Annotated in this window: 58 protein-coding genes (1 of these 58 running past the window's edge); 31 read left to right on the forward strand and 27 right to left on the reverse strand. The window is 64.8% G+C overall.

Going from position 1 to position 54281, the window contains the following annotated elements; all coding sequences use genetic code 11:
- Window positions 1-506 precede the first annotated feature (506 nt).
- Window positions 507-689 carry a hypothetical protein gene (locus FBZ93_RS38805; protein WP_146992973.1) on the forward strand — a complete coding sequence of 61 codons (183 nt, stop codon included), beginning with the start codon at window positions 507-509 and terminating at the stop codon, window positions 687-689.
- A gap of 118 nt (window positions 690-807) precedes the next feature.
- On the opposite strand, the gene FBZ93_RS38810 is transcribed toward FBZ93_RS38805, so the two are convergent.
- Both FBZ93_RS38810 and FBZ93_RS38815 read right to left on the reverse strand, forming a co-directional pair.
- On the reverse strand, window positions 808-1095 hold the full coding sequence (locus FBZ93_RS38810) for a hypothetical protein (protein ID WP_146992976.1): 288 nt from the start codon (window positions 1093-1095) through the stop codon (window positions 808-810).
- Between the two features lie 180 nt (window positions 1096-1275).
- On the reverse strand, window positions 1276-1938 hold the full coding sequence (locus FBZ93_RS38815; RefSeq protein WP_146992977.1) for a hypothetical protein: 663 nt from the start codon (window positions 1936-1938) through the stop codon (window positions 1276-1278).
- Window positions 1939-2198: 260 nt separating this feature from the next.
- On the opposite strand from FBZ93_RS38815, the gene FBZ93_RS38820 reads away from it, so the two are divergent.
- The gene (locus FBZ93_RS38820) at window positions 2199-3824 is read left to right on the forward strand and encodes a hypothetical protein (RefSeq protein WP_146992978.1); all 1626 of its coding nucleotides are present in this window, start codon (window positions 2199-2201) and stop codon (window positions 3822-3824) included.
- 207 nt (window positions 3825-4031) lie between these two features.
- Here FBZ93_RS38820 and FBZ93_RS38825 read toward each other — a convergent pair whose 3' ends face one another.
- On the reverse strand, window positions 4032-4811 hold the full coding sequence (locus FBZ93_RS38825; protein WP_146992979.1) for an alpha/beta fold hydrolase: 780 nt from the start codon (window positions 4809-4811) through the stop codon (window positions 4032-4034).
- 559 nt (window positions 4812-5370) lie between these two features.
- Here FBZ93_RS38825 and FBZ93_RS38835 point away from each other — a divergent pair.
- From FBZ93_RS38835 to flbD, 6 genes are all read left to right on the forward strand, one after another.
- Window positions 5371-5646, forward strand: a complete 276-nt coding sequence (locus FBZ93_RS38835) for a DUF1153 domain-containing protein (protein WP_002714638.1) — start codon at window positions 5371-5373, stop codon at window positions 5644-5646.
- A gap of 173 nt (window positions 5647-5819) precedes the next feature.
- Window positions 5820-7448 (forward strand): flagellar basal-body MS-ring/collar protein FliF, encoded by a 1629-nt coding sequence (gene fliF, locus FBZ93_RS38840; protein ID WP_146992981.1) that lies wholly within the window; start codon window positions 5820-5822, stop codon window positions 7446-7448.
- Between the two features lies 1 nt (window position 7449).
- Window positions 7450-8535 (forward strand): flagellar motor switch protein FliG, encoded by a 1086-nt coding sequence (fliG, locus tag FBZ93_RS38845; protein ID WP_021077001.1) that lies wholly within the window; start codon window positions 7450-7452, stop codon window positions 8533-8535.
- Window positions 8535-9158, forward strand: coding sequence for a FliH/SctL family protein (locus FBZ93_RS38850; protein ID WP_074132075.1), 624 nt, complete (start codon window positions 8535-8537; stop codon window positions 9156-9158). Before fliG ends, FBZ93_RS38850 begins: the two co-directional genes overlap by 1 nt.
- A 20-nt stretch (window positions 9159-9178) precedes the next feature.
- On the forward strand, window positions 9179-9529 hold the full coding sequence (gene fliN, locus FBZ93_RS38855) for a flagellar motor switch protein FliN (RefSeq protein ID WP_050631817.1): 351 nt from the start codon (window positions 9179-9181) through the stop codon (window positions 9527-9529).
- A 57-nt stretch (window positions 9530-9586) separates the two neighbouring features.
- Window positions 9587-10972 carry a sigma-54-dependent transcriptional regulator FlbD gene (flbD, locus tag FBZ93_RS38860; protein ID WP_146992983.1) on the forward strand — a complete coding sequence of 462 codons (1386 nt, stop codon included), beginning with the start codon at window positions 9587-9589 and terminating at the stop codon, window positions 10970-10972.
- 42 nt (window positions 10973-11014) lie between these two features.
- On the opposite strand, the gene FBZ93_RS40995 is transcribed toward flbD, so the two are convergent.
- The gene (locus tag FBZ93_RS40995; protein ID WP_167351875.1) at window positions 11015-11170 is read right to left on the reverse strand and encodes a hypothetical protein; all 156 of its coding nucleotides are present in this window, start codon (window positions 11168-11170) and stop codon (window positions 11015-11017) included.
- A gap of 169 nt (window positions 11171-11339) precedes the next feature.
- Between FBZ93_RS40995 and FBZ93_RS38865 the strand changes: the two genes are divergently transcribed.
- Window positions 11340-11720, forward strand: a complete 381-nt coding sequence (locus FBZ93_RS38865; protein WP_146992984.1) for a hypothetical protein — start codon at window positions 11340-11342, stop codon at window positions 11718-11720.
- Window positions 11721-11828: 108 nt separating this feature from the next.
- Here FBZ93_RS38865 and FBZ93_RS38870 read toward each other — a convergent pair whose 3' ends face one another.
- The 7 genes from FBZ93_RS38870 to FBZ93_RS38900 all read right to left on the reverse strand — a co-directional run bounded on the left by FBZ93_RS38870 (window position 11829) and on the right by FBZ93_RS38900 (window position 18613).
- Window positions 11829-12428 carry a flavin reductase family protein gene (locus FBZ93_RS38870; RefSeq protein WP_146992986.1) on the reverse strand — a complete coding sequence of 200 codons (600 nt, stop codon included), beginning with the start codon at window positions 12426-12428 and terminating at the stop codon, window positions 11829-11831.
- Between the two features lie 7 nt (window positions 12429-12435).
- A complete protein-coding gene (locus FBZ93_RS38875; RefSeq protein WP_146992988.1) occupies window positions 12436-13275 on the reverse strand; it encodes an ATP-binding cassette domain-containing protein in 840 nt (279 codons plus the stop codon).
- A gap of 8 nt (window positions 13276-13283) precedes the next feature.
- Complete coding sequence (locus FBZ93_RS38880) at window positions 13284-14090, reverse strand: ABC transporter permease subunit (protein ID WP_146992989.1); 807 nt, start codon at window positions 14088-14090, stop codon at window positions 13284-13286.
- The gene (gene ssuD / locus FBZ93_RS38885; protein WP_146992991.1) at window positions 14087-15268 is read right to left on the reverse strand and encodes an FMNH2-dependent alkanesulfonate monooxygenase; all 1182 of its coding nucleotides are present in this window, start codon (window positions 15266-15268) and stop codon (window positions 14087-14089) included. The genes FBZ93_RS38880 and ssuD overlap by 4 nt, the downstream gene beginning before the upstream one ends.
- On the reverse strand, window positions 15250-16203 hold the full coding sequence (locus FBZ93_RS38890; RefSeq protein WP_146992993.1) for a sulfonate ABC transporter substrate-binding protein: 954 nt from the start codon (window positions 16201-16203) through the stop codon (window positions 15250-15252). Before FBZ93_RS38890 ends, ssuD begins: the two co-directional genes overlap by 19 nt.
- Before the next feature lie 36 nt (window positions 16204-16239).
- Window positions 16240-17190 (reverse strand): sulfonate ABC transporter substrate-binding protein, encoded by a 951-nt coding sequence (locus FBZ93_RS38895; RefSeq protein ID WP_146992994.1) that lies wholly within the window; start codon window positions 17188-17190, stop codon window positions 16240-16242.
- 217 nt (window positions 17191-17407) lie between these two features.
- Entirely contained in the window at window positions 17408-18613 is a 1206-nt protein-coding gene (locus FBZ93_RS38900; protein WP_146992996.1) for an LLM class flavin-dependent oxidoreductase, read from the reverse strand.
- 199 nt (window positions 18614-18812) lie between these two features.
- On the opposite strand from FBZ93_RS38900, the gene FBZ93_RS38905 reads away from it, so the two are divergent.
- From FBZ93_RS38905 to FBZ93_RS38930, 6 genes are all read left to right on the forward strand, one after another.
- Entirely contained in the window at window positions 18813-19922 is a 1110-nt protein-coding gene (locus FBZ93_RS38905; RefSeq protein WP_050423273.1) for an ATP-dependent DNA helicase, read from the forward strand.
- Window positions 19923-20300: 378 nt separating this feature from the next.
- Window positions 20301-21017, forward strand: a complete 717-nt coding sequence (gene msrA / locus FBZ93_RS38910; RefSeq protein ID WP_146992997.1) for a peptide-methionine (S)-S-oxide reductase MsrA — start codon at window positions 20301-20303, stop codon at window positions 21015-21017.
- Window positions 21018-21163: 146 nt separating this feature from the next.
- Entirely contained in the window at window positions 21164-21577 is a 414-nt protein-coding gene (msrB, locus tag FBZ93_RS38915; RefSeq protein WP_146992999.1) for a peptide-methionine (R)-S-oxide reductase MsrB, read from the forward strand.
- A gap of 139 nt (window positions 21578-21716) precedes the next feature.
- On the forward strand, window positions 21717-22094 hold the full coding sequence (locus FBZ93_RS38920) for a hypothetical protein (protein ID WP_246667836.1): 378 nt from the start codon (window positions 21717-21719) through the stop codon (window positions 22092-22094).
- A 234-nt stretch (window positions 22095-22328) separates the two neighbouring features.
- Window positions 22329-22493, forward strand: a complete 165-nt coding sequence (locus FBZ93_RS38925) for a DUF3309 family protein (protein ID WP_074131060.1) — start codon at window positions 22329-22331, stop codon at window positions 22491-22493.
- Between the two features lie 222 nt (window positions 22494-22715).
- Window positions 22716-23006 carry a hypothetical protein gene (locus tag FBZ93_RS38930; protein ID WP_016844322.1) on the forward strand — a complete coding sequence of 97 codons (291 nt, stop codon included), beginning with the start codon at window positions 22716-22718 and terminating at the stop codon, window positions 23004-23006.
- A gap of 119 nt (window positions 23007-23125) precedes the next feature.
- Here FBZ93_RS38930 and FBZ93_RS38935 read toward each other — a convergent pair whose 3' ends face one another.
- The 6 genes from FBZ93_RS38935 to FBZ93_RS38960 all read right to left on the reverse strand — a co-directional run bounded on the left by FBZ93_RS38935 (window position 23126) and on the right by FBZ93_RS38960 (window position 29635).
- Window positions 23126-23674 (reverse strand): DUF4112 domain-containing protein, encoded by a 549-nt coding sequence (locus FBZ93_RS38935; RefSeq protein ID WP_146993000.1) that lies wholly within the window; start codon window positions 23672-23674, stop codon window positions 23126-23128.
- Between the two features lie 254 nt (window positions 23675-23928).
- Window positions 23929-24297: a Crp/Fnr family transcriptional regulator gene (locus tag FBZ93_RS38940; protein WP_146993002.1), complete on the reverse strand. Its 369-nt coding sequence runs from the start codon at window positions 24295-24297 to the stop codon at window positions 23929-23931.
- A gap of 24 nt (window positions 24298-24321) precedes the next feature.
- On the reverse strand, window positions 24322-25944 hold the full coding sequence (locus tag FBZ93_RS38945) for an inorganic phosphate transporter (RefSeq protein ID WP_146993004.1): 1623 nt from the start codon (window positions 25942-25944) through the stop codon (window positions 24322-24324).
- A gap of 171 nt (window positions 25945-26115) precedes the next feature.
- The gene (locus FBZ93_RS38950) at window positions 26116-26550 is read right to left on the reverse strand and encodes a DUF5413 family protein (protein ID WP_146993006.1); all 435 of its coding nucleotides are present in this window, start codon (window positions 26548-26550) and stop codon (window positions 26116-26118) included.
- A gap of 197 nt (window positions 26551-26747) precedes the next feature.
- Window positions 26748-28307 carry a hypothetical protein gene (locus FBZ93_RS38955; RefSeq protein WP_146993008.1) on the reverse strand — a complete coding sequence of 520 codons (1560 nt, stop codon included), beginning with the start codon at window positions 28305-28307 and terminating at the stop codon, window positions 26748-26750.
- A 35-nt stretch (window positions 28308-28342) separates the two neighbouring features.
- Window positions 28343-29635 carry an adenylosuccinate synthase gene (locus FBZ93_RS38960; protein ID WP_146993010.1) on the reverse strand — a complete coding sequence of 431 codons (1293 nt, stop codon included), beginning with the start codon at window positions 29633-29635 and terminating at the stop codon, window positions 28343-28345.
- A 362-nt stretch (window positions 29636-29997) separates the two neighbouring features.
- On the opposite strand from FBZ93_RS38960, the gene ybaK reads away from it, so the two are divergent.
- Entirely contained in the window at window positions 29998-30480 is a 483-nt protein-coding gene (gene ybaK / locus FBZ93_RS38965; protein ID WP_146993011.1) for a Cys-tRNA(Pro) deacylase, read from the forward strand.
- Window positions 30481-30584: 104 nt separating this feature from the next.
- Here ybaK and FBZ93_RS38970 read toward each other — a convergent pair whose 3' ends face one another.
- The 3 genes from FBZ93_RS38970 to FBZ93_RS38980 are packed head-to-tail and all read right to left on the reverse strand — an operon-like array spanning window position 30585 to window position 32822.
- Complete coding sequence (locus FBZ93_RS38970) at window positions 30585-30803, reverse strand: hypothetical protein (RefSeq protein WP_050423265.1); 219 nt, start codon at window positions 30801-30803, stop codon at window positions 30585-30587.
- Window positions 30804-30841: 38 nt separating this feature from the next.
- Window positions 30842-32206: a cytochrome P450 gene (locus FBZ93_RS38975; protein WP_246667837.1), complete on the reverse strand. Its 1365-nt coding sequence runs from the start codon at window positions 32204-32206 to the stop codon at window positions 30842-30844.
- Window positions 32145-32822 carry an acyl-homoserine-lactone synthase gene (locus FBZ93_RS38980; RefSeq protein WP_167529435.1) on the reverse strand — a complete coding sequence of 226 codons (678 nt, stop codon included), beginning with the start codon at window positions 32820-32822 and terminating at the stop codon, window positions 32145-32147. Before FBZ93_RS38980 ends, FBZ93_RS38975 begins: the two co-directional genes overlap by 62 nt.
- A gap of 80 nt (window positions 32823-32902) precedes the next feature.
- Between FBZ93_RS38980 and FBZ93_RS38985 the strand changes: the two genes are divergently transcribed.
- The 5 genes from FBZ93_RS38985 (at window position 32903) to FBZ93_RS39005 (ending at window position 37689) form a co-directional block, all read left to right on the forward strand.
- Window positions 32903-33676 (forward strand): helix-turn-helix transcriptional regulator, encoded by a 774-nt coding sequence (locus FBZ93_RS38985; protein WP_146993015.1) that lies wholly within the window; start codon window positions 32903-32905, stop codon window positions 33674-33676.
- Between the two features lie 363 nt (window positions 33677-34039).
- The gene (locus tag FBZ93_RS38990; protein ID WP_074128506.1) at window positions 34040-34426 is read left to right on the forward strand and encodes a hypothetical protein; all 387 of its coding nucleotides are present in this window, start codon (window positions 34040-34042) and stop codon (window positions 34424-34426) included.
- Between the two features lie 180 nt (window positions 34427-34606).
- Entirely contained in the window at window positions 34607-35536 is a 930-nt protein-coding gene (locus FBZ93_RS38995; RefSeq protein ID WP_146993017.1) for a DMT family transporter, read from the forward strand.
- Between the two features lie 81 nt (window positions 35537-35617).
- Window positions 35618-36427: an MlaD family protein gene (locus FBZ93_RS39000; RefSeq protein ID WP_146993018.1), complete on the forward strand. Its 810-nt coding sequence runs from the start codon at window positions 35618-35620 to the stop codon at window positions 36425-36427.
- Between the two features lie 107 nt (window positions 36428-36534).
- Window positions 36535-37689: an alpha-hydroxy acid oxidase gene (locus FBZ93_RS39005; protein WP_146993020.1), complete on the forward strand. Its 1155-nt coding sequence runs from the start codon at window positions 36535-36537 to the stop codon at window positions 37687-37689.
- Between the two features lie 168 nt (window positions 37690-37857).
- Here the strand turns inward: FBZ93_RS39005 and FBZ93_RS39010 are convergent, their stop codons facing one another.
- Window positions 37858-38262 carry a hypothetical protein gene (locus FBZ93_RS39010; protein ID WP_167529436.1) on the reverse strand — a complete coding sequence of 135 codons (405 nt, stop codon included), beginning with the start codon at window positions 38260-38262 and terminating at the stop codon, window positions 37858-37860.
- A 75-nt stretch (window positions 38263-38337) separates the two neighbouring features.
- On the opposite strand from FBZ93_RS39010, the gene FBZ93_RS39015 reads away from it, so the two are divergent.
- A complete protein-coding gene (locus tag FBZ93_RS39015) occupies window positions 38338-38964 on the forward strand; it encodes a TetR/AcrR family transcriptional regulator (protein WP_146993024.1) in 627 nt (208 codons plus the stop codon).
- 121 nt (window positions 38965-39085) lie between these two features.
- Here the strand turns inward: FBZ93_RS39015 and FBZ93_RS39020 are convergent, their stop codons facing one another.
- Window positions 39086-39487, reverse strand: coding sequence for a DUF1330 domain-containing protein (locus FBZ93_RS39020; RefSeq protein ID WP_146993025.1), 402 nt, complete (start codon window positions 39485-39487; stop codon window positions 39086-39088).
- Window positions 39488-39620: 133 nt separating this feature from the next.
- On the opposite strand from FBZ93_RS39020, the gene FBZ93_RS39025 reads away from it, so the two are divergent.
- Together FBZ93_RS39025 and FBZ93_RS39030 are read left to right on the forward strand one after the other, a co-directional pair.
- Entirely contained in the window at window positions 39621-40466 is an 846-nt protein-coding gene (locus tag FBZ93_RS39025) for a 3',5'-cyclic nucleotide phosphodiesterase (RefSeq protein ID WP_146993026.1), read from the forward strand.
- Between the two features lie 282 nt (window positions 40467-40748).
- Window positions 40749-41690 carry a DMT family transporter gene (locus tag FBZ93_RS39030; RefSeq protein WP_146993027.1) on the forward strand — a complete coding sequence of 314 codons (942 nt, stop codon included), beginning with the start codon at window positions 40749-40751 and terminating at the stop codon, window positions 41688-41690.
- On the opposite strand, the gene FBZ93_RS39035 is transcribed toward FBZ93_RS39030, so the two are convergent.
- Window positions 41687-42682 (reverse strand): LysR family transcriptional regulator, encoded by a 996-nt coding sequence (locus FBZ93_RS39035; protein ID WP_246667838.1) that lies wholly within the window; start codon window positions 42680-42682, stop codon window positions 41687-41689. The genes FBZ93_RS39030 and FBZ93_RS39035 overlap by 4 nt on opposite strands.
- Before the next feature lie 134 nt (window positions 42683-42816).
- Between FBZ93_RS39035 and FBZ93_RS39040 the strand changes: the two genes are divergently transcribed.
- Entirely contained in the window at window positions 42817-43200 is a 384-nt protein-coding gene (locus FBZ93_RS39040) for a nuclear transport factor 2 family protein (protein WP_146993028.1), read from the forward strand.
- A 100-nt stretch (window positions 43201-43300) separates the two neighbouring features.
- Here FBZ93_RS39040 and FBZ93_RS39045 read toward each other — a convergent pair whose 3' ends face one another.
- Window positions 43301-44986 (reverse strand): methyl-accepting chemotaxis protein, encoded by a 1686-nt coding sequence (locus FBZ93_RS39045; RefSeq protein WP_146993029.1) that lies wholly within the window; start codon window positions 44984-44986, stop codon window positions 43301-43303.
- A gap of 279 nt (window positions 44987-45265) precedes the next feature.
- On the opposite strand from FBZ93_RS39045, the gene FBZ93_RS39050 reads away from it, so the two are divergent.
- The 4 genes from FBZ93_RS39050 to FBZ93_RS39065 all read left to right on the forward strand — a co-directional run bounded on the left by FBZ93_RS39050 (window position 45266) and on the right by FBZ93_RS39065 (window position 49783).
- Window positions 45266-46309, forward strand: coding sequence for a C-terminal binding protein (locus tag FBZ93_RS39050; RefSeq protein ID WP_146993030.1), 1044 nt, complete (start codon window positions 45266-45268; stop codon window positions 46307-46309).
- Window positions 46310-46461: 152 nt separating this feature from the next.
- The gene (locus FBZ93_RS39055; protein ID WP_146993031.1) at window positions 46462-47808 is read left to right on the forward strand and encodes an ABC transporter substrate-binding protein; all 1347 of its coding nucleotides are present in this window, start codon (window positions 46462-46464) and stop codon (window positions 47806-47808) included.
- Between the two features lie 132 nt (window positions 47809-47940).
- A complete protein-coding gene (locus FBZ93_RS39060) occupies window positions 47941-48897 on the forward strand; it encodes a carbohydrate ABC transporter permease (RefSeq protein ID WP_146993032.1) in 957 nt (318 codons plus the stop codon).
- A 43-nt stretch (window positions 48898-48940) separates the two neighbouring features.
- Window positions 48941-49783, forward strand: coding sequence for a carbohydrate ABC transporter permease (locus FBZ93_RS39065; RefSeq protein WP_371818069.1), 843 nt, complete (start codon window positions 48941-48943; stop codon window positions 49781-49783).
- 24 nt (window positions 49784-49807) lie between these two features.
- Here FBZ93_RS39065 and FBZ93_RS39070 read toward each other — a convergent pair whose 3' ends face one another.
- Window positions 49808-50140 carry an antibiotic biosynthesis monooxygenase family protein gene (locus FBZ93_RS39070; RefSeq protein WP_146993033.1) on the reverse strand — a complete coding sequence of 111 codons (333 nt, stop codon included), beginning with the start codon at window positions 50138-50140 and terminating at the stop codon, window positions 49808-49810.
- A gap of 255 nt (window positions 50141-50395) precedes the next feature.
- Between FBZ93_RS39070 and FBZ93_RS39075 the strand changes: the two genes are divergently transcribed.
- Window positions 50396-51748, forward strand: a complete 1353-nt coding sequence (locus FBZ93_RS39075) for an esterase-like activity of phytase family protein (RefSeq protein ID WP_146993034.1) — start codon at window positions 50396-50398, stop codon at window positions 51746-51748.
- Window positions 51749-52034: 286 nt separating this feature from the next.
- Window positions 52035-52478, forward strand: coding sequence for a hypothetical protein (locus FBZ93_RS39085; protein WP_146993036.1), 444 nt, complete (start codon window positions 52035-52037; stop codon window positions 52476-52478).
- 20 nt (window positions 52479-52498) lie between these two features.
- Here FBZ93_RS39085 and FBZ93_RS39090 read toward each other — a convergent pair whose 3' ends face one another.
- Together FBZ93_RS39090 and FBZ93_RS39095 are read right to left on the reverse strand one after the other, a co-directional pair.
- Window positions 52499-53335 (reverse strand): enoyl-CoA hydratase-related protein, encoded by an 837-nt coding sequence (locus tag FBZ93_RS39090; protein WP_146993037.1) that lies wholly within the window; start codon window positions 53333-53335, stop codon window positions 52499-52501.
- An 83-nt stretch (window positions 53336-53418) separates the two neighbouring features.
- A protein-coding gene (locus tag FBZ93_RS39095) for a mucoidy inhibitor MuiA family protein (RefSeq protein ID WP_146993038.1) crosses the window boundary here: on the reverse strand, window positions 53419-54281 show its 3' portion. 805 nt of this gene lie beyond the right edge of the window; the window shows 863 of its 1668 coding nt (coding positions 806-1668); the start codon falls outside the window, past its right edge; the stop codon is at window positions 53419-53421.

Below are 54281 nucleotides of genomic sequence, written 5' to 3' on the forward strand. Positions count from 1 at the left end.
GCCAGCTGGCAGGTCGCATCAATCGACTTGACCAATGGCGGACCTGTCAGTGATGTGTCGGAACAGGTGTCAGCAATGTCTCCGGTCTAAACATCATGCCGGCCGATGACGCCGGAGTGCTTGCACAGGCCTCCCCACATGTCGTCCCTGCGAAAGCAGGGACCCATACGCCGCGGCTCCTGTTGTGAAAGGGACTCGTCGTTCCGACACCGCAAGACAACGACCATTCGTGGTTATAGGTCCCTGCTTTCGCAGGGACGACAGCGAGTATGTTGCGCGGCTGGTGGGGCAAACTTCCGCGTTCTCGCGACATGATCTGTCCGAGCTTTGCTCTCCCCGGCATTGTCCGGGCGGCGCCACAGACACAATCGGCAATAAATTGTTCCGCGTAAGCTGCCTGTAAGCAAGCGGGCGCTATCTTCATTTGCGCGCTTGAGCGCCGATTCTGCCCTGAAACTTCGCAGCAGCGCAGGCTGGTCGCCTCGACCACCGGCAAGAGTTAGCTCGTGAACACGACACGCCCCACGCCGCCAGAACTCGCCCAGAACGCCCGCCAGCATGCGGCAGCGATACCTGCGCAGCTCGCCGAGACGATGGCCGAGAATGCTCGCCTCAAGACGATCGCGATTACCGTGATGCTCGAGATCGCAGCGCTCCGGGAACGGTTGCCGCCGGCAGCCGGCGAGTAAGCGCGCGTCGGATATCAGACTTGAGGCAGCCGGCCGATGGCCCTCGCGCCTCGCGGTCGGGCAATGCGCCCGGCGCCGGCCGCGCAACGGGCGCGGCCCGCTTCTTGCCCTCGCCGCCTCAATAGATGCGGACGTGGTTGGCTTCGAACGTGACCGGAAAATTGTTGCTGTTCTTCAGGGTCAGGATCAGCACGACGCCGACACCGCCGCGGTAATCCCAGTACACGGCCCGGTCCGTTTCGTGCAGCGGCTCCATCGGGGTTCGGCTCTTCTCGAAATGCGGTGCGATCGACACGTCGAAAAACTCGTTGGGCGCCTTCGAATCCTTTCCCCACCAGAACGTGAAATTCTGGCTTGAATTGGCGGCGATCGTATAGGTGCCTTGCTTGTGGTCGATATTGGCCATGATGTCGGGGTCCTTCGTTTTCCATTCGTCGCTCCAATGCGACGCCCCAACCATGATGCGCCGCGCGCGCGCACGCCGTGAGCTACATCACGCTGCTTTGCAACCCATGCAATCCGCTCCGGAGACATGCCCGGGCTTGCCCCATCGCCCGTGTCCTTGTCCCGGGCAGTCATGCCGATATCAAGAAGCGGCCCCAACAAACATGTAATCGCTGATGCCAAGATGGTTCGGAAGGTACAACGTGTTTGCCCCCGAGTACGAGTCGATCCATGGCAGCTTTTGACGAATGTCGGTCACAAGGGGATCGGTCGTCATTTCCACTGACGCTCCGGCAAACCGCGCGGATGGACCAAGCACGGACGGTATGTCGTCTACGAGAATCGTCCTTGCGGTGGTTGGGTCTCGCGGATTTGAGAACCACAGGATGCGCGGGAGATTGTCGAGGGCAAGTTCGCGTTTGCCACGCAAATTGACCAGTTTGGATAACCCCTCGATTGAATCATCGACGCCAAATCCGCGGGGAACGAGCCACAATGCGCTCCAACCCGCATTGCCATCATGCGCCCCCCAATGCTCGGCCGTGAGCGTCGCCACCATGACCCCATGCCCTTCAAGATCGACCAGCGCTGCCTGGCCGCGCAGTTCGGAGGAGAATGAGACGAGCGCTGGCAGGAGGTGCGCGTACCAGGTCACCTCGACCACACTCGAGCCGGAATGGAGTTTGCCGTCCGCCTCGATATTGACCGTCAAGCGGTAGCGATAGGTGTAGGTCGGATAGAAGAATTTGTAGGTCGCGAAGGCCGCGACGAGCACCATCGACGTGACAAGCAGAATTCGTTTCATGGAACGCAACTTAAGCGTTTATGCGGCACGATGTGCACGATCATGGCCATTGCGTTAACGGCGCCTTGCTTGTCCTGCCTGACCTCCGCCTCGGCCCATGGCGGACAGCCCCCTCACCAACGCACCGCCCTTGATGAAAATTTGAATCGTGCCCGACATCGGCCATTTGCCATGTTCAGGCGCGCGCGCGTTCGCGACGCAACCATTCCGCTGAAGCTTCGGTTTTTGCCCCGGTTGGACGCAACACGGAGGCAAACCACATGAGCGACCCGAATGCGTATGCTGATCAGTATCAGGCCATGGGACAGGGCACTGCTCCCGGCGCCGCTTCTGGATCAGGCAGCTCCGGATCATCAGGACAATCGGCGGGTGGTGGCGGCGCGGATGCCGGAAGCGGCGGCGGCTCTTCGTCGGGCAGCATGACGGGATCATCGGGTTCCGGCGCGTCGGGTAGCGGTACGGGCAGCTCCAGCGGCGGCAGCTCCGCTGGTGGCGCGGGTGGTGGCAGTTCGGGAGGCGGTAGCTCGGGCGGCGGCGGTACTGGAACGGATGGCGGCGCTTCGGGCGGTAGCGGCTCGAGCGGCGGCACCGCTTCGGGTGGCGGCACGTCCACCGGCGGAGGCTCCGGAAGCGGTGGATCGCCAGGCCTCGGCAACGGCCTCGTGCTCGCCGGACAGGACGGGTTGCTCCAGCCCGTGCTGAATCCGGTCAATGCGGCCGCGACCAACGCGGGCGGTCTTCTCACCACGATCGGGCAGCAGGCCGGTGTGGACAGCACGGTCCACGATGTCACCAGCCTCGCCGGCACGGTCGGGCTCGGACAGCTCGGCGCCGCGCCAGTTGCGGACGGGCACTCCAATCTCCTGACCGACGTACTCAACACGCCAGGTGAAGTCCTGGCGGGTCACGCGCCCGACGCCGTTTCCAATCTCGGCACCGATCTCGCCGATACCGTGAATGCGATCGGCGCTATCCCGGCTGGTCTCGGCCAGAACAGCGGCCTCACGCTCGCGGGACAGAACGGACTGCTGCAACCCGTGCTGAACGCGCTCAACGGCGCGGCGTCCGACGCGAGCGGTCTCCTCACCACGATCGGGCATGAGACGGGTCTCGACAATGCGGTTCACAGCGTCACCAATCTCGCCGGCGCGGTCGGCCTGGGCCAGCTCGGCATGGCGCCTGCTGCCGACGGGCACTCCAATCTCCTGACCGACGTGCTCAACACCCCCGGCGAAGTCCTCACCGGTCACACGTCCGACGCCGTGACGCATCTCGGCGCCGATCTCACCGATACCGCGCATGCGCTCGATGCCGTGCCGGCCGCTCTGCTCACCGGTGTGGTCAATGGAAAGGACGACCCGACCAATCCGGTCGACAATCTGATCCACGATCTCGGTCACGACCTGCAAAGCCTGCCGCTGGTGACCGCGAATGGCGGCAACAATGCCGGCGATGGCGGATTGCTGGGCGGCATCGTCGGCAGCCTCAGCAACGCGAGCAGCGGCCATCTTGTTACGGTCGACGTCGGTCCGACGCAGGCGAACGGGACACCGATCGATATCCTGGCTGCGCCAACCTCGGGCGATCATCACACAGTCGAGGTCAACGCCGTCGATGTCGGGCCGAACGGACCGCACCTGCTCGATCTCGGCGCACTGACCGGCAGCAATAGCCCGCTCAGCATTCCATCGCTCGGCGGCACCGGAACGGATGGGCTGGTCGGCAATCTGCTCGGCGGCCTCAACCTCAGCCATGCGCAGGCAGGCAACATCGCCTCAGGCAATACGGCGAGCGCGCCTGTCGATGTCGATACTGTGGTCCATGATCTGATCCCGATCACTGGCGATCACGGCATCCTCAACAGTCACGGTACGCATATCCTGTAAGCGCGCTGAGATCGGCGATGGCACCTGCTCCTCTCCCCGTTCTTGCGGGGAGAGGGTTAGGGCGAGGGGCTTTCGCCGCGCATGCGGTGACAGTCGCGCTTGCGGAGACTCCCCTCACCCGGATCACATTGCGCTTCGCTCCATGCGATCCGACCTCTCCCCGCGGGCGGGGCGAGGTGAAACGAAGTCTGCGACTCGATGCACCTCTCACTCCGGCCGTCCCGCGGCGTCGAGGATCAGCCGCGCGATCGGATCGGGCTGCGAGATCAGCGCCAGATGGCTGGCCTTCAGCTCGATCGTGGTGGCGCCCATCCGCTTCGCCATGAAGCGTTCGAGATCCGGATTGATGGTGCGGTCCTCGGTGGAGACCGCGTAATAGCTCGGTTTGCTGCGCCAGGCGGCATGGCTGGTCTTGCCTGCGAGCAGTTGCTTGTGGAACGGCTGCTGCACGGCATAGAGCACCTTGGCCTTTGCCTCGGGCAGGTCACCTGCGAAATCGCGCAGGAACGCGGCTTCGCTCAACCGGCCATCGTCGCCATCGAATACGATGCCGGCGCTTGCCGGCGGCGTCGGATAGGTTTTGGCCAATGCGGTGTAGTCCTCGTCCGCATCGGGGGCGCGCGCGGCGACATAGACCAGCGCCGAAACATTCGGATGCACGCCGGCCTCGGTGACGATCATGCCGGAGAAGGAATGGCCGACCAGAACGGTCGGGCCATCCTGGCGATCAAGCACGCGCTGCGCCGATGCAACCGCTTCCGGCAGCGTGGTCAACGGATTTTGCACCGATGTCACATTGAGCCCGGCCGTCTGCAATCGCGGAATGACCTCGGACCAGCAGGAGCCGTCGGCGAACAGGCCATGCACCAGCACGACGTTGCGTGCCCTTACCGGCGGCGTGGTTGCGGCCATGCCGCGCGAGGACACCAGCGAAGCTGCCGCGCCGGCAAGCAGAGCGGTCGAGAAAGTGCGTCTGTTCATCATCATGACAAGGGCTCGGATGAAAGGAGTGGCGAAGCGCGCCCACCTGCGGCGGCGAGCGGACAACCTCTCCTACGCACGCAATCGCGCGTGGTTACGCGCGGCGCCGCTCGGATCGCGACGATCAAGGATAGTTGAACAGGCAGGAAGTGCGACGTTTGATCAAACGCGTCTCGCCGCACACAACCGTGATCGCGGCAGCAATCCTCAAATCAAACATCTCACTTGGGGCCACCCCTCTCCCCAACCCTCCACCGCAAGGGGGGAGGGAGCCCGACGAGTGTGCTCACCTCACTTAGCGCTGGTCATTACGCATCCGATTTGTGAGGGACGGACCGGCGGACGGGTTCCCTCCCGCCTTGCGGGGGAGGGTTAGGGAGAGGGGTGCCGCTTGCTCAGCGGCCTGACGATACCCGCCAAGACCGGCATCCGATGCCCAAGCCGCCCCCTGTTCCCGGCCGTTCCAACGAGATTCGTATTGAACGCTTGGGCTTAGGCAAATTTTAAACCGGGAGGCGTAGCTTACCCCTTGCGAGTTCAGTGGTTGAGAGTTTGTGAGTACGCCATGACAGAACCCCATCGCCCGAGGGTGAAATACGTCATCGGGCCTGACGGCAGCCCGTTAACGATTGCGGATTTGCCGGCCCCCGGTACCAAACGGTGGGTCATCCGCCGCAAGGCCGAAGTCGTCGCTGCGGTCCGCGGCGGCCTGCTCTCCCTCGAGGAGGCCTGCAGCCGCTACACGTTGACCGTCGATGAATTCCTTTCCTGGCAGTTCTCGATCGACCAGCATGGTCTGGCCGGACTGCGCACCACACGTATCCAGCAATACCGGCAGTAGACCTGCCAATACCCGTGGCATTTGACGAAAACCGGCCTCGCTTTGCGAAGCCGGTTTTTTTCATGTCCGCGTTTTTGCCGCGGTTCTTAACCTTCGTTAACCATATGGAAACCATACCCTAGGCAATATTTGCCCAGTCGGACCCGCGTGGGCCGAATCCCTGGGGGCCGTTGGTGCAAAGTCTGGTTGCTTTCCTGAGAGGTCTTGGTGCGGCCCGCCTCGCGGCCATGGTTGCGGTCACCGCGGCCCTGATCGGCTTCTTCGCCTTCGTCATCATGCGCGTCACCACGCCGCAGATGACCACCCTCTTCACCGACCTGTCGACGGAGGATTCGTCGGCCATTATCAAGGAGCTGGAGCGCCAGGCGATCCCGTTCGAGCTGCGCAATGACGGCGCGGCGATCATGGTGCCGAAGGACAAGGTGACACGGCTCAGAATGAAGCTGGCCGAGGGCGGCATGCCCAAGGGCGGCGGCGTCGGCTACGAGATCTTCGACAAATCGGACGCTTTGGGCACCACGAGCTTCGTCCAGAACATCAATCATCTGCGCGCACTGGAGGGCGAGCTCGCCCGCACCATCCGCGCCATCGACCGTGTCCAGGCCGCGCGTGTCCACCTCGTGCTGCCGGAAAAGCCGCTGTTCTCGCGCGAGACGCCGGAGCCCTCGGCCTCGATCGTGTTGCGGGTCCGCGGTTCGCTGGAGCCGCAGCAGATCCGGGCGATCCGCCATGTCGTCGCCTCCGCCGTCAACGGGCTGAAGCCGCAGCGGGTCTCGATCGTCGACGAGGCAGGCCAGCTGCTCGCCGACGGCGCCCAATCCGATGCCGATGCCACGGTCGGCGACGAGCGCCGCGCCGCCTTCGAGAAGCGGATGCGCAAGCAGGTCGAGGACATCGTTTCCTCGGTGGTCGGCGCCGGCCGCGCCCGCGTCCAGCTCTCCGCCGACTTCGACTACAACAAGATCACCCAGACCTCGGACAAGTTCGACCCCGAGGGCCGCGTGCTGCGCTCGACCCAGACCCGTGAGGAATCGAGCCTCACCGCCGACAATTCCGGCCAGGTCACTGTCGCCAACGAGCTGCCGGGCAGCCAGAACCAGGACAACGCCGCCCGCGCCCGCGACCAGAGCAAGAAGAGCGAAGAAACCAACAATTACGAGATTTCCCGCACCACCAAGACCGAGGTGACCGAGGCCGGCCGCGTCAACCGTATCTCGGTCGCGGTGCTGGTCGACGGCGCCTACGCCAAGAACGAAAAAGGCGAGATGGTCTACCAGGACCGCACCAAGGAGCAGCTCGACCGCATCGCCGCCCTGGTCCGTTCCGCGATCGGCTTCGACCAGAAGCGCGGCGACCAGGTCGAGGTCGTCAACCTGCGCTTCGCCGAGCCGCCCGCCTCGCAGCCGATCACCGAGCCGACCGGCCTGCTCGGCATGCTGCAATTCACCAAGGATGACGTGATGTACGTCATCGAGCTCGGCGTCATGATGATGCTCGGCCTGGTCGTGCTGTTCATGGTGGTCCGGCCGCTGGTCAAGCGCATCGTCGCCGCCGACGTCATTCCGGCGCTGGCAGGTGGCGGCCTGCCGGCGCTGGCCGAAGCCAATGCCGAGAGCGCCGGCGCGACCGGCCAGGCGCTGATTCCGGCCGGCAGCGGCGCGGCGCAATTGATCGACGTCGCCCAGATCCAGGGCCAGGTCCACGCCCAGGCCGTGCACCGGGTCGGCGAACTCGCCGAGCGCAATCCGAACGAGACCGTCTCCATCGTCCGTCAATGGCTGAGCGAGCCGGTAGAGAACTGACATGGCCGCCGTACCCCAGACCACCAACGCCAACGATATCGCCACCGTCCTCTCGACGCTGGCGAACCGGCAGAGCGCCCGGCCCAAGGGCAAGCCGCTGCCCGGCCCGAAGCGCGCCGCGATCCTGATGCTCGCGCTCGGCGAGCAATATGGCGGCAAGATCTGGTCGATGCTCGACGACGAAGAGGTCCGCGAGCTGTCGGTTCACATGTCGACGCTCGGCACCGTCGAGGCCGACGTGGTCGAGGATTTGATGCTGGAATTCGTCTCGCGGATGTCGGCCTCCGGCGCGCTGATGGGCAATTTCGACGCCACCGAACGGCTGCTGCAGCAATACCTGCCGGCCGAGCGCGTCACCGGCATCATGGACGAGATCCGCGGGCCCGCCGGCCGCAACATGTGGGAGAAGCTCTCCAACGTGCAGGAAGAGGTGCTCGCCAACTACCTCAAGAACGAGTACCCGCAGACCATCGCCGTGGTGCTGTCGAAGCTGAAGCCGGAGCATGCCGCGCGCGTGCTGGCGATCCTGCCCGAGGATATCGCGCTCGACGTGGTCGGCCGCATGCTGCGCATGGAGGCGGTGCAGAAGGAAGTGATCGAGCGCGTCGAGCAGACGCTGCGCACCGAGTTCATGTCGAACCTGTCGCAGACCCGCCGCCGCGACGCCCATGAGGTGATGGCCGAGATCTTCAACAATTTCGACCGCCAGACCGAGACCCGGTTCATCACCTCGCTGGAAGAAGAGAACCGCGAATCCGCCGAGCGCATCAAGGCGCTGATGTTTACCTTCGACGATCTGATCAAGCTCGATTCCGCCTCGGCCCAGACGCTGATGCGCAACATCGACAAGGACAAGCTCGGCGTCGCGCTGAAGAGCGCCAATGAGGAGGTGCGCAGCTTCTTCCTCGGCAACATGTCCTCGCGCGCCGGGAAGATGCTGATGGACGACATGGCCGCGATGGGCCCGGTGCGGCTGCGCGACGTCGACGAGGCGCAGGCGCTGCTCGTCAACCTCGCCAAGGACCTCGCCGCCCGCGGCGAGATCACCCTGACCAAGAACCGCGCCGACGACGAGCTGGTGTACTGATGGCCGCACCTGCAAAATTCCTGTTCGATACGGACTTCTCGGCGCCCGACCGCGCCCGCGAGCGCGCGCCGACGCCCGCCGAGGTCGCCCAGAAGGTCGCCGACGCCGAGGCGCGTGCCTATCGCGCCGGCTACGAGGCGGCGCTGCGCGAGGCCAAGGTCGAGAGCGACCGCCGCGCGGCGCAGGCGCTGGAAGAGATCGGCACCGCGATCAAGGGCATCGCGGCTCGCTTTGCCGGCATCGAGATGCGGATGGAGACCGAGGCGGTCGACGTCGCGGTCGCGGTCGCCCGCAAGCTCTGCGCCGAACTGGTCGCGCGCGAGCCGCTCGGCGAGATCACCGCGCTGGTCTCCGACTGCTTCTCGCATCTGGTGGCAACCCCGCATCTCGTGGTTCGCATCAATGACGCGCTCTATGAGGCGGCGCATCACAACATCGAGCAGATGGCGGCGCATTCCGGCTTCCAGGGCCGATTGGTGATCCTGGCCGAGCCGACCATTGCGACTGGCGACTGCCGGATCGAATGGGCCGATGGCGGCGTCGTGCTGGAACGCGCTGCGATCGAAGGCAAGATCAACGAACTCGTCGGGCGCTATCTGGCGTCCCGCGGCGAGGCTGGCTGAAGGCGATTGAGGGCTGAACCATGAGCGACACCGACACCCAAGTCCCGCTTCCCGATCTCAACGCCGCCGACGCGCCGGGGATCGACGACATCGGCTACAACGAGGACGAAAACGCCGCGCGCATCGCGGCCGATCTCGAGGCCGTGTTCGACGTGCCGGTGCAGGTCTCGGCGGTGCTCGGCCGCTCCAAGATGGACGTCGGCGACCTCCTGAAGCTCGGACCGGGCACCGTGCTTGAACTCGACCGCCGGGTCGGCGAGGCGATCGACATCTACGTCAACAACCGCCTGGTGGCGCGTGGCGAAGTGGTGCTGGTGGAAGACAAGCTCGGCGTGACCATGACCGAAATCATCAAGGCAGAACGCTCTTAAAACGAACCTAGGCGGTAGCGCGCGGAACCTGCGCGACCAGACGAACAGGAGATCATCATGCGGCTTCTCATCGTTGGCACCCTGAAGGGCCAGCTCACGACCGCGACCAAGATCGCGATGGACAACGGCGCTTCGGTGACCCACGCCGAGGCCGCCGAACAGGCGATGAACGTGCTGCGCGGCGGCAAGGGCGCCGACCTCCTGCTGGTCGATGTCGGCCTCGACATCCGCGACCTCGTGATGCGGCTCGAGGCCGAGCACATCCACGTGCCGATCGTCGCCTGCGGCATCTCCAACGACGCCCGCGCCGCGGTCGCCGCGATCCACGCCGGCGCCAAGGAATACATCCCGCTGCCGCCCGACCCCGAGCTGATCGCAGCCGTGCTGGCCGCGGTCGCCAATGACGCGCGCGACCTGATCTACCGCGACGAGGCGATGGGCCGGGTGATCAAGCTGGCGCAGCAGATCGCCGGCTCCGACGCGTCGGTCATGATCACCGGCGAGTCCGGCACCGGCAAGGAGGTGCTGGCGCGCTATGTCCATTCCCGCTCGGCCCGCGCCAAGCGGCCGTTCATCTCGATCAATTGCGCGGCGATCCCCGAGCACCTGCTGGAATCCGAACTGTTCGGCCATGAGAAGGGCGCCTTCACCGGCGCGGTGGCGCGCCGCATCGGCAAGTTCGAGGAAGCGACCGGCGGCACGCTGCTGCTCGACGAAATCTCCGAGATGGATGTCCGCCTTCAATCGAAACTCTTGCGCGCGATCCAGGAGCGGGTGATCGATCGCGTCGGCGGCACCAAGCCCGTGCCCGTCGACATCCGCATCATTGCGACCTCGAACCGCAATCTGTCGGAAGCGGTGCGCGAAGGCACCTTCCGCGAGGATCTGCTGTTCCGCCTCAACGTCGTCAACTTGAAGATCCCGCCGCTGCGCGATCGCTCGGCCGACATCCTCGAGCTGGCGCAGCACTTCGCCAAGAAATACGCCGAGGCCAACGGCCTTCCCGTCCGCCCGATCTCGACCGAGGCCCGCCGCGTTCTGACCGCGAACCGGTGGCAGGGCAACGTCCGCGAGCTCGAGAACACCATTCATCGCTCGGTCCTGATGGCGCAGGGCGACGAGATCGGACCGGACGCGATCCTGACCCCCGACGGCGATCGCCTCGACCTTGCCAAGACCGCGCCCGCGGTGGCGCACGCGACGCTGGCCGCCGAGCAGGTCACCCGCGCGCTGGTCGGCCGCACCGTTGCCGACGTCGAGCGCGACCTGATCCTGGAAACGCTGAAGCACTGCCTCGGCAACCGCACCCATGCGGCCAACATCCTCGGCATCTCGATCCGCACGCTGCGCAACAAGCTGAATGAATATGCCGACGGCGGCATTCCCATCACCCCGGCCGGCAATGGCGCGCCCGACTATCAGCGCATGGCGAACGCCGGTTAAGAAGAAGGGAGGCGGCGGAGCCATGCCGCCGCCCGCCCCGCCTCACGAATAGCTGGGCGCGTCGGGCTTGCGAAAGATCCGGATCGGATCGCCCGGCGTAATGTCGCGGCCGGTGAACGCCGCATACGCATAGAGCGCCAGATAGGCGACGGCGATTGCGCCGACGAGATAGAACAGCCAGGCTCCCAGGCGCTTCATCGAACCGTCACGTCTCCGAAACATCCGCGGCTTTTAGTGCGGTTGCCGGGAAAGCGCCACGGCCAACATGCCGCGCCGGCTGCCTCGCCGTTGATCCCTTGAATCTTGCAGTCAGTTGCCGTATTCAATCCCATATTGCGCTTTTATATTTGGACAACTGGAGAGTGATATGGCCCTTTACGTGCAGACCGCCGGCACCCTGTCCACCAACTCCGCAACTCTTACGCCGATGCAAGGTCTCAGCCTGACGATCCCGGAGGGCGTCGGCACCACCGCGATCATCACCCTCAACGTTCCGAATCCCTACGCCATGGGCAACGATATTCCAGGCGGCGTGTTCGGCGTCACCGTCAATGGCACGGCCTCGCCGGTCGTCGCGAGCTTTACCTACAATGAAGGGACCCCGTCGAGCTTCGGCCGCGTCCCGACCACGCTGGTCGTCGGCATTCCGCTGGGCAATACGGCTCAAACCATCCAGGCCGTATGGGCTGGCGTTCGCGGCAGCAATGTGATCATCGACAGCCCGGCGTCCCTCAGCGCAGTCTACTGAAGGCCGATTCGGACCGGCAACGCTGCGCTGAAGCATGGCCGGGAAAGTGCGAAGCGGCTTTCCGGATCCTGCGGGAACGAGAATCTCAAGCGCGATGACGATTCAAATTCATCGCGCTTTAGGCACACGCGGAGCATGGACGTGACGCGACGGCAGGCTGACCTCGGCCAGCCGCGCGGCGTCTTCGTCCCGGTCGATCGCGACATATTCGCCGTGCCAGTAGGCCAGCGCGGCGGTGCGTTGCGATGCGATCACGTCGAGCACGCGGCCGATGACGATCGCGTGCGAATGCCGCTCGATGACCTCTTCGATCTCACAGTCGATCGCAGCAAGCGCTCCGACCAGCAGCGGGACGCCTGAGGCGCGCGTGGTCCATTCGGCGCCGGAGAACCGCTCCGCGCCCTTCAAGCCGCCCTTGCCGGTGAAGCGTTCGGCGATCTCGAGCTGATCCGCGGTCAGGATGTTGACGCCGAACACGCCATGGCGCGCGATCAGCGGCCAAGAGGACGCGGCGCGGTTGATGCTGACGATCAGTGACGGCGGCTCGACCGACAGCGACGACACCGAGGTCACCGTCATCCCCGAAATCTCCCGGCCGCGCCCGGCCGTGATGACGCTGACGCCGCCGGTGAGATGGCGCATCGCGCCACGAAACTCGGCGGCCGCCACCGCGGGTTCGATCGAAACGTTGCGGACGAGGGAATTCATGGCGACCTCACAGAGTGTCTTCGCTGCCTTCGAGCAGATGCTTCAGGATCTCGCCTTCCAGCGCGGCGAGCTCGGCCGAGCCGCGCCGGCGCGGTCGCGGCAGATCGATCGTGACATCCTCGGCGATCCGGCCGTCCTCGATGACCAGCACGCGATCGGCGAGCGCGACGGCCTCGGCGACGTCATGCGTCACCAGGATCGCGGTGAAGCCCTGGTCGCGCCAGACCCGTTCCAGCAATTGCTGCATCGAGATCCGCGTCAGCGCATCGAGCGCACCGAGCGGCTCGTCGAACGCCAGCACCCGTGGCTGGCTGACCAACGCCCGCGCCAGCGCCACGCGCTGCTTCTGGCCGCCCGAGAGCACCGACGGCCACTGGGCGCGCTTGTCGCCGAGGCCGACCTCGACCAGCGCGCGCTCGGCACGCGCCTGCGCGTCGGCGGAGGAGCGCTCGCGCCCCAGCCCCACCTCGACGTTGGACAGCACCCGTGCCCAGGGCAGCAGGCGCGGCTCCTGGAACATGACGCGGACGTCCTGCGCCCGCGGCTCCTCGCCGAACGCGATGCTGCCCGCGGTCGGCGCATCGAGGCCGGCGATCAAGCGCAGCAGCGTGCTCTTGCCGCAGCCGCTGCGGCCGACGATCGCGACGAACTGGCCGGCGGGAATGTGCAGGTCGATGCCGCGCAGCACCTCATTGTCGCCGAACGCCTTGCGCAGGCCGCGGATGGTCAGCGACAGGCCGCGAGCCGCCGCTTCCGGTCCGCGCCGCAACTGCCGCGCCTGCACGCGGATGTCGGAACGATCGACCGGCTCGGCGTCAACGGGTTGGAATCGAAGCGCTTCTTGCATTCTCATTCTCACTTTTTCTGGAAAGCCGGGTGCCACGACAGGGTGAGCCGCTCCAGCGCCCGCGAGGCGCTGTCGGCGAGCTTGCCGAGCAGGGCGTAGATCAGGATCGAGAGCACGACGACGTCGATCAGCATGAACTCGCGCGCCTGCATCGCCATGTAGCCGAGGCCCGACGAGGCCGCGATAGTCTCGGCGACGATCAACGTCAGCCACATGATGCCGAGCGCAAAGCGCAGGCCGACGAAGATCGACGGCAGCGCGCCCGGGAAGATCACCCGGCGGAACAGCTCGCCGTCGGTCATGCCGTAGATGCGGCCCATCTCGATCAGCTGCGGATCGACGGTGCGGATGCCGTGCAGCGTGTTGAGATAGATCGGGAAGAACACGCCGAGCGCGACCAGGAACAGTTTTGCCGACTCGTCGATGCCGAACCACAGGATGACCAGCGGGATCAACGCCAGATGCGGGATGTTGCGTACCATCTGCAACGTCGTGTCGGTGAGTTTTGCCGACAGCTGCGACAGCCCGTTGGCGAGCCCGAACGCGAAGCCGATGCCGCCACCGATCACAAAGCCGATCGAGGCGCGCCAGAAGCTGACCCAGATGTTGCGAACCAATTCACCAGATAGCAGCAGCTTCCATCCCGCCAGCGCGACATCGGTCGGCGCCGGCAGCACCCGCGAGGGAACAAAGCCGGTGACGCAGGCGACCTGCCAGACCAGAACGATGACGAGCGGCACGATCCAGGGGATCAGCCCGTCGACCTTAGGGAGTTTGGGTGCGCCAACGCGCGGAAGACTGTCGATGAGACTCATGATTGCGATGCCTGCTTTTGCGGACGGTAGTCGTTGCCGATGGTCTCGCCGAATGGCCCAGTGTTGACGCGGATCGGCGTCACATTGCCCGGCTGCGCCAGCGACAGCAGCGGGAACACCAGCTCGGCGAAGCGATAGGCTTCCTCGAGATGCGGGTAACCCGACATGATGAAGGTATCGACGCCGACGTCCTGATACTCCTTGATCCGGGCCGCAACGGTTTCGGGATCGCCGACCAGCGCGGTCCCGGCGCCACCGCGCACCAGGCCGACACCGGCCCACAGGTTCGGGCTGATCTCGAGCTTGTCGCGACGGCCGCCATGCAGCTGCGCCATGCGCTGCTGGCCGACCGAGTCCATCCGCGAGAAGATCTTCTGCGCGGCGGCGACGGTGTCGTCAGTGACGTACTGGATCAATTCGTCAGCCGCCTTCCACGCCTCTGCATTGGTCTCGCGCACGATCACATGCAGACGAATGCCGAACGACAGCTTGCGGCCGCGCTGCGCGGCAACCGCCTTGACCTTGGCGATCTTCTCGGCGACCTGCGCCGGCGGCTCGCCCCAAGTCAGGTATTTGTCGACGGTGTCGACCGCGACATCGATGCCGGCGTCCGACGATCCGCCGAAATACAGCGGCGGGCGCGGCGATTGCACGGGATTGAACAGCAGGCGGCCGTCCTCGATCCGGATGTGCTTGCCTTCGACATTGACGGTCTTGCCGGCGAGCAGATCGCTGTAGACGTTGAGGAATTCACGCGTCACCGCGTAGCGCTCGTCGTGATCGAGGAAGATGCCGTCGCCCTTGTTCTCGATCGGATCGCCGCCGGTGACGACGTTGATCAGCAGACGCCCGTTCGACAGCCGGTCCAGCGTCGCGGTCATGCGGGCGGCGACGCTCGGCGATTGCAGTCCAGGCCTGACCGCCACGAGATAGCGCAGCCGCTCGGTCCAGGGCGCGACGGCTGAGGCCACGACCCAGGAGTCCTCGCAGCTCCGCCCGGTCGGCAGCAGCACGCCGTAGTAGCCGAGCTGGTCGGCGGCCTGCGCGATCTGGCGCAGATAGTTGAAGTTCACCTCGCGGCCGCCGATCGACGTGCCGAGATAGCGGCTGTCGCCATGGGTCGGCAGGAACCAGAGGATGTTGGCGTTGGTTGGGGTGCTCACGTGCCCGGCCTCCATGCGACGTCGGAAATCTTGATCTGTTTGGGGATCAGGCCGAGCGCGAAGAACGTGTCGGCGACCTGCTGCTGGTCCGCGACCACGGCGTCGGTGACCGGCTTGATGCCGTAGGCCTGCCGTTTCAAAGCGACCTCAACGACAGGCACCGACAGGCCGATGCTCGGCGCCAGTTGCTCGGCGACGGCGTGGATGTCGCTCTTGGCCCAGTCGTCGACCTCGCTGAGCTCGGCCAGCACGAGCTCGACGATCTTCGGATCGGCCTGCAGGAACTGCTTCGAAGCGAAGTAGAACTGATAGTTCGCGACGATGCCGGCGCCATCGGCCACGGTGCGCGCGCCGGTCGCAGCTTCCGCCGCGGCCTGGAACGGATCCCAGATCACCCAGGCATCGACCGCGCCGCGCTCGAACGCCGCGCGCGCATCGGCAGGCGCCAGGAACACCGGCTCGATCTCGGAATATTTAACGCCGGCCTTCTCCAGCGCCTTCACCAGCAGATAATGGACGTTGGAGCCCTTGTTCAGCGCGACCTTCTTGCCCTTCAGATCAGTCACCGATTTGATCGGGCTGTCCTTCCGCACCAGGATTGCCTCGCCCTTTGGCGCCGGCGGTTCATAGGCGACATACTGGATCGGCGCGCCTGCGGCCTGCGCGAAGATCGGCGGCGCCTCGCCGGTATTGCCGAAATCGATTGCGCCGACATTGAGCGCTTCGAGCAGCGGCGGCCCTGACGGAAACTCGGTCCACACCACCTTGGTGCCAACCGATTTCAGCCTCTCCTCGAGCGAGCCCTTGCTCTTGAGCAGCACCAGCTTGCCGTATTTCTGATAGCCGATGCGGACGACCTTCTCCTGACCATAGGAGGCGCTGACGGTCGCCGCCACGATGCTGACCGACAGCACCGCGCGGGCAATCCAGCGCCGGAATAAACGCGTCATGGGAATATCCTCTGCATTGAAATGACCAAACGCCGATCAGGTCTGGGTATTGCGCCAGACGATGTCGCGGATCGCGATCTGCTTCGGGATCAGGCCGAGCTTGAAGAAGCGGTCGGCGACGCCCTGCTGGGTCGCAATGATGTCGTCGGTGACGGGGCCGACCGAAAAGCCCGCCCGCTTGGCCGCGATGGCCTGGATATCGAGCGGCACGCCGGTGACGGCGGCAAGCGACTTCGCGACCTCGTCGGGATGCGCCTCTGCCCATTTCGCGCTCGACGTCGTGACATCGACAATCTGCTGCAGCAGCGCGCCGCGCCGGTTCGCGAAGTCGCGATTGGCGATGTAGAACGAATTGGTCTTGGTGATGTCGCGGGTCTTGACCAGAATGCGGCCGTTCTGCTTGGTCTCGGCGATCGCGAAATACGGATCCCAGATCGCCCAGGCGTCGATGCCGCCATTGGCGAAGGCAGGGCCGGCGTCCGGCGGCGTCAGATAGACCGGCGTGATGTCATCATAAGTGAGCCCGGCCTTCTCCAGCGCCTGGATCACGACGTTATGCGCGCTGGATCCCTTGGTGAAGCCGACGCGCTTGCCCTTGAGGTCGGCGATGTCTTTGATTGCCGAATTCTGCGGCACCAGGATGCCCGACCCATTGATGATCGGCTGCGCGGCGGCATAGACGATCGCGGCGCCCGCGGCCTGCGCGAAGATCGGCGGGGAATCGCCGACTGCGCCGTAATCGACGCTGCCGACATTCATCGCCTCCATCATCGGCGGGCCCGAGGAGAACTCGACCCATTTCACGCTGATGCCTTGCGGCTTGAAATGATTTTCCAAGGCCTCGCGCTGCCGCGTGATGACGAGCACGCCGTTCTTCTGGTAGCCGATACGAATTTCCTTCGTGTCCGCCTGCGCCTGCGCGCCTCGCGACAGGGCAGCGGCTGCGGCTGTGACGAGCGACAGCTGGAGGAACTCACGACGCTTCATTCCAAGATTCTCCTGACGATCAAGCGCGCTATCGCGCGGCACGATCATGTGTTGTCAGGATGATGGGGCGCGCGAATGAAGCTGTCGAGCACCGCACAAAAATAGCGATGCCCGCACTTCGGTGCAGGCATCGCGCGTGCCGTTTCTTTTAAGGCGCAGATCGCGTGTAGCGAATTATTTTCCTCACGAGATCGCGAGGTCGCTGCACTTCAATTGATCAGCCAGCAGCGGCGGCTTTCGATCCGACATTGACCGCGAGTTTACCATAGCGGTCCGAGAACGCCTGGGTATCGATCTCCTCGAGCTGGATCGAGCCATCGAGCACGCCCTTCTTCCAGGCATCGTGCTCGGGATCGTGCTGGAACTCCGGCATCACTTCCTTGCCGAACAACTCGAGCGACTCGCAGATATGCTCATGCGTGTTCTTGCCGGCCTGGTTGAGCAAGATCACCTGGTCGATATGCGAGGCACGAAAGCGGCGCAGCTTCTTGGCGATCGTCTCCGGTGAGCCGATCAGGCCGCCGCGTAGCGCGGCTTCCTGCGCCTCCGGATTCTCGCGCTTCCACTTGTTGTACTCGTCCCACATGTTCACGGTGCCGGGTGCCGGCCGCTGCCGGTTCTGCGACTGGCCGTAATAGCGCAGCGCGAACTGGAAGAAGGTCGCGCCGTCGGCGCGCCGGCGTGCTTCCTCGTCGGTCTTCGCGCACATGAAGAACGAGACCAGCGCCATGTTCGGATTGATCTCGTAGTCGGCGAGCTTCTTCAGCCGCTTGGTGATCGCGTTGTAATAGGCGTGCACCCAGGCATGCGCGGCCTCGGCGCTGACGAACTGGAAACCGAGCGCGCCGAAGCCGTTCTGCCCGGCGCGTTCGATCGTCGGCAGCTGCGAGCAGGCCATCCAGAGCGGCGGATGCGGCTTCTGCACCGGCTTCGGCACCACATTGCGCAGCGGGATGTCGAAATACTTGCCGTGATGCTCGGTGCCGACCTTGGTGAACATCGGGAAGATCGCTTGTACCGCCTCCTCGAACACCTCGCGCTTGGTCTCCATGTCGCGGCCGAACGGCGTCAGCTCGGTGATCGAGGCGCTCTCGCCCATGCCGAACTCGCAGCGGCCGTTTGACAGCAGATCAAGCACCGCGACCCGCTCGGCGACGCGCGCAGGATGATTGGTGGTGAGCTGGAAGATGCCGTGGCCGAGCCGGATATTTTTCGTGCGCTGGCTCGCGGCGGCGAGGAAGGATTCCGGTGCCGGCGAGTGCGAATATTCCTCGAGGAAATGATGCTCCACGACCCACGCATAATCGTAGTTGAGCCGGTCGGCGGTCTCCAATTGTGTCAGCGCGTTCTGGTAGAGCCTGAGCTCATCGCCGTCGTTCCAGGGGCGCGGCAGTTGCAGCTCGTAAAAGATGCCGAATTTCATGGCGTCACTCCCAAGGTCGCGTCCCCGACCGTTTGTTATTGTCGGTCAGTCTAGTGGTGGCGCGAACCAAGTCCAGCCTCGGGGGTGAAACTCCAATTCCGCGCAGCGGGAGGCGGCTTGCCTGGAACGCATGAATGTTTAGCTTGTCTTGGTGTGAGTCGCGGCGCTATCGGTCGCGCGCTCCTTCCTCCGAAAGCTCATGACCACCTTTACGCCGCATCAGGATTCCGCGCTGAAAGCCGTCGCCGACTGGCTGAAAGCCAAGCCCGGCCAAAACGGCACGCCGCCGGTGTTCCGCCTGTTCGGCTATGCCGGAACCGGCAAGACCACGCTCGCCCAGCACATCGCCGAGGGCGTCGACGGCGAGGTGAAGTTCGCCGCCTTCACCGGCAAGGCGGCGCTGGTGATGCGCAACAAGGGCTGCGACAGCGCGTCCACGATCCACTCGCTGATCTACCGCGCCCGGGAATCCGGCGTCGAGCAGCCGAGCTTTGAGCTCTGGGACGACGCGCCGGCCTCGAAGGCCAAGCTGATCGTGATCGACGAATGCTCGATGGTCGACGCCGAGCTCGGCCGCGACCTGATGTCGTTCGACTGCCCGCTGCTGGTGCTCGGCGATCCCGCGCAATTGCCGCCGATCCAGGGCGGCGGCTTCTTCACCGACGCCGAGCCGGACGCGATGCTGACCGAGGTGCACCGCCAGGCACAGGACGATCCGATCGTGCGGATGTCGATGGACATCCGCGAGGGCCGCGAGCTCGAGATCGGCCGTCATGGCGAGAGCGAGGTGGTGTCGCGCAAGGAGCTCGATCCGGACCGCGTGATGAGCGCCGACCAGGTGCTGGTCGGCCGCAACAACACCCGCCGCGCCTACAACATGCGGGTGCGGCAGCGGCTGAACATCGAGGATCCGCTGCCGGTCGCCGGCGACAAGCTGGTCTGCCTGCGCAACAACCGCAAGAAGGGCCTGTTCAACGGCGGGCTGTGGCGGGTCAAGGCGCGCGCGCAGTCGAAATCCAAGATCATCACCATGCGCGTGATGCCGGACGAGGATTTCGGCTACAAGGTCACCAAGGTCTCGGTGCGCGGCGAGTGCTTCGACGGCGGCGTCGAGGGCGTGCCGTGGGAGCAGCGCAAGCCCTATGACGAGTTCGACTACGGCTATGTGCTGACCGTGCACAAGTCGCAAGGCTCGCAGTGGGACGACGTCGTGCTGTTCGACGAGAGCTTTGCATTCCAGGACTCGCGCGCGAGGTGGCTGTACACGGGCATCACGCGGGCCGCGAAGCGGCTGAGCGTGGTGGTGTGAGAGTCCGGCAGGCACCGACGTCATCCTGACAGCACGTGAGTCTATGACACCAGCATTCAGCGTCGTCCTGGCGAAAGCCAGGACCCATTACCCCGGCTGCTTGTTGTTGCGGGACGCTGGGGCCACGATCCCGCCTACAGTTACATTTGGTGGTTATGGGTCCTGGCTTTCGCCAGGACGACGGCGTGGAGGGGCCGCGGGCAAAAATCCATACCGTTATCCCTGAACCTCGCTGATTTCCCTCACGAAACCGTGTGGCCGGAGCCGTAACAAAACGTCCCCTCGCCCGTATTTTGAAGCGTCGGAGCAGTTCTGCCCGGTTTGCCAATGCCGGCCTCCGCTCTAGACTGGCCCCAATTGCGATCCCACGAGGAACCCATGCCCAAGAGCCCCCTCAGCCGTCTCTCGCTCTGCGCCGCCGCGATCGGCGCGCTGGCGGTCGCCGCTTTTGCCGTTGCACCCTCGCTTGCCGCCGAGGACGCCGTTGTCATCCCGCCGCCGGCGGCGAGCGCGCCTGAAACCGGCATCAAGACCGCGGTGCTCGCCGGGGGCTGCTTCTGGGGTGTGCAGGGCGTGTTCCAGCACACCGCCGGCATCGTCAGCGCGGTGTCGGGCTACTCCGGCGGCAGCAAGGCGAATGCCGACTACGAGAAGGTCTCGACCGGCACCACCGGCCACGCCGAGTCGGTCGAGATCAAATACGACCCGCAGAAGATCTCCTATGGCAAGATCCTGCAGATCTTCTTCTCGGTCGTGCACGACCCGACCCAGCTGAACCGCCAGGGACCGGACAGCGGCACGCAATATCGCTCGGCGATCTTCACCACCAGCGAGGAGCAGAAGAAGGTGGCGGACGCCTATATCGCCCAGCTCAACGCCGCCAAGGTCTACAAGAAGCCGATCGTCACCAAGGTCGGCGCGCTGGAGGCGTTCTATCCGGCGGAGGGCTACCACCAGGACTATCTGACGCTGCACCCGAACCAGCCCTATATTGCGTATAATGACATCCCGAAGGTCGAGAACCTGAAGAAGATCTTCGCGGAGAGCTACATCGAGAAGCCGACGCTGGTGAGCAGCACCAAGGTCACCAACTGAGGGAACAGTCTCCGTCATTGCGAGGAGCCACCGGGTCCGGCCTTTTGGCCGGCCCGATGATAAACTCCGCGAACGAAGCAATCCATCGCGTCCCTTACACTGGATTGCTTCGCTTCGCTCGCAATGACGCCAACAAGGGAGTTTCCATGTCCGATACCAAGACCGACGGCAAGGTCCGCAAGAGCGAGGCCGAGTGGCGCAAGGAATTGACGCCGATGCAGTACGCCGTGCTGCGTGAGAAGGCGACCGAGCGGCCGTTCACCGGCGAATACGAGCATGATCCCCGCAAGGGCACCTATGTCTGCGCCGGCTGCGGGCAGACGCTGTTCGAGTCCGACCAGAAGTTCGACTCCGGCTGCGGCTGGCCGAGCTTCTCCAAGCCCGCGATCGAGAGCCATGTCGACGAAGAGCGCGACATGAGCCACGGCATGATCCGCACCGAGGTGCTGTGCTCGAAATGCGACGGCCATCTCGGCCATGTCTTCAACGACGGCCCCGGCCCGACCGGCCTGCGTTACTGCATCAACTCGGCGGCGCTGAAGCTGAACGAGAAGAAGTAACGGCCGTCGGGCCTAGCGCGCCGAATAATCCATCGGCCCGTCGAACGTTTGATCCGCCCCGCGCGACCAAGAACCGGTCGCGCGGGGTTTTGTTTTGGCGCGGCCACCCTTCCGCGCGCCTCAACACAAGGAAATTTTGATGTCACGGATTCCAGGAAAGCTTTTGTTCGGTCTCGGTTTTGCCAGCGTCATCATGGGGAGCACGGTGAGCATGCCGGCATTCGCCGCCGACAAGATCTCGCTGTTCAAGGTCATTACCTCCAAGGACGAAATCGTGATCGGCCTGACCGATGCCGATCTCGCGCAGGTCGAAGGCCAGAACGCGGGCGGCATCGCCAAGATGCTGGTCGCCAAGGGCTCGATGAGCGTCTGGCAATACGCCGTGCACAAATCCTCCGCCGGCGATCTCGAGCAGGCGCCGCTGCACAAGGTCGGGCTGATCTCCCATGACTCGCTGCGGGTCGAGCCCTATCCGACCCCGCTGAAGGTGCTCCCGATCGACGAAAGCAAGAAGTGACGGCGAAGCCGTCATCCCCGGGGCCGTCCCAACGGTCGGCGCTTTTCGCCGCCGGGTGACGAGCTCCGGACTGAGATTCCCCAATTCGCAATTGCGAATTGGGGTTCGATGCCACGCACCGCCCCGAAATGACGCCGAAGTTAACGACTCGCGGGCCGGAATGTGCTTTGCTTGGAATCCGCGGGGCCGTCGGCGTCTCGCCGTGCGGCTGCCGCCTGTTCTGAGGAGGGCGCCATGTCGCTCGGATTGATCCTCATCATCCTCTTGCTGGTTATCCTGCTGGGCGGCTATAGCGGCCGGATCCGCGGCTATGGCTATGGTCTCGGCCACTCCGGAATGGGGCTTTTCGGGGTGATTTTGATCGTGGTCGCGATCCTGGCCTGGCTCGACAAGATTTAATGCTCATAAGTCGTTGAAATAAATAGACTTATTTGACCGCACGCCGTGCCATGCGCGGATTCAGCATGTGCCCTGCCGGGGGCGCTTCTGGGGTCGCATTTTTGTCAAAGAGGCCTATATTAGGGATCGAAATGACATGTACGGCGCGCCGCCAAGTACAGGCCGCCGTCCCCCAATCCCTTTCGCCACGCTAACTGCCAAGAACACAAGAGGTCGTCGACCATGCGTCCCCTGCGTCCGTTCAACTACAATACGTCTGCCGAACTGTTTCCTGCCGCGATCCGCAAGAAGAAGCGGGCGGGCTTCGCGTACCGCCGTTTCGGCACCGCTGCCGAGGCCGTGCAGTTCGCGATGGAGCAGCTGCCGGCGGATTCGCTGAACGGCGCCTATCTGCAGGTCGAGGAAGCCCGTTTCGACCAGAACGGCATCCGCTCGCTCTATGAGAGCGAGGCGTTTCCGCTGCCGCGCCGTCCGCGCCCCGCCGCCAGCCAGACCGACGCCGACGCCGCATAAGATTTCTACTCGTCACCTAACGAAAAGCCCTCGGACCGATCCGGGGGCTTTTGTTTTGGGGACTCTTTCTTGCGCATAATCTGATCGGAAAACCGCTGCACACTTTTCCGGATTATGCGCTAGAGCCGCGGCTGCTTGTCGAGCCAGCGCCGCAGCATCCGCACATTGCGGATATTGGCGCGGAACATGACGTCGAAGGCATCGCCCGCCACCGGCACCATGCCGACCACGCCGTCGACGGCGACGTTGGCGAGCATCCGCGCGGTGATGTGCCAAGGCGCGCCCAGCAGCCGGGCCTCGCGCACCAGCCACAGCGAGATCGCGGTCGTGATGAGATCGCCGACCACGGGGATCAGGCCGATCAGCCCGTCGATGCCGTAGCGGACATTGGTGCCCGGCACGACAAAGGCGACGTCGAGCAGCTTTGCGATCATCTCCAGCCGCGCGAGCCGTTCCTCGCGCGTCAGATTGCCGAACGGATTGGCACTGGAGTTGCGGAAGTCGAAGCTGAAGCCTTCCTGAAAGCCTTGGAACTGCGGATGCAGCGGGCCATCGCCGAGCTCGCGCCCGTCCTGATCGATCACCTTGCCGCGCGCCTGCGCTCCGCCGAAGGGCGGCCGCGATCGCGTGGCGTGGGGGGTGAAAATGTCGTCCTCGGGCATGGCCATCACATGGTAACGCAGGCAGGCGGTTCAAGTTGCGTCACATTACCACTGTGTCACGTTCGAGGCTGTCACGCGCAAGGCCATCACGTGCCGCGCGCCGCCGACGGCGTCAAGCCGAAGCGGCGGCATGAAATGCCGGCCTTCGATTTGCCTCGCCCTTTAACCTAGGCTTTCAGCCTAGCCTTGCACGAGCAGATGCGTGAAGCGATCAATCGAGACAGATCCACCGACGGTCATCAAGAGCCCGTTCGTCCCGCCTAATAGACGCCCTTGTTCATGGTTCTGAGCCGCTGCGCCAGCGTCCTCATCACCTTGAGGGCGAAATGCGGCGTCTGGCTGACGAGGAAGAGAAACTGCTTTTCCGAGACCGGGACGAGCTCGACATCCGTCAGCGCCGTCGCGGTCGCACTCCTCGGCTCGTTGTCGATCAATGCCATCTCGCCGAAGATCGTGTCCGGCGCGAGGTCCGCCATGGTCTTGTTGCCGACCTGGATGCGCACGTAGCCGCTCTTGATCACGAAGAGCTCGTTGGCCTGCTCACCCTCGCGAAAAATCACGCCGCCGGCCCGAACCAGGCGGGTTTCGATACTGTTGCCCGTCAGAAGGCTGAAGCTTGCATCTGCCACTCGAAATCCCTTTTCTGCGTTCTGCTAAAACAAATGCGCGAAGACAAAGTAGAGCAGGCCCGAGATCAGCATCGCCATCGGCAAGGTCAGAACCCAGGCCATCGCGATATTGCGGATCGTCGACCATTGCAGGCCGGACCCGTTTGCGGTCATGGTGCCTGCGATGCCGGACGACAGCACGTGCGTCGTCGACACCGGCAAGCCGTATCCATCCGCGGCAGCGATGGTCGCGGCCGCCGTGATCTCGGCGCAGGCGCCCTGCGCATAGGTCAGGTGGGTCTTGCCGATCTTTTCACCCACCGTCACGACGATCCGTTTCCAGCCGACCATCGTGCCGAGGCCGAGCGCGATGGCCACCGCGATCTTCACCCAGGACGGAATGAATTTGGTGGCGGCATCCAGCGAGCCCTTGTAGCGATTGAGCGTCGCGGCATCGGCATCGCTCAGCCCGTTGTCGCTGGTCTTCATGAGCAGGCGAAGCGCCTCCGATACCAAATACATATCGTTGCGCGTGTTGCGGACGGTCTCGGCGGGGAATTTGGCCAGCGAACCATACTGAACGACCTGGTCGCTGATCTCGCGGACGAGGATGGCAAGTGACGGATAGGTGTCGTCGGTGAGCTGCCGAAGCGCGATGTAGTTCGTCACCGCGGGACGCGGGTCGCCGGTCACCTTGCGATCAGCGCCCTTGTCCTCGACGACCTTGCTCGCCGCAGCCGAATTCGCCGTGAATGCCTCGATCTGGTTCGCAGGCATCGCGCGGTTGAGCGCGTAAGCGGTCGGGACCACGCCGATCAAGATGAGCATGATGAGGCCCATGCCTTTTTGACCGTCGTTCGATCCATGAAAGAAGCTGACCAGGGTACAGGTCAGGATCAGGATGCCGCGAATCCACCATGGCGGCGGTTGGTCGCCTTGCGGTTCGCCGAACAGCGCCGGCGTTGCGCGCAACAATGCGGTCTTGAGCCCGTAGAGCAGGATGGCAGCAAGCAGGAATCCGAACAGCGGCGACAGCAGCAGCGCCTTGCCGGTGTTGACGGCCTGCGACCAGTCCACGCCGGACGTCCCCTCTCGTCCGTGCATCAGGGCGTTCGATATGCCGACGCCCATGATCGATCCGATCAGAGTGTGCGAACTCGAGGCCGGCAGTCCGAAATACCACGTGCCCACGTTCCAGATGATCGCGGCGATCAGAAGCGCGAACACCATGGCGAAGCCTGCGCTGCTGCCGACCTGAAGGATCAGTTCGACCGGCAACAAGGAGACGATGCCGAAAGCGACGGCGCCGCTGGAGAGAAGCACGCCGATCAGATTGAAGAGGCCCGACCAGACGACGGCAATATGCGCCGGCATCGAGCGCGTATAGATCACGGTTGCGACGGCGTTTGCGGTGTCGTGAAAGCCGTTGACGAATTCGAAGCCGAGCGAGATCAACAGCGCGACGAACAGCAGCAGGAATGCCGCATAAGAGGTCTTGCCGGCACCCGTGGCGCCAACATCCGCGTAGATGCTGTAGGCCACGAACAGCAGCGCGGCGCCGATCACGCCGAGATAGATGATGCCGGTAAGCGGATGAAAGCCCTTCTCGAGATCGGGGCCGCGGCGTCGCGCGGGCTCGATCGAACCAGGTAACGCCACATCGCTCATTTGATCGCCCTCACAGCCGCGGGAGGACAAAAGCGGCCATGTGACATTGGGACTACGTTTACATGACGTCCATGTGACAGTTATGTGAAGACAGCGCAGCCAGGTCCTCAGCCAGCATCTAATTCATTGATAAGATTACCCGAACAGCGAAGTTATCGCCGACGGAGTACCCTAGTGCTGCGAGACCGGCTGCGCCGGCTGGTACAGTTCCTCGGCGTATTTGTGCGCCAGCCAGGACGTGATCACGCCCGGGATGAAGCCGACCAGCCCGTAGAGGATGAACTGCACCGCGCCGCTTTCGGAGCCGTGCGAGGCGTAGGTCAGCGCCGCGCCGACGAACGCCACCGCCCCGACGATCAGCATCCGCAGCAGCGGCGAGATCCGCCGCACATGCATCAGGATGTCGTCGATCGCGCCGAACATCAGCGACGGCACGATGCCGAACAGATAATTGTATTGCAGCGACTTCACGAACACGACGAGCAGCTTCGCCACCTCACCGCCATTGGTATCGGTCCAGTAGCCGGACTGATAGGTGGTCATGAGCAATAGCAGGAAGCCGCCGATGAACGGCCCGATGGCTGCGAAGATCAGATAGCGTTTCATGGCCTGCCCTTGCCCGACGTCAGGCGAGTTTAACGCAGTCACGCGACGGTTCTAGGGAAAATCGAAAGCGCCCGGAATGTTCCGGGGGCTGCGCGTCGGATGCGCTGCAACAGCGCGCCGCCAATGTCGCGGCGATACGGAAGCGCCCGGACAGAGCCGGGCGGCGACATCGTGAGCCGAGGTGAGTGTCGAGGCCGCTACTCACCCCACGCCGCGAAGGCGTCGTTGAATGCCCGCTCGCCGGGCGCGCCCTTTTCGATCGCGATGATGGCGCGGCGCTGGTTGGTGTAGACCAGCGGCACATCGAACCAGGAGCGTTCCTTCAGGAGCTGCAGATTGCGCGAGCGGTCGGCGTCGACGTTCGAGAGGCCGACCAGGAAGAAGCCGTCGGTGACCTTGACCGCGAGGCCTGCCAGCGGCGTGCCGCGCGCCTGCTCGTTGGACTTCATCAGGATGCCCGGCACGTTGCCGACACCGCCATTGGCGAAGTCCTGCGGCAGGATGAAGGTCAATTCCGCGGTATGGCTCGCCGGCAGCGATGAATCGGTGTTGCGGCGGAACGACATCGTCATCTTGAACTTGCGGTCGGGGATGTCGATGTCGGCGCGCACGGCGATGTCGGGCTTCTGGTTGCCCGATCCCTTGACCTGCTCGGTGCGCCAGACCACCGAACCGACATACTGCTTGCCCTTCGGATCCGAAGGGTCCTCGTCATACAGCACCACGCGCTGCGCCACCGGAGCGACCGGCTCGCCCGACGAGGGCTGGCCGACGCGGTCGGTGATCTTCTTGCTCGACGGCGTCGCCGAAGCATCCTTCGGCGCCTCGACCGGAGCGGAGGATTTGAACAGGGTGCTGACATAGGTCAGGGCGGGCTTGCCCCAGAGGATGCCGGCGCCGACCAGGATCAGCAGGATGCCGATCACGATCGCCGTCTTGAACGGGAACATCGACCCGACGCGCGGCGGCTTCGGCTCACGGTCGGCGTTGCTGACCCGCGACCGCGGCGGCGGCGCCTGGGGCGGCTGCTGCGGGGTGTAGCGCTCGGCCTCCTCGATCGACTCGTCGTAGGAGTACGGCGCCTCGGGATCGCCGCCGCGGTTCTCCATGCTCGGCTCGAGTCGGTCGAATTCCGGCGACGGCGACGGCACGTTGGCGTAGGTCTTGCGCGCGTTGCGGCTGGCCTGTGCTGCGGCACGGCCGAGATCGTCGGCGTCCGCGGTGATGTCGCGGAAACCGCGGACACCCGGCGCGGACGGCGGCACCGGCGGTGCGCCTTCGCCGGCGCGGCGCGGCGCGCCCGGCCGCGCCTGGGGATCCGGCGGGGCTTGCGGATTCTGCGGCCGCGGCGGGGCCGGCGGCGGCGCATCGGGGCGCAAATTGCGCGGCGGGCGCGGTTCGGCCGGCGGCCGCGGGCGCGCGGCAGTGTCGGCGGCACTGGCCTCGGGCGGCCTGGCGTTTGCCTCAGGCGGCCTCGGATTGGCGCGGCGCAACGGGTCGCTGCTGCGAGCGGCGCCGCCGGGGCGCGAGGCCTCGCGGGCGCGCTGCGCGGCCTCGGACTCAACCTTGCGCACCGCTTCTTCCAGCGACAGCCGTTCGCGGGTGATCTCGGACTCGGAGAGCGGCGGCTGCACGCCGCGGAGCTGCTGGATCAACGCCGTGCGCGCCCGCGCGTACAGCGCACGGCGGGCTTCGCCGGGGGCGTTGGGGTCCAATCCGGCGATGGCACGGGCAATCAGCGGGTAGTAGTCAGCCATTTCCACACAATTGGTGGGATATAGGTAATATCCCGTTAAGCCTCGAACGGATTCTGTACCAGAATAGTATCTTCACGTTCCGGACTGGTGGAAAGCAGGGCGATCGGACACCCCACCAGCTCCTCGACCCGGCGGACATACTTGATGGCCTGGGCCGGCAGGTCCGCCCAGGACCGCGCGTTGGCCGTCGGCTGCTTCCAGCCTTCGATGATCTCGTAGATCGGCTCGACGCGGGCCTGCGCGCCCTCGCCCGCCGGCAGATGGTCGATTTCCTTGCCGTCGAGCCTGTAGCCGATGCACACCTTGATGCTGTCGAACCCGTCGAGAATATCGAGCTTGGTCAGCGCCAGCCCGGCAATTCCGCAGGTCCGGACCGTCTGCCGCACCAGCATCGCGTCGAACCAGCCGACCCGGCGCTTGCGCCCAGTGTTGACGCCGAATTCCTTGCCGCGGCGGCCGATTTCCTCGCCGATCTCGTCGTTCAGCTCGGTCGGGAACGGACCCTGGCCGACCCGTGTGGTGTAGGCCTTGCAGATGCCGAGCACATAGCCGACGGCGCCCGGCCCGAGGCCGGTGCCGGTCGCGGCCTGCGCCGCCACCGTGTTGGACGACGTCACATAGGGATAGGTGCCGTGGTCGACGTCGAGCAGCGCGCCCTGCGCGCCCTCGAACAGGATGCGCTTGCCCTCGCGGCGCTTGAGGTCCAGCAGCCGCCACACCGTCTCGGCATAGGGCAGAAGCTTCGGCGCCAGCGCCGACAGCTCGGCCAGGATGCTGTTGCCCTCGATCTCCGGCAGATTGTTGCCGCGGCGCAGCGCATTGTGGTGCGCCAGCAGGCGGTCGATCTTGTGCGGCAGGGTGTCGAGGTCGGCGAGGTCCATCAGGCGGATGGCGCGGCGGCCGACCTTGTCCTCATATGCCGGGCCGATGCCGCGGCGGGTGGTGCCGATCGAGGTGATGGCATTGGAGGATTCGCGCAAGGAATCGAGCTCGCGGTGCAGCGGCAGGATCAGCGTGACGTTCTCGGCGATCCGCAGATTGTCCGGTCCGACCGCGACGCCCTGCCCCTTCAGCTTGGCGACCTCGTCGAGGAACGCCTGCGGGTCGAACACCACGCCATTGCCGATCACCGCCAGCTTGTTCGGGCGCAGCACGCCGGAGGGCAGCAGCGCCAGCTTGTAGGTCTCGCCATTGATCACGAGCGTATGGCCGGCATTGTGGCCGCCCTGGAAGCGCACGACGATGTCGGCCTGTTCCGACAGCCAGTCGACGATCTTGCCCTTCCCCTCGTCACCCCATTGGGCGCCGACGACGACAACATTGGCCATTGCGAAGATGTTCCCTTCAGGTGTTTCAGAGACCATGATCACGGCGAAAACGCGTCCGCCCACAGCGATCATGCATTGATATGCCCAGCCAAATCGCGGCGCCCGGCCGCGCACACGCAAGGCGCCTACCGGATAACGGAAGCGGGTCGGCTGCGCAAGCAAGAACGGGGTCATTTACGCCTTTTAGACGAGCTACAACCCTTTGATATCCCCTGAAAATTCCATCCTGCGCCCGGCCGCGCCGGGCTGCCGCGAATTTAATGTTACGGCCACGTGACGCCAGCCCTACCGCTGCGCGTGCTTGCTGATTGATCGCAGCTCCAATTGCGGCGATCATTCACCTGGGTTAACCGGCGGGGCCCATGCCCAATTCGACACAAGCGACGATGGCGCTGCGGAAGCTAGGCATTGCCTTCAAGCTTCACACCTATGTCTACGATTCCAATGCCGAGAGCATCGGGCTGCAGGCGGCGGAGGCGCTCGGGGTCGACCCGAACCGCATGCTCAAGACGCTGATGGCGGAGGTCGACGGCAAGCCGGTCTGCGCCGTGGTGCCGTCCGACTGCGAGGTCAGCATGAAGAAGCTCGCCGCGGCGCTCGGCGGCAAGTCGGCCAGGATGATGCGGCCGGCCGATGCCGAGCGGCTGACCGGCTATCATGTCGGCGGCATCAGCCCGTTCGGCCAGAAAAAGAAAGTGCCGACGGCAATCGACGAGACCGCGCTCACCCACGTCACGGTGTTCGTCAATGGCGGCCAGCGCGGCCTCCAGATCGAGATCGATCCGAACGACGCCGCGCTTGCCGCCGGCGCCTCGATGAAGGCGCTGGTGGCGACGCAGGACTAGAGCTTCGGCTCAGATTGAATCAAAGCCGAAGCTCCGGCTTCCTGTTTTGACGCGTTCTCTTCACGCGAACCGGTGTCCACTTCGCTCGAAAGCGCTCAGCGCGATCAATGCGAGGACTTGTCCCTGGTAAACTCCGCGCCGACGTAGTCGGACAGGCCGGTCAATTCCTCTGCCGAAATATCGTTGACGTTGAGCCTGAGCTGCATGATCGCAAGGTCGAGCAGATGTGCGGCAAAGCTTGCGCCGGCCGCCGTCACGATGCTGCGCTGTTCGATCAAGACAGCGATGACGTCGCGCAGACTGCGCACTTGCACTTGATCCATGGCCCTTTGCCCGATGCTGGCCGTCGTGATGTGTGTTGTCATTGGGAAACCGATTGCAGTGTGCTGATGGACGCCGCGCTGGCGGATGGAATGTACGGCAGCCGCGCGGCTTCCTCGCCAAGCTGCGGGATACGCGAGCGGACCTCACGGACTTCGATGTCGATGGTCATGGGGGGCGGCACGAGCGTCACCGATGCTTTCGGCCACGGCGCAGGATTCGGACTGACGGCGGTAAAGCGATAGGCCGCGGCGATCTCGAGCGCGAGCAATTGCAGCTCGAGCATCGCAACCCCCATCCCGGCGCAGGCGCGCGGACCGGCGCCGAACGGGATGTAGGCGTCGGTGTTGTAGCGCCGCGTCATCAGGAAGCGGTCGGGATCCTCGAAGTGCCTCGGATCGCGCTGCAATTGCCAGGGGCACAGCAACAGCGAGGTGCCGACCTTGAGGTCGCGCCCGCCGATCGACGCCGGCTGCATCACCTCGCGCGAGAACCACCAGGCGCTGGGATAGAGCCGGCAGACCTCCTTGACCAGGGTCGCGCTGACATCCGCACGCCTGACGGCATCGACGCGCAATTCGCCGTCGTCACCGATGCAATCGGCGGCCTCGTCCGCGATCTCGTCCATCAGCGCGGGATCGGCCGCCATGTGATAGAGCACCCAGGCTGCGGTCGATCCGGTGGTGTGGTGGCCGGCCAGCAGCAGCGTGAGAATTTCGTCGTGCAGGTCGCGATCGCTGAGGCCGAGCGCTTCGAGATCGCGCAGCGCACTGGTCGAGCCGGCGCTGCTGCGCAGCCGCTGCACCACGGTCGACATCGCAAGCTTGGCGCAAATCCGGTTCTGCCGCCTGCGATACCAGGACACCGGTCCAAGCGGCAGCACGCGGAACATCTCGTCGGCCAGATCATCCTCGATGGTGCCGACCGCCTGCACCAGGGCCTCCTCGTCGCCGGACGAGATCACCTGGGCGCCGAACACGGCGATACAGATCGTGCGCAGCGCCAGCGTCGCGGTGAAGCGATGCGGATCGAACGCACCGAGCCGCGCCAGCCTTGCGCCGACCGCGCGGATCTCGGCGCACATCTGCGGCAGGTATTTTTCGACGCTGCCCTTGGCCATGTGCTTGTGCAGCACCGCACGGCGCCGCTTGTGCTCGTCGCCATGCAGCATCAGCGAGCTCTGGCCGAGCACCGGCGAAAGCTTCTTGATCAGCCGGCCCTTGCCGACGTCGGTTTCCGGCGCCTTCAGGATCGGGCGGATCAGATCAGGATCATTCACCAGCAAGACCGGCGCGGGCCCGAGATGGAGCGGCACCAGCCCGAGCGGCGACGCGTTGCCGCGCTCAAGCAGGAATTTGAGCGGGTCGCTCCGAAACGCTCGAACGTCCGAGAACATGTGTGGCATCGTGGATCTCCAATTGCCGTCCAAGGTCGAGGAATTTGGTCAGGCCGGGATTGCCGGCGACATCGAGCGGAATCTCGCCGGCGAGCGCCGTCAGCGGGCGGCCGTGGCGGTCGTTGCCGATCACCTGCGGTGGACCGTAACGATGGGTGCGGATGCCCATCCGCGCGAGGAAGCGCTCATAGGTGAGGTCGGCCATCGCCACCAGCGCCGCCGCGCCGCGCAGCTCGGCGAAGCGAAACATCAGCGCATAGTTGACGCGCGCGGCCGATGCGGTTGCCGCCCCCGGCAGCACGCCGAAGCGGCTGATTTCCCAGGCGTCACGGCGGCTCGGAAAGCGGCGCTGCGCCAGCTGTGGGAAGACCGACTTGGTGAGGTACGGATAGTCGGTGCGGATGGCGCGGAAGCCGCCGATCAGCTCCGAACCGAGAAACAGCAGGCAGTGTTCAGTATACCAGACGTCGAACTGGTCGCGCTCGACGTCGCCGGTCGTGGTCAGAAGCCAGCCGCAATGATCGACGAACAGCCGCTTGCGCAGCCTCAGCATCGCCTGAACATGTGCCGGATAGCGCTCTTCGGTGGTGACGAGCGCGTGGTATTCCCCCCAAAGCTGCGACATTCCTCCGCCTCCAGATGTCGCCGGCATCTGGGACAAAAAGGCTTAATTGTGGTACCCCCGGAAACCGGGGGTTTTAGTCAATGGTCCTGGAAGAAGCGATTTCGAGTATCGAGGCGTCGGGCACGATCGACGAGCTTCGACTGTCGCTGCACCGGGTCGTCCAGAACTACGGCTTCTCCGGCTTCGCCTTCATCGATGCTGGCCGGCCCGAGCTCGACCTGCCTTACCATACCGGCACATATCCGCCGGCCTGGGAGCGCGCCTACATCCAGAACGACTTCGTTCATTGCGATCCGGCATTGACGCGGGTGCGGCGAACCAACACGCCGTTTCACTGGGGCGAGTTGAAGCTGCCGGAGCGGCAAGGGCGCAAGCGCCCGCCGGAGCTGAAGATGATGGAAGCCGCGCGGGATCACGGCTTCCGCCAGGGCTTCGTCGTGCCCTTCCACTATCGCGACCGGCTCGGCGCCGTACATTCGAGCTCGACGGTGTTCTTCTGGGAGGACGAGCCGCACGACTTCGACAAGCTGTTCGTCTGCCATCGGCATGAACTGCATCTCTTGATGATCTACTGGGTGCAGCGGGCGATGGACATCGTCAACCGCGACCAGCGCAACGCGCCGACCATCCTGAAGCCCGCCGACGCCGCCGAAACCATCAAGCTCACCGGGCGGGAGAAGGAAGTGATCGCATGGGCGGCGCGCGGCAAGACCGTGGCCGACACCGCGCAGATCCTCGGTATTTCTCCGGAGACGGTGGAGGGCTTCATCAAGCAGGCGCTGCGCAAGCTCGAGGCGTCCAACAAGACGCACGGGGTGGCGAAGAGCATCGCGCTCGGGATCATCGACTTGTGAGCCGTGCCGCGCAGCGATCGCGGCGCGCTCGGGGCCACCGCCATTCGCACGGCGCCGCCCTGTTCGGGGGTAGCGCCGCGATATGTGGCGAGGTCACACATCGGGGTTGGATTCATCTCTGTCGTCGCCCACAGATTGCATTCGCGCACGGTCTTGATAAGAAGATCAGGGCCGGATGACGCCAATGCGGACATCTCGGACCACGGGTGCGCATCGCAGAGCCTGCCCGGCGCGGCGGAATCCGTGGGTCGATGCGGCTGATCCGTAAAAGTCCCGTCACGACGAACCACAGTTCCATTTGCTACCAATCATTGTCGCGGACATGCTGTCGACGGACGTAGCTGGAGATCGCCGAAGCGCACCATGAGCACATCGCAGGACGACCAGATCGATCAACTGGTGCAGGCGCGTTGGCGCGCAATCGGACTGTCCCAGGCCGATCTCGCCGAGATCCTGTGCTCGGGCGCCTCCTTACAAAAGAACAGCGTGGACGGCACGGTGAAGGTCGATACCGGCCGCCTGGCGACCGTCGCCGAGATGCTCGGGATCGCCGCCGACATGCTCAATCGCCGGCCCGCCACGACAGCGCCCACACAGACCGGCCAAGCGGCAGAATCGCTGCAATCCCTGCTCGAACTGCGCATGCTGCGGGTGTTCCGCGACGTGCAGGACCCCGACACCAAGCGGATCCTGATCGAGCTCGCCGAGCAGATCGTCAAGCGCCAGACCACGCCGCCGGAGAGCGGCTAGACGCGATCCGGAAAGTGCGGAGGGTCTTCCGGAAGGGGGACTTCGCGCATGGTCGCGATGCGTCCATCCCCATTGATGGAATGGCGAAATCCGTGTCTCTGACAGGGGCCGGGGAAATCCATACCGGCCCGGTGACACCAGCCGGGCGGGCCGCGGCGTCGTGAACCCGGGCCTCATCGCATGACTGCCTCCGATTCCACCGCAACGCCCGCGTCCGGCTCCTGGATCGCCAACCAGCCTTATCTGCTGCTGTGCATCACCGCGATGTGCTGGGCCGGCAATGCGATCGTCGGGCGGCTCGCCGCCGGCCACATTCCGCCGGTGACGCTGTCGTTCCTGCGCTGGTTCGTGGCGTTCCTGATCATCCTGCCGTTTGCCTGGAAGCACCTGGTCCGCGACTGGCCTGCGATCCGCAAGAATCTCGGCATCATGGTGCTGCTGTCGATGACCGGCATCAGCGCCTTCAACACGCTGCAATACTGGGCGCTCGAGCACACCCAGGCGCTCAACACGCTGCTGCTGCAATCCTCCGTGCCGCTGATGGTCGCGCTGTGGTCGCTGATCCTGCTCGGCGCGCGGCTGACGCTGGCGCAACTGTGCGGCGTGTCGCTGTCGCTCGCCGGCGTGCTGGTGATCCTGCTGCACGGCGATCTCACGACGCTGTCGAAGATCGAGTTCAACAAGGGCGACCTGATCTTCATCGTCGCACTGGTGATCTTCGCGCTGTATTCGGTGCTGACCTTGAAGCGGCCCAAGATCCACGGGCTGTCGGTCGCGGCCTTCACCTTCGGCTGCGGCGCGCTGTTGCTGGTCCCGTTCCTGATCTGGGAACTCGGCGCGCGTCCGGTGATGCAGCTCACGGCCAACAACCTGCTGTCGCTGTTCTATGTCGCGGTGTTCCCCTCGACGCTGGCCTATCTGTGCTTCAACCGCGGTGTGCAGCTGATCGGCGCCAACCGCGCCGCGCCGTTCTTCCACATGGTTCCGGTGTTCGGCACCATCATGTCGATCGTGTTCATCGGCGAGCATCCGCAAGCCTTCCATTTCATCGGCTTCGCCCTGGTGCTGGCCGGCGTCTTCGTGGCTTCGCGGAAGCAGTCGGCGGCCTGATCCCGCGGCCCGAGGCGCGGTGACTATCGGCGGCAAATCCGCTATCTGTTGCAATCTGCTTCGCGGACAGGTCCCAAACGCATGGCGCGCGCCAGCAATCTCGTGATCGGCACCCTGACGCTGGCCCTGATCGCCGGCTCGCTCGGCGGCTGGCTGGGCTATCAGCGCTATGCCGGCATCAAGCGGATGGTGCCGTTCCGCGTCGTGTTCGAGGGCTCGGCGTCGGGCCTGCGCCGCGGCGCGAGTGTCAATTTCGCAGGCGTGCGGATCGGCGAAGTGGTCTCGATCCGGCTCGACCGGCACCGCGTGGTGGCGATGACCCGGATCGAGGGCAACGCTCCGATCAAGAAGGACACCCAGGCCGGCCTTGAATTCCAGGGCCTGACCGGGATCGCCTCGATCTCCTTCACCGGCGGCACCGACGATGCGCCGGCGCCTGCGGTCGGCGCCGACGGGATTCCCGAGCTGACGGCCGACGCCGAAGGCACGATGGGCATCCAGGAGAAGCTGCGCGTCGCGCTGCGCAATGTCGACCGCGTCATCACCGAGAACGAGGCCGACATCAAGGACTCGCTGCTCGGGCTCGAGAACTTCACCAACTCGCTGTCGGGCAATGGCGAGCTGATCGCGGGCTTCATCGACGCCGCCGACGACGGCATCAGCACGGTCGACGCCAAGCTCGCCTCGGCCGACAAGTTCCTGAAGAGTTTCGGCAGCGACAAATATGGCGGCGAGTTGCTGCCGACCGTGATCTCGCTGCGCGAGCTGATCCAGAGCTTCGACAAGAAGTCCGGCACGATGATCGCCGAAACCCGCAAGACGCTCGTCGACGTCAGCCAGTCCGTCAACGCGTTCAACGAGAAAATTGCCGGGCGCGGCGGCAGGCGCTAACGTCGGGCTCCAACCAAGAACCAAGAACAACGGAAACGCCCAACGTGCACGACCGGACCGCAGCGCCCTCCCCGCCTCCCGCAACCGTCAACCGCGCGACGAGCGCCGTGCCCCGGCATTTGCGCCGCTATCTCACACTCGACGATTTCGAGCCGCGGGCGCGGCAGCTGTTGCCGAAATTCCTCTACGGCTACATCTCCGGCGGCGCCGAGACCGACGCGGCACGCACCGACAACCGCCGGGCCTTCGACGAATACGGTTTCGTGCCGCGGGTGCTGAACGACGTCTCCGGTCGCGACCAGACCACGACGCTGTTCGGCAAGACCTACGCCTCGCCGTTCGGGATTCCGCCGATGGGCTCGTCCGCGCTGTGCGCCTATCGCGGCGACATCGTGCTGGCGCGCGCCGCGGCCGCGGCCAACGTCCCGATGATCCTGTCGGCCTCCTCGCTGATTACGCTTGAGGATGTCCGCGCCGCCAATCAGCAGGCCTGGTACCAGGCCTATCTCGCCGGCCTCCCCGAGCGCATCGAGCCGCTGGTCGATCGCGTCGCGGCGGCCGGCTACGACACCTTCGTCGTCACCGCCGACGTGCCGGTGCCGCCCAACCGCGAGAACAACATCCGCAACGGCTTCCAGGTGCCGCTCGCGATCACGCCGCGGGTGTTCTGGGACATCATCACCCATCCGGACTGGCTGCTGAACACCTGGGCGCGCACGGTGTTCAACCACGGCATGCCGCGTTTCGAGAACATGGACGCCAAGCCGGGTCCGCCGGTGCTGTCGAAGAATTTGATGCGCAACATCGGCAGCCGCGACCAGCTCGCCTGGAAGCATGTCGAGCTGATCCGCAAGCGCTGGCCCGGCAAGCTCGTGGTCAAGGGGCTGATCGCGCCGGAAGACGCGCGGCTGGCGCGCGAGCACGGCTGCGACGGCGTGATGGTTTCCAACCATGGCGGCCGCCAGCTCGACTACACCGTCTCCGCGCTGCGCACGCTGCCGGAGATCGCCGCGCAGAAGGGCAACATGACGGTGATGGTCGACGGCGGCATCCGCCGCGGCACCGATGTCATCAAGGCGCTGGCGCTCGGCGCGGACTTCGTCTGGATCGGCCGTCCATTCCTCTATGGCGCCGTGGTCGCGGGCGAGGCCGGCGTGTCACGCGCGATCTCGCTGCTGCACGCCGAGATCGACCGCGACCTCGCGCTGCTCGGCATCCGCAGCCTGAAGGAGATCACCCCCGACCTGGTGCGGAAGTTCTAGAGATGTTGCATCCGCAACGGGACCAGGCCCCCTCTCCCGCTTGCGGGGAAGGGTTGGGGTGGGGGTGTCTCCGCGTGCGAGAATCTCATTGTGTGGAGAGAGCCCCCACCCGCATTGCATCTACGATGCAATGCGACCTCCCACGCAAGCGGGAGAGGTAAGAAACCATCACGCATAGCGCGCCGCGCCCATGCAGAGCGCGGTGATCGCGAGCAGCCCGGCCGCGATACGCTGGGCGACCGCGAGCCGCGAACGGGCGGCCGATGGTTCGGCCGCGCCATTGCGCAACTGCCTGACAGCGCCGCCGCCGACGATGATCTGCACGGCGATCGCCGCCAGTGCTGCGATCGCGCCACCCGCCAGGATCTGCTCCGACAGCGCGAACGAGCCTTCATGGACCAGGCGCCACAGCGTGGCGCCGGTCACGATCGCAACCGTCGCCGCGCCGATTTGCGGGCCCAGCAGCCTTTCGCCGCCGAGGCCGCCGGTGCGCGCCAAGGTGAAGCTGGAGCCGGCCCAAAACACCGATGACAGGACGTGGAGAGACAAGGCTATGATGACGACGGTCTGCATGACGTTGCTCCGAATGGGCATTGGAAATTAGATATACATAATGTATATTCAATCTGACGAAAGCAAGGCCAACCGATGCCGCCGCGCAGCTATGTGAGCCCGGCGCGCAGCGCCGCCGCCGCCGAGACCCGCGAGCGCGTGATCGAGGCCGCCTCGCGCACGCTGCGCGAAGGCGAGAGCATCGCGCGCTTCTCGCTGGATACGGTGGCGAAGGCCGCGGGCGTGACGCGGCTGACGGTCTACAACCAGTTCGGCTCGCGGCGCGGGCTGCTCGAGGCCGTGTTCGACGAGATCGCGCGCCACGGCGGCCTGCATCAGCTCGCCGATGCCATGACGATGGACGATCCGCGCGCCGCGCTCGACCGCATGGTCGAGATCTTCTGCGCATTCTGGAGCCGGGATTCCGCGGTCGGGCGCCTGCATGACGCGATGGCGACCGATCCCGAATTCGCCGAAGCGGTGCGCGAGCGCAATGAGCGCCGCCGTCGCGGCGTCACCGCATTGATCGACCGCATAGCGGCCAGGCAGGCATCGCCGCAGGCCCGCAAGGATGCCGTCGACCTGATCTTCGCGCTGACGAGTTATCCGACCTTCGCCTCGCTGAGCGCCGCCGGGCGGTCGCGGGATGAGGTCTGCCGGGTGGTGCAGGCGGCCTGCCGCGCGGCGCTGCAGCCGCTTACGCTCTCAAACCCGTCATCCTGAGCACCGTTCATCGCCGTCATTGCGAGGAGCGAAGCGACGAAGCAATCCATTGCACCGCATAAGCGGCAAAATGGATTGCTTCGCTTCGCTCGCAATGACGCGGGGAGAACTGTAGTCGATCTCACCCCACCTTGAACTTACTGTAGGCCTCGCGCGTCGCGATGATGACGTGCTCCTCGCAGCCGTTGCGGCGGTGCGGATCGCAGCGGGTCTCGTAGTCGGCCGAGGTCATCATGTCGAGGAAATCAGCGACGCTCGGGTAATGCACCAGTGCGAGATAGTCCCAGCGCTGGCCGGCCGGCTCGCCCAGCGCGACCGTCTCGGCGCTGCCGGTCCAGAGCAGCGTGCCGCCGCGCGCCTTGATCATCGGGACGGTGAGCGCGCTGTAGCGCAGATACGCGTCCCAACCCGAGCCGTCGCCGTCGAGCGACCGCTGGCGAAATCGCATCAGATTGACCATCACGACCGGAGCCTTTTGATCCAGTTCGCTCAGGCCTTTGACGTTCAAGAGATCGACACCCATCCACCAGCTCCCGCCCCAGGTCGCGTCAGTCCGGGCCGGGTCGGTCCGGCCGCTAACATTATGTCACATCGCGGGACTACCCTGAAATGCTGGCAGGCCGTAAGCTCGCTACCCGATCTCGGAGGTCAATGCCGTGATGACCCTTCCCGAACTTGCGGCCGACGCGCTCGGCAAATTCCTCGGCGAATACATGCAGCGCCGGTTCGGCTCCTCGCAGACCGAGTTGGTGGAGATGGTGCCCTCGATCGCCCGGATCGCCATCGAATGCATCGGCAACAGCGACGCGCTCTACCACAATGTCGAGCACACGATGCTGGTGACGCTCGCCGGCCACGCCATCCTGCGCGGCCGCGCGCTGCACTCGCACATGAGCGCCGAGGATTATGCGCATGTCATCATCGCCTGCCTGACCCACGACATCGGCTATGTGCGCGGGCTGTTCGATGCCGACGACCATAACGGCTATCTGGTCGCTGTCGATGGCCGCAAGGTGATCCTGCCGCGCGGCTCCTCGGACGCGGCGCTGATGTCCTATCACGTCGACCGCTCGAAGATCTTCGTGATGGAGCGGCTCAAGGGCGTCGCCCTGCTCGACAAGGAGCGCATCGCGCGCGCCATCGAGGGCACACGCTTTCCGCAGAGCGCGCCGGACGGGAATGAGGAGTTCGGCGAGGAGGCTGTCCTGCTGCGGGCCGCCGATTTGATCGGCCAGCTCGGCGATCCGCATTACATCCGCAAGGCCAACGCACTGTACATCGAATTCGAGGAGGCCGGACTGAACCGCCAACTCGGCTACGATTCGCCGGCCGATCTCGTCGACCTCTATCCGCGCTTCTATTGGGACAGCGTCGCGCCGCATGTGCAGAAGGCGATCCGCCACCTCAACATTACCTCCAGCGGGCGGCAGTGGATCGCCAATCTCTACAGCAACGTGTTTCGCGCCGAACGCGACATCTCGCTGTCGGGGCCGCAGAAATAGGGGCGTGCTGGGCCACGCACAAGAACTATCCCCGTCATCCTGAGGAGCGCGAAGCGCGTCTCGAAGGATGCGCGGCCACCAGCGGGGCCGCACATCCTTCGAGGCTCGCCGAAGAGGCTCGCACCTCAGGATGACGGACTACAGGTCGAGTATTCTGGGATTTGTTCTCAAGTGATGACAGCTTCGAGCCAGGCGACAGAAAAGCGCCGCCGGCACGCATGGCTCCAATCCGCTCTTTCGTCTTGTGGCGGCGGCGGATTCGGGCACAACATCCACCAGATAATGACCGCTTTGCCCGCTCCCGCCACAACCCCGCGCCGCTCCCCGCTGCACTGGCTCAACAACCAGCCCTATCTGCTGCTCAGCCTGACGTCGCTGTTCTGGGCTGCCAATATCGTGCTGGCGCGGCATGTCGGCAGCCATGTGCCGCCGGTCACCCTGACCACGATCCGCTGGTTCGGCGTGTTCCTGATCCTGTTGCCGTTCGCCTGGCCGCACCTGAAAGAGGACTGGCCGAAGCTGCGCAGGGCGCTGCCGCTGATGCTGCTGCTCTCCGCGGTCGGCTTCGCGTTCAACAACGCGATCTCCTACTGGGCGATGCAATATACCGAGGCGCTCAACGCGCTGCTGATCCAGTCGGCCGGGCCGCTGTTCGTGGCGCTGTGGTCGCTGGTCCTGTTCGGCGTCCGGCTGACGCCGGCGCAGCTTGCCGGCATCGCGATCTCGCTGGCCGGCGTGCTGACCATCATCCTGCGCGGCGATTTCTCGGCGCTCGCCAGCATCAGCTTCAACCGGGGCGACATCATGTTCGGCGCCTCGCTGGTGTCGTTCGGACTCTATTCGGCGCTGATCCCGCGGCGGCCGAAAATCCATCAGCTCTCGCTGATCTCGTTCACCACCTGCTGTGGTGCGTTGATGCTGTTGCCGGTGGCTGTCTGGGAATTCGCCAATGGCGTGACGCTGAAGCTCGACGTTCTGACCTTTGCCACGCTGGGCTACACGCTGATCTTCCCGTCCACGCTTGCCTATCTGTTCTTCAACCGCGGCGTCGCGCTGATCGGTCCGAACCGCGCGGCGCCGTTCTTCCATCTGGTGCCGGTGTTCGGCTCGGCGATGGCGATCCTGCTGCTCGGCGAGACGCTGGCGCCGTTCCATTTGATCGGCTACGCGCTGGTGCTCGCCGGCGTCATCATCGCCTCGCGGCAGGGGTCGGCGAAAACCTAGCGGCGCGCGGCCGTCGCTGCCATTGCTCGATGCCCCTTCGGCCTCCCGACGGGAGCGTCAACCGGCAACGCTGTGCCTGGCTTCCTGCTCAGGCTGCCCGTAATGAAATCGATAAAGCTCCTCACTTTCGCCGGCACGTGGCTGCGCGAGGGATAGTAGACATAGAGCGGGAAACGCTCGTCGGACCAGTCCGGAAACAGCTCGATCAGCGCACCGCTCTTCAGGTGATCATCGAGCCCGATATCGATCACCTGCGCAATTCCGAAGCCGGCAAGGCAAGCGCCGAGCTTGGTTCCTGAATCGGTCACGGTGAGCCGCCCGTTGACCGCGACCGGCACGACTTCGCCGCCGCGCCAGAACTCCCAGTCGAAGGGACGCCCGGTCGCCGCGTCGATTGCATGGATGCACTGATGCTCGCGGCTCGCCAGCTCCCGCGGATCGAGCGGCCGGCTGTGTCGTTCGAGATAGATCGGCGAGGCCACGGTGAGCACGCGCGCATCGAGCACGCGGCGCGCAATCAGCGCCGATGGCGTCGGCTCGCCGAAACGCACCGCCAGATCGAACCCGTCGCTGACCAGGTCGGCGATCCGGTCGCGGGTCTCGATGCGCAGCTCCATGCCCGGATTCTGCAACAGGAACTCGCTCAGCTTCGGCGACAGCACCATGCGGGAGAACAGCGGATCGACATTGACCCGCAGCCTGCCGCGGACCGCATCGCGCGATTTCGAGGTCTCCGCCGCCGCCTCGCCGATCCCGGCCAGATGCGCGGCAACCCGCTCGACCAGCGCGCGTCCGTCCTCGGTGAGCTCGACGGCGCGGCTCGTGCGGTGAACCAGCCGCGTGTCGAGGCGCGCCTCGAGCTTGGCGATCGCCTTGCTCACACCGGATTGGGTCATGCCGAGCCGTTCGGCGGCGCGGCCAAAACCGCGCGCATCCGCCAGCGCCGCGAGAACCACCAGGCCGCCAACCAGCCGGCCGTCAACTTCATCCATACCGATGCCTCTCAGTCATCCAAGAGATGACCGCCCAGTCGTAGCACTCCGCCACCATATCGGCCACTGTCGGCACAGATCACCGGTTCGATCCGGTGCGGCCACCACCACTTCATCGCCTCAAGGAGATTTGCATGAGCGACATCCGGGCCATCGCATCTGCGATCGATGGATATTTCGACCTGATGTATGAGGTCGACGACAGCCGGTTCCGCGACGTCTTCGCCGATGCCTCCATCGTGCACGGCATACGGGACGGCAAGCACACGGTGCGGTCGGCCGCGGAATTCCGCGACTTCATCCGCAGCCGTCCGTCGCCGGCATCGATGAAATCGCCACGCGATGAGGCCATTATCAGCATCGACCAGACCGCGCCCGACCTGGCCATCGCCAAGGTGCGCGTCAGGGCCGGCCAAACCGGCTTCATCGACCATCTCGTGTTTCATCGGATCGACGGCAGGTGGCTCATCACCACCAAGGCTTTTCACGTCGCGCAGGTCTTCCCGGCGGGATCGTAGCGTTCTGCCGGCGCGCCGGAGGAGTTCGTCGGCGGCTCAAAACGCAAATGCCCGGGCCAAGGCCCGGGCATCGTGATGATGTCGATTGATCGCACCGGTCTTACGCCGCACGGACCTTCTGCAGGAACTCGTCGACCGCGTTGCGCAGCATGCCGGACTGGGTGTCGAGCTCGCGTGCATTCGACAGTACGTCACCCGCTGCGGTGCCGGTGGCGGCGGCTGCGGTGGTGACGCCGCCGATATGGGCGGAGATCTCGCTCGAGCCGGCCGCGACCTGCTGGATGTTGCGCGCGATTTCGCGCGTCGCATCGCCCTGCTGGTCGATCGCGGTCGAGATCGACGCCGTGATCTCGCTCATCTGCGCGATGGTCGCGGTGATGCCGCCGATCGATGTCACCGCCTCGCCGGTGGAAGCCTGCATCGCGGCGACCTGCGCCGAGATCTCCTCGGTCGCCTTCGCGGTCTGGTTGGCCAGCGCCTTCACCTCGGAGGCGACCACCGCGAAGCCGCGGCCGGATTCGCCGGCGCGTGCCGCCTCGATGGTGGCGTTGAGCGCGAGCAGGTTGGTCTGCGCCGCGATCGAATGGATCAGCTTGACCACCTCGCCGATCTTCTCGGCACCGGTGGACAGCGCCTGCACGGTCGCGTTGGTGCGCTCGGCATCGGCGACCGCCTTGCTTGCTACCTCGCTGGAGCGCGCCACCTGGCGGGAGATTTCCGCAACCGAGCTGGAGAGCTCCTCGGCCGCCGCGGCGACGGTGCCGACATTGTTGGAGGCGCTGTCGGATGCAGCGCCGACGGTCGCGGCACGTGCGCTGGCGTCGCTGGCGGTTGCGGTCATCGACTGTGCCGTGGTCTGCATGCCGGCGGCGGCGGAAGCCACCGTGCGGACGATGCCGTTCACGCTGCGCTCGAAATCGCTCGCGATATTCTCCATCGCGTTGCGACGATCGGATGTGGCGCGCGCCTGCGTCTCGGCCTCGGCCTGCTCGAGGCCGCGGATGCGGATCGCATTGTCCTTGAAGATCTGAACGGTCGCCGCCATCCCGCCGACCTCATCGCCGCGGCCGACGCCGGGGATGTCGCCGTCGAGCTTGCCGTCCGCAATGTCGCGCATGCGGCCGCCGAGCAGATTGAGCGGCCGCGAGATGCTGCGGCCGATCAGCCAGGCGACCGAGCCGGAAATGATGCCGATGCCGAGGATCGCAAGGCCGAGCAGCCAGGCGATCGGCCGCATCTTGGCGTCGATATCCTCGAGATAGGCGCCGGTGCCGAGATACATGTCGAAGCCGGGGACTGCGACGGCATAGCCGAGCTTGTGGATCGGAGTCTCCTGGCCGGGCTTCACATAATCATAGAACAGCAGGATCTCACCCTTGGCCTTCACGCCGTCCATCAGTTCCTGCGAGAGCTTGCGGCCATTGGTCACGACGTCCATGCGGTTGGTTCCGACCTGCTTCGGATCGGGCGCCAGCACCGTGATGCCGTTATAGTCGGTGCCGAACAGATAGCCGGCGCCGTTGTCATAGGTCATGGAGTTGGCGCGCTTGCCGAACTCGGCCAGCGCAGCCTCCTTGGTCATCTTGCCGGCATCGACTTCCTTCTTCAGGCCCGCCGCCATGTTCTTCGCCATCTCGACGATGGCCTTGGCCTGGTCGATGCGAGCATTTGTCATCTCACGCTGCATCAAATGACCGGCGAGAATGCCGGCCGTGCACAGACCAAGGAGGGTCACCCCCACGAGAATGCCGAGCTTGGGGGTGATCTTCAGATTTGACAGCTTCACGGGGATCTCCAGAAGAGGCGGGGAACGCGACGCGATTGGCGGATTGATTCCGCTCACCGTAATGTGAGACCCTTTACCTGATGGTTACGGTGGTTCCCCGTAGTAGCCCGGAGAATCGGGCCGCGCACCAACCGGCAATTGTGGAGAGGACCACCCGGCTCGCGTACAAGTAGGCGAAAGCGACCAAGCAAGCCGCGCTCGGAGAAGCAAGAAGATCAAGAAGCAAACCCAGCAAGAAGCAACAATCAAGAACAGAAGACCTCACATCGGGAGCAGACAATGTCGAAATTCAGGGTGGTGACGCCGAAGGGCGCAAGCTTCACGGTCGCCGGCGGCGGCTACGACTATGAGCGCGAGGCGCTCGATCCGATCGGCGCCGAGATCGTCGAGGCGCCGGCCAACGAGGCCGAGTTCATCGCCGCGGCAAAGACCGCGGACGCGATCTACGCCAAGGGCATGCCGATCACCAAAGCGGTGATCGACGCACTCGAGAACTGCAAGGTGATCACGCTCGGCAGCGTCGGCGTCGACTCGGTCGACGTGAAGGCGGCGACCGCGCGCGGCATCCCGGTCACCAACATCCCCGACACCTTCATCGAGGAGGTTGCCGACCACGCCATGATGCTGCTGCTCGCAGGCTTCCGCCGCCTGATCGAGCAGGACAAGATGGTGCGCAGCGGCCGCTGGGCCGAGGGCCGCCCGGCCCTCTTGAAGATTCCGCGGCTGATGGGCCAGACCCTCGGCTTCATCTCGTTCGGCCGCGTCGCCCGCGCGGTGGCCAAGCGCGCGGCGCCGTTCGGTCTTCGCATGATGGCCTACGATCCCTTTATCCAGGAAACGCTGATGTACGACCACGGCGTGATTCCCTCGACGCTGTCGGAGGTGCTGTCGCAGTCGGACTTCGTCTCGATGCACGCCCCGGCGCGTCCCGAAGTGCACCACATGCTGACCGAGAAGCATTTTCGCCAGATGAAAAAGTCGGCGATCTTCATCAACACCGGCCGCGGCGCCACCGTCGACGAGGAGTCGCTGATCAAGGCGTTGCAGGAGGGCTGGATCGCTCACGCCGCGCTCGACGTGCTGGAAAAGGAGCCGCCGTCGCACAACAATCCGATGCTCGGGATGGACAATGTTACCTTGACCGCCCACGTCGCCTCGGCATCGGCACGTTTTGACGAGGCGCGCAAGCGCCGGGTGGGCTACGAATTGTCACTAGTGCTGCAAGGCATGTGGCCGGTAAGCTGCGTCAACCCGTCGGTGCTGCAGAACACCGCGCTGCGCCGCTGGCAGCCCGTCAGCATGGATCGCGGTCCGAACAGCTGAGGCGGGATTGCGCTTGTCGCGCGGAGGCCCGCTCGGTGCGGGCTTTTCGCGCGGCGGCATGCCGAGACCACAAGATGCTTCACCGGCGGCCAACGCCGGGGAGCAACAACAACGAAACAAAGCAAAACAATAAGAACGGGAGTGCGAACGACATGAAGTACGAGATCACGCGTCGCGACGCGCTGGCGCTGGGGGCATCCGCGGCAGCACTGGCCGTCACCGGCGTTTCGGCGCAGGAGGCGTCGAAGGTCAAGGCTGCCGACGTGGCGGCGCCGTCGCTGCCGATCGAGAAGGGCGCGACCCTGCGTATGCTGCGGCCGGTGCGCTTCGTGCAGGCCGACGAAGACGTGTTCCGCGCCAATGCCAAGCGTTTCACCGACAAGACCGGCGTCGAGGTCAAGGTCGACTTCGTCGGCTGGGAAGACATCAATCAACAGACCGCGGTGACCTCGAACTCCGGCGCCGGCCCCGACATCATCATCGGCTTTGGCGACGCGCCGCATATCTATATCGACAAGCTGATCGAACTGACCGACGTCGCCGATTATCTCGACAAGCGCTACGGCGGATGGCTCACGCTGGCAAAGCGCTACGGCATGCGCTCGAAGTCGAAGAGCTGGATCGGCCTGCCGTTCGGCGCCTCCGGCGGCCCGCTGGTCTACCGCAAGTCGCTGGTCAACGCGGCCGGCTTCGACAAGGTGCCGGAAGACCACGCCGGCATTCTCGAGCTCTGCAAGAAATTGAAGGCGGCCGGCAAGCCGGCGGGCTTCGCGCTCGGCAACGCGGTCGGCGACGGCAACGGCTTCGCCAACTGGCTGTTGTGGTCGCACAACGCCGCGCTGCTGGATGAGGAAGGCAACATCATCATCAACAGCAAGGAGACGATCGCCGCGCTGAAATATCTGAAGGAGCTCTATCCGACCTTCATCGCCGGCACGCCGTCCTGGAACGACGTCTCCAACAACCGCGCCTACTCGTCGCAGGAAATCGGCCTGACCGCCAATGGCGTCTCGCTGTACTTCTCGCTGAAGAACGATCCCGCCACCAAGGCCGTGGCCGACGACACCGAGCATCAGTTCCTGCCGAAGGGACTGGCGTCGACCTCGCCGATGTCGGGCCTGACCCTGAACGCGATGGCGTTCAAGCACAGCCCGTATCCCAATGCGGCGAAGGCGTTCCTGCAGTTCATGCTGGAGAAGGAGCAGTACGAGCCGTGGCTCAACGCCAACTCCGGCTACTGGTCGCAGCCGCTCGCGGCCTACGCCGACGCTGCGGTGTGGTCGGGCGATCCCAAGGTCTCGATCTTCAAGGAGACGATGAAAAGCGCCTATTACAACGGCTACAAGGGACCGATCTCGACCGCGACCGGTGCCGTCACCGCCGACTACGTGCTGGTGCAGATGTGCGCCTCTGTTGCGACCGATGCGGCAACGCCCGAGGCCGCCGCCGCGGAAGCCGAGCAGCGCGCCAAGCGGTACTTCCGCCGGCAGAACCGGTGACGGCGGTCATTGAACTGCGAAACTTAAATCAACCGTCATTGCGAGCGAAGCGAAGCAATCCATAGCGCCACAAAGGAGAAATGGATTGCTTCGTCGCTTCGCTCCTCGCAATGACGACAAGACGAGCATTCAATGTCCGTAACCACCCTTCCTTCACGCGGCGCGACGCTTCGCCAGCCCGGCTGGCTCGCGCGCCTGTTCGACTACAAGCCGTTCCTGATCGTGATGTGCCTGGCGCCCGCGATCGGCCTGCTGCTGGTGTTCCTCACCTATCCGCTCGGCCTCGGCATCTGGCTCGCCTTCACCGACACCACGATCGGCCAGCGCGGCATCTATATCGGGCTGGAGAACTTCCAGTATCTGCTCAAGGATCCCCTGTGGTGGAACGCGGTGTTCTACTCGATCTTCTACACCGCGGTCGCAACCTTCGGGAAGTTCGCGCTCGGCTTCTGGCTGGCGCTCTTGCTCAACAACCATTTCCCGTTCAAGAGCCTGATCCGCGCCATCGTGCTGTTGCCGTGGATCGTGCCGACAGTGCTGTCCGCCCTGGCGTTCTGGTGGATCTACGATCCGCAGTTCTCGATCATCTCCTATCTCCTGGTCGACGTGCTGCACCTGCGCGACAGCAATGTCGACTTCCTCGGCTCGCCCTGGCCGGCGCGGTTCTCGTTGATCGCGGCCAACATCTGGCGCGGCATCCCGTTCGTTGCGATCTCGCTGCTGGCCGGGCTGCAGACCATCTCGCCTTCGCTCTATGAGGCGGCGATGCTCGACGGCGCCACCTCCTGGCAGCGCTTCCGCTACATCACCTTCCCGATGATGATGCCGATCCTGGCGATCGTGATGACGTTCTCGATCATCTTCACCTTCACCGATTTCCAGCTGGTCTACGCCATCACCCGCGGCGGCCCGGTCAACTCGACCCATCTGCTTGCGACCTTGGCGTTCCAGCGCGGCATCGCCGGCGGCGAGCTCGGCGAGGGCGCGGCGATCGCGGTCTCGATGATCCCGTTCCTGGTGTTCGCGACATTGTTCAGCTACTTCGGCCTCGCCCGCCGCAAATGGCAGCAGGGAGAAGCCAATGACTGACGTTGCAGCCCAATCCAACGTCGCGAGCGCCACGCCCGACACGATGGCGTGGGACAGCCGCGCCCGGCGCGTGGTGATGATCTATCTGCCGCTCGCCTGCTTCATCCTGATCCTGCTGTTCCCGTTCTACTGGATGGCGATCACCTCGTTCAAACCGAACGCGGAGCTCTTGAACTACAAGGAGCACAATCCGTTCTGGATCACCTCGCCGACGCTCGCGCATGTCAAGCATCTCCTGTTCGACACCTCGTATCCGCGCTGGCTGAAGACCACCATGCTGGTCGCGATCGGCTCGACCTTCCTGTCGCTGTTCGCCTCGACGCTCGCCGCCTACGCGATCGAGCGGCTGCGCTTCCGCGGCAGCCCCTATGTCGGGCTCGGCATCTACCTCGCCTATCTGGTGCCGCCGTCGATCCTGTTCATTCCGCTCGCCACCGTGATCGTGCAGTTCGGCCTGTTCGATTCACCGCTGGCGCTGATCCTGGTCTATCCGACCTTCCTGGTGCCGTTCTGCACCTGGCTCTTGATCGGCTATTTCAAGTCGATCCCCTACGAGCTCGAGGAATGCGCGCTGGTCGACGGCGCGACGCGGCTGCAGATCCTGTGGCGGATCACGCTGCCGCTCGCGGTGCCCGGCCTGATCTCGGCCGGCATCTTCTCCTTCACGCTGTCCTGGAACGAGTTCATCTACGCACTCGCCTTCATCCAGAGCGGCGCCAACAAGACCGTGCCGGTCGCAATCCTGACCGAGCTTGTCACCGGCGACGTCTACCAATGGGGCGCGCTGATGGCCGGCTCGCTGCTCGGCTCGCTGCCGGTCGCGCTGTTCTACTCGCTGTTCGTCGACTACTACGTATCGTCGCTGACCGGCGCGGTGAAGGAGTAGCTGAGCTTGCGGTGAAGGCCTCCGTCACGCGACGGTCTTCGCCCGCTCGGTGATCAGCACAGCAAACCCCTCGAACTTCGGGTGGCCGAGATAGAGGCTGCCGCCGGTCTCGTTGCCGGCGCGCGAATGGGCGCGGCGGAACGCATCCGACCTGGTCCAGTCCTCGAACGCGGTCTTGCTGGCCCACACTGTATGGGTCGCATACAGCGTGTGGTCCTCGGCCTCGGGACCCCTGACCAGTTGAAATTCGATGAAGCCCGGAACCTCGCTGAGATAGGAATCGCGCGTGTTCCAGACCGTCTCGAACGCCTGCTCCTTGCCCCTGATCACCTGAAACCGGTTCATTGCGATGAACATGAAAACCTTCTCCTGTTTGGCGGCGGATGCCCGCCGGCGCCCCTGCCGGTTGATCTCATTGATATCATAAACGAGGGGCCGCGCCGGGGGCAGCAGCTTCGGTGAAGGCGGAGACAGGGTCGGGCGCGACGGATCGAGGCGACCTAACGCCGCAAGCCTTATCCCGCCGCAACACGCCGGATTCACAAAACTGTCAGCCGGCTGTAACGGGCGCCTCGGAGAACACCGCATCGTTTATCGTTTGGGAGATCAACCATGCGCCTGTCCCTGCTCTGTTCCGTCGCCTCGATCCTGCTCGCCACATCGGCGTTCGCGCAGAGCGAGGGCGAATTTCCGGCGACGCTGGCAGGACACGCCGTGATGCCGGCGGAGAGCTTCATCGATGCTCCAGCCGATGCGCCGGCAGACCTCAAGACCTCGGGCAAGTACACCACCGGCAAGCGCGTCGATGCGATCGGCACCGTGATGGGCAAGTCCTATGAGCGGCCGACCGGCGTGTCGCTGCCGTTCAAGGGCCAGCCGCTGCAGGGCCATTCCGGCATCAAGATGATGCCCGACGGCACGTTCTGGGTGATCACCGACAACGGCATGGGCTCGCGCTACAACTCGGCGGACTCGATGTTGTATCTGAACCGCTACAAGATGGACTGGACGGGCGGCAAGATCGAACGCCAGGAGACCGTGTTCCTGCACGATCCCGACAAGAAGGTGCCGTTCCGCATCGTGCATGAGGACACCGCCAAGCGTTACCTCACCGGCGCCGACTTCGACACTGAAGGCTTCCAGATCATCAACGACACGTTCTGGATCGGCGACGAGTTCGGGCCCTATATCCTGAAGGCCGACAAGACCGGCAAGATCCTCGCCGTGTTCGAGACGGTCGCCGACGGCAAACCGGTGCGTTCGCCGGATCACTGGGCGGTGCAGTCACCCGGCGCGCCCGGTGCCTCCTACACCAACGTCAATCTGCGCCGCTCCAAGGGCTATGAGGGCTTCGCCTCCTCCAAGGACGGCAAATTCCTGTACGGCCTGCTCGAAGGGCCGCTGTGGGATGCCGACAAGAAGGATTGGGAGAAGGTCGACGGCAAGGAAGCCTCGCGCATCCTCGAATTCGACGTCGCCACGGAGAAGTTCACCGGACGCTACTGGCAGTATGTGTTCGAGCAGAACGGCAATGCGATCGGCGACTTCAACATGATCGATCCGACCCAGGGCCTCGTGATCGAGCGCGACAATGGCGAGGGCACCGCCGACAAGGCCTGCCCGCAAGGCCAGCGCGGCGAGAACTGCTTCCCTGATCTCGCCAAGTTCAAGCGCGTCTACAAGATCGAACTCTCCGACGCCAATGTCGGCAAGCCGGTGCGCAAGATCGCCTATATCGACCTGATGAAGATCCGCGATCCGAACAAGAAGGCACGCAAGCCGCTCAACGACGGCGTCTACACCTTCCCGTTCTTCACCATCGAGAATGTCGACCGGGTCGACGAGACCCACATCATCGTCGGCAACGACAACAACCTGCCGTTCTCCTCGAGCCGCGACCCGAACAAGGCCGATGACGACGAGTTCGTGCTGCTCGAAGTCGGCGACTTCCTGAAGGCGAAGTAAGGCTGTTGCTCGCGCTACACCCAACAGTGTCGTCGCCCGGCTTGACCGGGCGACCCGGTATTCCAGAGGCCTTCGGGTTCAACGGATAGGCCGCGGCGTACTGGATGCCCCCGCTCAAGGCGGGCATGACAGCGAAATTTGCGGGAGCTGGGTCCGGTCCTCCTCGCACCGGCGAGCGCCCGTTCGTCAGATCAAGCCAATCCAAAGGTTGCTTTACAAATACACTTCTAGCACCGCGCTAGATGATGCTAGCCTCGGCCGATACTTGAATCGGTCGGGGCAAATCATGCGAGAGAAATCCACGCTAACCTATATTGAGGCGCTGATCGCCGCGGGCTTCATTGCATATCTGACCTGGGACCAAAGCTGGGGGCTTCCGCCGGGGCTCGTCGCCTTGCTTCTCGGCGCGATCGTCTACTTTGCTTACCTATGCTTGATGAGGCGACTGGTGAAATTTCATCAAAACACTTATGAGGTCGTGGCGACAATGTTGGCCGTTGCTTGGGGCGTGTTGGCTTATCTGGTAACCAGTGCGCTGCAGGCGGGGTTCGTCAATCAAATCCCCGCCTCCCTGCTCGCGCATCTATGGCCCTGGATCGCGGTGATCGCGGCTTTCATCGGGGCACTGGCCAGCAAGGTGCGCTTCATGGACGATGTTCGCGAGTATGTCGTCGGCCGTCGCGCGCACTGGGACAACCAGCAATGGCTGGAGGAGGACGCGGGTTTCTAGCCGGCGTCCGCCGGCAAGCGTCATTCCTTCTTTGTTCGATAATCCCCGAACGTGGTGTCGCGCTGGTCGAGCTGGGCCTTCACGCTACCGCCGTCGCGGCGGAAGCCGGCCATGTAAGCCCTGCTCGCCTCGGTCGTGAAGGCCAGCGCTTGGATCTCGGTGCCGGCGCGCATCGCGGCGCGGGCGCCCATGATCTCCATCGCGCGATGCACGCTGCGCTTGTTGAGCTGCTGCAGCTCGATCGGCACCTTCGCCGCGCGCTCGGCAAAGTCCAGCGTCTTCGCCTCGAGTTCAACGAGCGGAAACGACCGGGTCGCGTAACCCCATTCGGCGGCCTCGTGTCCGGACATCGCATCGCCGGTCAGCATCAATTCCATGGCGCGGCGCATGCCGACCAGCCAAGGGTGATACTGCATGTCGGGCGGGCTCATCAGCCGCACCGGCGGGTAGCCGATCTGGGCATCGTCGGCGACATAGACCACATCGCAGGCGGTCGCGAGCTCGGTGCCGCCGGCGAGGCAATAGCCGTGCACCTGCGCGATCACGGGCTTGGCGAGATCCCAGATCGAGAACCAGCCCTCGACGACATGGCGCGACCATTGGCCGGGGCCGGATGCCGAATGATAGGGCTGGTCGACGCGGTTGTCGGCGGACAGGTCATAGCCCGCCGAGAAGCACGGCCCCGCGCCACGCAGGATCGAGATCGAAATCTCGGGATCGCGATCGGCCTGCTCCAACACCTCGAAGATCTCGCCGCGCAGGCGGTTGTTGAGCGCGTTGCGCTTCTCGGGGCGGTTCAGCGTGATACGGCGGACGCGCGGACGCGGATCATCGACGATGATGTGCTGGTAGCTCATGGATCCTCCCGATCTCAGGCATTTTTGCCCTTGGCAAAGTGATGCCCGAGATCGAGAGTGAAGTCACCGGCTGCCAGCGCAGGTCAGCCGGCCGGCACCATCACGACGCCCTTGTCCTTCGGCCAGCGCATCCGCCAGGCGAAATTGACGTCACGGACTTCGCCGGCCTTGGCCTCGAACGCCCATTCCAGCACGCCACGCTTGTCGCGCAAATTGGTGGTGGTCGCAGGCGTCGACGACGGCAGCATCTCGACGACGATGTCGTCGTTCTCGCTGACCGGGAGCTGATCCTGGATCGCGACCTTGATCGGGAAGTCGTGGCCGTTGCGAACCGTGGTCTTGAACGCGCGCTCGTCGGTCTTCGACGTCGTCACGATCAGGCCCGCGGAGCCCTCGTTGCGCTTCACCACCGTGCGCTCGATCTTGACCTTGTCGTCGGCACCGAAGCCGAGCCGCACCGTCTCGTCCTTGGCGGCGGTGGCCATCCGGCTGCGGCCGACAAAGATGCCGTCGCGGTAGATCGAGACCTGCCCCGGCAGCAGCGGCGCGTCGTCGGCCTGCACGAAGCTCGCCTCCAGGAACGCGGTCGGATCGAGCACCGGGACGGCGCGAAGCGCTAGATCGGGGGTGATCGTCGCCGTCGCGATGCGCAAGCTCTTGGCGCCTTCATTGGCGGCAACGCTGACGCGGCCGGGGATTTTGAAGGTGGCCTGGAAGGCGCCGACCTCGGCTGTGGCATCCCGCTCCTCGGCCTGCTTGGACAGATGCTGCTCCATCGGCGGCGCAGCCGGTGCGGGCATCAGCGCCGAGGGCTGTTGCACGCTGTCGAACGCTCGGCCCGCAGCCAACGGCCGCGGCGGCAGCGGATATCGCACGACCAGCGGATTGAGATCGGGCGCGTTGCCGCCGCGGGCGACGCGCACGGTGGAGACGACGAGCGCCACGT

Source organism: Bradyrhizobium macuxiense, assembly GCF_007993935.1.
Classification (GTDB): domain Bacteria; phylum Pseudomonadota; class Alphaproteobacteria; order Rhizobiales; family Xanthobacteraceae; genus Bradyrhizobium; species Bradyrhizobium macuxiense_A.

What these genes read in the sequence shown, in the direction of transcription:
- FBZ93_RS38870 (WP_146992986.1), bottom strand. Translation starts at nt 12,428, where the DNA reads ATGAATTCCCTCGTCCGCAACGTTTCGATCGAACCCGCGGTGGCGGCC.
- flbD (WP_146992983.1), top strand. Translation starts at nt 9,587, where the DNA reads ATGCGGCTTCTCATCGTTGGCACCCTGAAGGGCCAGCTCACGACCGCG.
- FBZ93_RS38905 (WP_050423273.1), top strand. Translation starts at nt 18,813, where the DNA reads ATGACCACCTTTACGCCGCATCAGGATTCCGCGCTGAAAGCCGTCGCC.
- FBZ93_RS38825 (WP_146992979.1), bottom strand. Translation starts at nt 4,811, where the DNA reads ATGATGATGAACAGACGCACTTTCTCGACCGCTCTGCTTGCCGGCGCG.
- FBZ93_RS38945 (WP_146993004.1), bottom strand. Translation starts at nt 25,944, where the DNA reads ATGAGCGATGTGGCGTTACCTGGTTCGATCGAGCCCGCGCGACGCCGC.
- FBZ93_RS39055 (WP_146993031.1), top strand. Translation starts at nt 46,462, where the DNA reads ATGAAGTACGAGATCACGCGTCGCGACGCGCTGGCGCTGGGGGCATCC.
- FBZ93_RS39000 (WP_146993018.1), top strand. Translation starts at nt 35,618, where the DNA reads ATGGCGCGCGCCAGCAATCTCGTGATCGGCACCCTGACGCTGGCCCTG.
- FBZ93_RS39060 (WP_146993032.1), top strand. Translation starts at nt 47,941, where the DNA reads ATGTCCGTAACCACCCTTCCTTCACGCGGCGCGACGCTTCGCCAGCCC.
- FBZ93_RS40995 (WP_167351875.1), bottom strand. Translation starts at nt 11,170, where the DNA reads ATGAAGCGCCTGGGAGCCTGGCTGTTCTATCTCGTCGGCGCAATCGCC.
- FBZ93_RS38950 (WP_146993006.1), bottom strand. Translation starts at nt 26,550, where the DNA reads ATGAAACGCTATCTGATCTTCGCAGCCATCGGGCCGTTCATCGGCGGC.
- FBZ93_RS38980 (WP_167529435.1), bottom strand. Translation starts at nt 32,822, where the DNA reads ATGTCGCAGCTTTGGGGGGAATACCACGCGCTCGTCACCACCGAAGAG.
- FBZ93_RS39020 (WP_146993025.1), bottom strand. Translation starts at nt 39,487, where the DNA reads ATGGGTGTCGATCTCTTGAACGTCAAAGGCCTGAGCGAACTGGATCAA.
- FBZ93_RS39040 (WP_146993028.1), top strand. Translation starts at nt 42,817, where the DNA reads ATGAGCGACATCCGGGCCATCGCATCTGCGATCGATGGATATTTCGAC.
- FBZ93_RS38850 (WP_074132075.1), top strand. Translation starts at nt 8,535, where the DNA reads ATGGCCGCACCTGCAAAATTCCTGTTCGATACGGACTTCTCGGCGCCC.
- FBZ93_RS39010 (WP_167529436.1), bottom strand. Translation starts at nt 38,262, where the DNA reads ATGCAGACCGTCGTCATCATAGCCTTGTCTCTCCACGTCCTGTCATCG.
- FBZ93_RS39075 (WP_146993034.1), top strand. Translation starts at nt 50,396, where the DNA reads ATGCGCCTGTCCCTGCTCTGTTCCGTCGCCTCGATCCTGCTCGCCACA.
- msrA (WP_146992997.1), top strand. Translation starts at nt 20,301, where the DNA reads ATGCCCAAGAGCCCCCTCAGCCGTCTCTCGCTCTGCGCCGCCGCGATC.
- FBZ93_RS38890 (WP_146992993.1), bottom strand. Translation starts at nt 16,203, where the DNA reads ATGACGCGTTTATTCCGGCGCTGGATTGCCCGCGCGGTGCTGTCGGTC.
- FBZ93_RS39030 (WP_146993027.1), top strand. Translation starts at nt 40,749, where the DNA reads ATGACCGCTTTGCCCGCTCCCGCCACAACCCCGCGCCGCTCCCCGCTG.
- FBZ93_RS38990 (WP_074128506.1), top strand. Translation starts at nt 34,040, where the DNA reads ATGAGCACATCGCAGGACGACCAGATCGATCAACTGGTGCAGGCGCGT.
- FBZ93_RS39070 (WP_146993033.1), bottom strand. Translation starts at nt 50,140, where the DNA reads ATGTTCATCGCAATGAACCGGTTTCAGGTGATCAGGGGCAAGGAGCAG.
- FBZ93_RS38920 (WP_246667836.1), top strand. Translation starts at nt 21,717, where the DNA reads ATGTCACGGATTCCAGGAAAGCTTTTGTTCGGTCTCGGTTTTGCCAGC.
- FBZ93_RS38955 (WP_146993008.1), bottom strand. Translation starts at nt 28,307, where the DNA reads ATGGCTGACTACTACCCGCTGATTGCCCGTGCCATCGCCGGATTGGAC.
- FBZ93_RS38895 (WP_146992994.1), bottom strand. Translation starts at nt 17,190, where the DNA reads ATGAAGCGTCGTGAGTTCCTCCAGCTGTCGCTCGTCACAGCCGCAGCC.
- fliN (WP_050631817.1), top strand. Translation starts at nt 9,179, where the DNA reads ATGAGCGACACCGACACCCAAGTCCCGCTTCCCGATCTCAACGCCGCC.
- msrB (WP_146992999.1), top strand. Translation starts at nt 21,164, where the DNA reads ATGTCCGATACCAAGACCGACGGCAAGGTCCGCAAGAGCGAGGCCGAG.
- FBZ93_RS38930 (WP_016844322.1), top strand. Translation starts at nt 22,716, where the DNA reads ATGCGTCCCCTGCGTCCGTTCAACTACAATACGTCTGCCGAACTGTTT.
- FBZ93_RS38900 (WP_146992996.1), bottom strand. Translation starts at nt 18,613, where the DNA reads ATGAAATTCGGCATCTTTTACGAGCTGCAACTGCCGCGCCCCTGGAAC.
- FBZ93_RS39085 (WP_146993036.1), top strand. Translation starts at nt 52,035, where the DNA reads ATGCGAGAGAAATCCACGCTAACCTATATTGAGGCGCTGATCGCCGCG.
- FBZ93_RS38995 (WP_146993017.1), top strand. Translation starts at nt 34,607, where the DNA reads ATGACTGCCTCCGATTCCACCGCAACGCCCGCGTCCGGCTCCTGGATC.
- FBZ93_RS38960 (WP_146993010.1), bottom strand. Translation starts at nt 29,635, where the DNA reads ATGGCCAATGTTGTCGTCGTCGGCGCCCAATGGGGTGACGAGGGGAAG.
- FBZ93_RS39090 (WP_146993037.1), bottom strand. Translation starts at nt 53,335, where the DNA reads ATGAGCTACCAGCACATCATCGTCGATGATCCGCGTCCGCGCGTCCGC.
- fliG (WP_021077001.1), top strand. Translation starts at nt 7,450, where the DNA reads ATGGCCGCCGTACCCCAGACCACCAACGCCAACGATATCGCCACCGTC.
- FBZ93_RS38875 (WP_146992988.1), bottom strand. Translation starts at nt 13,275, where the DNA reads ATGCAAGAAGCGCTTCGATTCCAACCCGTTGACGCCGAGCCGGTCGAT.
- FBZ93_RS38935 (WP_146993000.1), bottom strand. Translation starts at nt 23,674, where the DNA reads ATGGCCATGCCCGAGGACGACATTTTCACCCCCCACGCCACGCGATCG.
- ssuD (WP_146992991.1), bottom strand. Translation starts at nt 15,268, where the DNA reads ATGGAGGCCGGGCACGTGAGCACCCCAACCAACGCCAACATCCTCTGG.
- FBZ93_RS38820 (WP_146992978.1), top strand. Translation starts at nt 2,199, where the DNA reads ATGAGCGACCCGAATGCGTATGCTGATCAGTATCAGGCCATGGGACAG.
- FBZ93_RS38970 (WP_050423265.1), bottom strand. Translation starts at nt 30,803, where the DNA reads ATGGATCAAGTGCAAGTGCGCAGTCTGCGCGACGTCATCGCTGTCTTG.
- FBZ93_RS38810 (WP_146992976.1), bottom strand. Translation starts at nt 1,095, where the DNA reads ATGGCCAATATCGACCACAAGCAAGGCACCTATACGATCGCCGCCAAT.
- FBZ93_RS38985 (WP_146993015.1), top strand. Translation starts at nt 32,903, where the DNA reads ATGGTCCTGGAAGAAGCGATTTCGAGTATCGAGGCGTCGGGCACGATC.
- ybaK (WP_146993011.1), top strand. Translation starts at nt 29,998, where the DNA reads ATGCCCAATTCGACACAAGCGACGATGGCGCTGCGGAAGCTAGGCATT.
- FBZ93_RS38880 (WP_146992989.1), bottom strand. Translation starts at nt 14,090, where the DNA reads ATGAGTCTCATCGACAGTCTTCCGCGCGTTGGCGCACCCAAACTCCCT.
- FBZ93_RS38815 (WP_146992977.1), bottom strand. Translation starts at nt 1,938, where the DNA reads ATGAAACGAATTCTGCTTGTCACGTCGATGGTGCTCGTCGCGGCCTTC.
- FBZ93_RS38975 (WP_246667837.1), bottom strand. Translation starts at nt 32,206, where the DNA reads ATGCCACACATGTTCTCGGACGTTCGAGCGTTTCGGAGCGACCCGCTC.
- FBZ93_RS38925 (WP_074131060.1), top strand. Translation starts at nt 22,329, where the DNA reads ATGTCGCTCGGATTGATCCTCATCATCCTCTTGCTGGTTATCCTGCTG.
- FBZ93_RS39035 (WP_246667838.1), bottom strand. Translation starts at nt 42,682, where the DNA reads ATGGATGAAGTTGACGGCCGGCTGGTTGGCGGCCTGGTGGTTCTCGCG.
- FBZ93_RS38865 (WP_146992984.1), top strand. Translation starts at nt 11,340, where the DNA reads ATGGCCCTTTACGTGCAGACCGCCGGCACCCTGTCCACCAACTCCGCA.
- FBZ93_RS39065 (WP_371818069.1), top strand. Translation starts at nt 48,941, where the DNA reads ATGGCGTGGGACAGCCGCGCCCGGCGCGTGGTGATGATCTATCTGCCG.
- FBZ93_RS39015 (WP_146993024.1), top strand. Translation starts at nt 38,338, where the DNA reads ATGCCGCCGCGCAGCTATGTGAGCCCGGCGCGCAGCGCCGCCGCCGCC.
- FBZ93_RS39050 (WP_146993030.1), top strand. Translation starts at nt 45,266, where the DNA reads ATGTCGAAATTCAGGGTGGTGACGCCGAAGGGCGCAAGCTTCACGGTC.
- FBZ93_RS38835 (WP_002714638.1), top strand. Translation starts at nt 5,371, where the DNA reads ATGACAGAACCCCATCGCCCGAGGGTGAAATACGTCATCGGGCCTGAC.